General features: G+C 58.7%; 54 protein-coding genes and 1 pseudogene (2 of these 55 running past the window's edge). 20 read left to right on the top strand and 35 right to left on the bottom strand.

All coding sequences use genetic code 11. The annotated features are described in order from the left end of the window. The 17 genes from ACZ9DP_RS00515 to ACZ9DP_RS00435 all read right to left on the bottom strand — a co-directional run. A protein-coding gene (locus tag ACZ9DP_RS00515; protein WP_004129699.1) for a hypothetical protein crosses the window boundary here: on the bottom strand, positions 1-334 show its 5' portion. The gene continues 50 nt to the left of window position 1, outside the view; only the first 334 of its 384 coding nucleotides appear in the window; the start codon lies at positions 332-334; its stop codon lies off the left edge, out of view. 79 nt (positions 335-413) lie between these two features. Then, complete coding sequence (locus tag ACZ9DP_RS00510; protein WP_476199686.1) at positions 414-842, bottom strand: carboxymuconolactone decarboxylase family protein; 429 nt, start codon at positions 840-842, stop codon at positions 414-416. Positions 843-933: 91 nt separating this feature from the next. Beyond that, entirely contained in the window at positions 934-1,821 is an 888-nt protein-coding gene (locus ACZ9DP_RS00505; protein WP_476199685.1) for an NAD(P)-dependent oxidoreductase, read from the bottom strand. 88 nt (positions 1,822-1,909) lie between these two features. Beyond that, positions 1,910-2,593, bottom strand: a complete 684-nt coding sequence (locus ACZ9DP_RS00500) for a GntR family transcriptional regulator (protein ID WP_015341888.1) — start codon at positions 2,591-2,593, stop codon at positions 1,910-1,912. Positions 2,594-3,014: 421 nt separating this feature from the next. Further along, entirely contained in the window at positions 3,015-3,932 is a 918-nt protein-coding gene (locus ACZ9DP_RS00495; protein WP_013984691.1) for a LysR substrate-binding domain-containing protein, read from the bottom strand. Between the two features lie 43 nt (positions 3,933-3,975). Further along, positions 3,976-5,592 carry a ribulokinase gene (locus tag ACZ9DP_RS00490; RefSeq protein ID WP_168318593.1) on the bottom strand — a complete coding sequence of 539 codons (1,617 nt, stop codon included), beginning with the start codon at positions 5,590-5,592 and terminating at the stop codon, positions 3,976-3,978. A 7-nt stretch (positions 5,593-5,599) separates the two neighbouring features. Then, entirely contained in the window at positions 5,600-6,151 is a 552-nt protein-coding gene (locus ACZ9DP_RS00485; RefSeq protein WP_476199684.1) for a class II aldolase/adducin family protein, read from the bottom strand. Beyond that, positions 6,078-6,305, bottom strand: coding sequence for a class II aldolase/adducin family protein (locus tag ACZ9DP_RS00480; RefSeq protein WP_476199683.1), 228 nt, complete (start codon positions 6,303-6,305; stop codon positions 6,078-6,080). The genes ACZ9DP_RS00485 and ACZ9DP_RS00480 overlap by 74 nt, the downstream gene beginning before the upstream one ends. Before the next feature lie 10 nt (positions 6,306-6,315). After that, positions 6,316-7,290: an ABC transporter permease gene (locus tag ACZ9DP_RS00475; RefSeq protein ID WP_040140044.1), complete on the bottom strand. Its 975-nt coding sequence runs from the start codon at positions 7,288-7,290 to the stop codon at positions 6,316-6,318. Continuing rightward, positions 7,283-8,818, bottom strand: coding sequence for a sugar ABC transporter ATP-binding protein (locus ACZ9DP_RS00470; RefSeq protein ID WP_476199681.1), 1,536 nt, complete (start codon positions 8,816-8,818; stop codon positions 7,283-7,285). The genes ACZ9DP_RS00475 and ACZ9DP_RS00470 overlap by 8 nt, the downstream gene beginning before the upstream one ends. A 59-nt stretch (positions 8,819-8,877) precedes the next feature. Then, positions 8,878-9,948: a sugar ABC transporter substrate-binding protein gene (locus ACZ9DP_RS00465; protein ID WP_476199680.1), complete on the bottom strand. Its 1,071-nt coding sequence runs from the start codon at positions 9,946-9,948 to the stop codon at positions 8,878-8,880. A 92-nt stretch (positions 9,949-10,040) separates the two neighbouring features. Beyond that, a complete protein-coding gene (locus ACZ9DP_RS00460; RefSeq protein WP_004129732.1) occupies positions 10,041-10,445 on the bottom strand; it encodes a cupin domain-containing protein in 405 nt (134 codons plus the stop codon). Further along, positions 10,445-10,912, bottom strand: a complete 468-nt coding sequence (locus tag ACZ9DP_RS00455; RefSeq protein WP_004129736.1) for a cupin domain-containing protein — start codon at positions 10,910-10,912, stop codon at positions 10,445-10,447. Before ACZ9DP_RS00455 ends, ACZ9DP_RS00460 begins: the two co-directional genes overlap by 1 nt. A gap of 9 nt (positions 10,913-10,921) precedes the next feature. After that, on the bottom strand, positions 10,922-12,424 hold the full coding sequence (locus ACZ9DP_RS00450; RefSeq protein WP_476199679.1) for an aminoacyl-histidine dipeptidase: 1,503 nt from the start codon (positions 12,422-12,424) through the stop codon (positions 10,922-10,924). A gap of 315 nt (positions 12,425-12,739) precedes the next feature. Then, positions 12,740-13,645, bottom strand: coding sequence for a LysR family transcriptional regulator (locus ACZ9DP_RS00445; protein ID WP_476199678.1), 906 nt, complete (start codon positions 13,643-13,645; stop codon positions 12,740-12,742). Between the two features lie 352 nt (positions 13,646-13,997). Beyond that, positions 13,998-14,741 (bottom strand): SDR family oxidoreductase, encoded by a 744-nt coding sequence (locus ACZ9DP_RS00440; protein ID WP_476199677.1) that lies wholly within the window; start codon positions 14,739-14,741, stop codon positions 13,998-14,000. Between the two features lie 11 nt (positions 14,742-14,752). After that, a complete protein-coding gene (locus tag ACZ9DP_RS00435; protein ID WP_476199675.1) occupies positions 14,753-15,535 on the bottom strand; it encodes an SDR family NAD(P)-dependent oxidoreductase in 783 nt (260 codons plus the stop codon). A gap of 446 nt (positions 15,536-15,981) precedes the next feature. Between ACZ9DP_RS00435 and ACZ9DP_RS00430 the strand changes: the two genes are divergently transcribed. Both ACZ9DP_RS00430 and ACZ9DP_RS00425 read left to right on the top strand, forming a co-directional pair. Next, on the top strand, positions 15,982-16,833 hold the full coding sequence (locus ACZ9DP_RS00430; RefSeq protein ID WP_168318588.1) for an SDR family NAD(P)-dependent oxidoreductase: 852 nt from the start codon (positions 15,982-15,984) through the stop codon (positions 16,831-16,833). 31 nt (positions 16,834-16,864) lie between these two features. Next, entirely contained in the window at positions 16,865-17,566 is a 702-nt protein-coding gene (locus ACZ9DP_RS00425; protein WP_028003124.1) for a RibD family protein, read from the top strand. 110 nt (positions 17,567-17,676) lie between these two features. On the opposite strand, the gene ACZ9DP_RS00420 is transcribed toward ACZ9DP_RS00425, so the two are convergent. Next, the gene (locus ACZ9DP_RS00420) at positions 17,677-18,450 is read right to left on the bottom strand and encodes a DeoR/GlpR family DNA-binding transcription regulator (protein ID WP_037155973.1); all 774 of its coding nucleotides are present in this window, start codon (positions 18,448-18,450) and stop codon (positions 17,677-17,679) included. A 183-nt stretch (positions 18,451-18,633) separates the two neighbouring features. On the opposite strand from ACZ9DP_RS00420, the pseudogene ACZ9DP_RS00415 reads away from it, so the two are divergent. Then, positions 18,634-18,799: pseudogene (locus ACZ9DP_RS00415) on the top strand (Re/Si-specific NAD(P)(+) transhydrogenase subunit alpha); the annotation flags it as partial. Positions 18,800-18,904: 105 nt separating this feature from the next. Here the strand turns inward: ACZ9DP_RS00415 and ACZ9DP_RS00410 are convergent. From ACZ9DP_RS00410 to ACZ9DP_RS00355, 12 genes are all read right to left on the bottom strand, one after another. Continuing rightward, a complete protein-coding gene (locus tag ACZ9DP_RS00410; protein ID WP_028003125.1) occupies positions 18,905-19,771 on the bottom strand; it encodes an N-acyl homoserine lactonase family protein in 867 nt (288 codons plus the stop codon). Continuing rightward, positions 19,743-20,249, bottom strand: a complete 507-nt coding sequence (locus ACZ9DP_RS00405; RefSeq protein WP_476199673.1) for a hypothetical protein — start codon at positions 20,247-20,249, stop codon at positions 19,743-19,745. Before ACZ9DP_RS00405 ends, ACZ9DP_RS00410 begins: the two co-directional genes overlap by 29 nt. Then, the gene (locus tag ACZ9DP_RS00400; protein WP_013984678.1) at positions 20,246-21,289 is read right to left on the bottom strand and encodes an aldo/keto reductase; all 1,044 of its coding nucleotides are present in this window, start codon (positions 21,287-21,289) and stop codon (positions 20,246-20,248) included. The genes ACZ9DP_RS00405 and ACZ9DP_RS00400 overlap by 4 nt, the downstream gene beginning before the upstream one ends. A 256-nt stretch (positions 21,290-21,545) precedes the next feature. Beyond that, the gene (locus ACZ9DP_RS00395; protein WP_476199672.1) at positions 21,546-22,502 is read right to left on the bottom strand and encodes an L-threonylcarbamoyladenylate synthase; all 957 of its coding nucleotides are present in this window, start codon (positions 22,500-22,502) and stop codon (positions 21,546-21,548) included. Positions 22,503-22,623: 121 nt separating this feature from the next. Continuing rightward, positions 22,624-23,604: an aldo/keto reductase gene (locus tag ACZ9DP_RS00390; protein WP_476199671.1), complete on the bottom strand. Its 981-nt coding sequence runs from the start codon at positions 23,602-23,604 to the stop codon at positions 22,624-22,626. Positions 23,605-23,607: 3 nt separating this feature from the next. Then, positions 23,608-24,891: a 3-oxo-isoapionate-4-phosphate decarboxylase OiaX gene (gene oiaX / locus ACZ9DP_RS00385; protein ID WP_476199670.1), complete on the bottom strand. Its 1,284-nt coding sequence runs from the start codon at positions 24,889-24,891 to the stop codon at positions 23,608-23,610. A gap of 5 nt (positions 24,892-24,896) precedes the next feature. Beyond that, positions 24,897-25,931 carry an aldo/keto reductase gene (locus ACZ9DP_RS00380; RefSeq protein ID WP_476199668.1) on the bottom strand — a complete coding sequence of 345 codons (1,035 nt, stop codon included), beginning with the start codon at positions 25,929-25,931 and terminating at the stop codon, positions 24,897-24,899. A 64-nt stretch (positions 25,932-25,995) separates the two neighbouring features. Next, positions 25,996-26,994, bottom strand: coding sequence for a substrate-binding domain-containing protein (locus ACZ9DP_RS00375; protein ID WP_004129775.1), 999 nt, complete (start codon positions 26,992-26,994; stop codon positions 25,996-25,998). 95 nt (positions 26,995-27,089) lie between these two features. Further along, on the bottom strand, positions 27,090-28,052 hold the full coding sequence (locus ACZ9DP_RS00370; RefSeq protein ID WP_004129777.1) for an ABC transporter permease: 963 nt from the start codon (positions 28,050-28,052) through the stop codon (positions 27,090-27,092). Between the two features lie 38 nt (positions 28,053-28,090). Beyond that, positions 28,091-29,623 (bottom strand): sugar ABC transporter ATP-binding protein, encoded by a 1,533-nt coding sequence (locus ACZ9DP_RS00365; RefSeq protein WP_476199666.1) that lies wholly within the window; start codon positions 29,621-29,623, stop codon positions 28,091-28,093. Positions 29,624-29,692: 69 nt separating this feature from the next. Further along, the gene (locus tag ACZ9DP_RS00360) at positions 29,693-30,580 is read right to left on the bottom strand and encodes a beta-keto acid cleavage family enzyme (RefSeq protein WP_476199664.1); all 888 of its coding nucleotides are present in this window, start codon (positions 30,578-30,580) and stop codon (positions 29,693-29,695) included. A 10-nt stretch (positions 30,581-30,590) separates the two neighbouring features. Continuing rightward, a complete protein-coding gene (locus ACZ9DP_RS00355; RefSeq protein WP_476199662.1) occupies positions 30,591-31,943 on the bottom strand; it encodes a four-carbon acid sugar kinase family protein in 1,353 nt (450 codons plus the stop codon). 148 nt (positions 31,944-32,091) lie between these two features. Between ACZ9DP_RS00355 and ACZ9DP_RS00350 the strand changes: the two genes are divergently transcribed. Both ACZ9DP_RS00350 and ACZ9DP_RS00345 read left to right on the top strand, forming a co-directional pair. Further along, positions 32,092-32,886 carry an SDR family NAD(P)-dependent oxidoreductase gene (locus ACZ9DP_RS00350; protein ID WP_476199661.1) on the top strand — a complete coding sequence of 265 codons (795 nt, stop codon included), beginning with the start codon at positions 32,092-32,094 and terminating at the stop codon, positions 32,884-32,886. Between the two features lie 100 nt (positions 32,887-32,986). Beyond that, entirely contained in the window at positions 32,987-33,688 is a 702-nt protein-coding gene (locus ACZ9DP_RS00345; RefSeq protein WP_168318578.1) for a FadR/GntR family transcriptional regulator, read from the top strand. Positions 33,689-33,903: 215 nt separating this feature from the next. Here ACZ9DP_RS00345 and derI read toward each other — a convergent pair whose 3' ends face one another. The 5 genes from derI to tkt are packed head-to-tail and all read right to left on the bottom strand — an operon-like array spanning position 33,904 to position 39,254. After that, complete coding sequence (gene derI / locus ACZ9DP_RS00340) at positions 33,904-34,359, bottom strand: D-erythrulose-4-phosphate isomerase (protein ID WP_476199659.1); 456 nt, start codon at positions 34,357-34,359, stop codon at positions 33,904-33,906. Positions 34,360-34,371: 12 nt separating this feature from the next. Continuing rightward, complete coding sequence (locus ACZ9DP_RS00335; RefSeq protein ID WP_476199657.1) at positions 34,372-35,142, bottom strand: triose-phosphate isomerase; 771 nt, start codon at positions 35,140-35,142, stop codon at positions 34,372-34,374. 42 nt (positions 35,143-35,184) lie between these two features. Then, a complete protein-coding gene (fba, locus tag ACZ9DP_RS00330) occupies positions 35,185-36,234 on the bottom strand; it encodes a class II fructose-bisphosphate aldolase (RefSeq protein ID WP_004129785.1) in 1,050 nt (349 codons plus the stop codon). Between the two features lie 6 nt (positions 36,235-36,240). Beyond that, positions 36,241-37,263 carry a class 1 fructose-bisphosphatase gene (locus ACZ9DP_RS00325; protein WP_476199656.1) on the bottom strand — a complete coding sequence of 341 codons (1,023 nt, stop codon included), beginning with the start codon at positions 37,261-37,263 and terminating at the stop codon, positions 36,241-36,243. Continuing rightward, positions 37,260-39,254, bottom strand: coding sequence for a transketolase (tkt, locus tag ACZ9DP_RS00320; RefSeq protein WP_476199654.1), 1,995 nt, complete (start codon positions 39,252-39,254; stop codon positions 37,260-37,262). The genes ACZ9DP_RS00325 and tkt overlap by 4 nt, the downstream gene beginning before the upstream one ends. Before the next feature lie 455 nt (positions 39,255-39,709). Between tkt and ACZ9DP_RS00315 the strand changes: the two genes are divergently transcribed. From ACZ9DP_RS00315 to ACZ9DP_RS00245, 15 genes are all read left to right on the top strand, one after another. Beyond that, positions 39,710-40,840 (top strand): substrate-binding domain-containing protein, encoded by a 1,131-nt coding sequence (locus ACZ9DP_RS00315; RefSeq protein WP_064843705.1) that lies wholly within the window; start codon positions 39,710-39,712, stop codon positions 40,838-40,840. A gap of 52 nt (positions 40,841-40,892) precedes the next feature. Then, entirely contained in the window at positions 40,893-42,476 is a 1,584-nt protein-coding gene (locus tag ACZ9DP_RS00310) for a sugar ABC transporter ATP-binding protein (protein ID WP_168318574.1), read from the top strand. After that, the gene (locus ACZ9DP_RS00305; RefSeq protein ID WP_476199653.1) at positions 42,466-43,446 is read left to right on the top strand and encodes an ABC transporter permease; all 981 of its coding nucleotides are present in this window, start codon (positions 42,466-42,468) and stop codon (positions 43,444-43,446) included. Before ACZ9DP_RS00310 ends, ACZ9DP_RS00305 begins: the two co-directional genes overlap by 11 nt. A gap of 29 nt (positions 43,447-43,475) precedes the next feature. After that, positions 43,476-44,336, top strand: a complete 861-nt coding sequence (locus tag ACZ9DP_RS00300) for an NAD-dependent epimerase/dehydratase family protein (RefSeq protein WP_088693723.1) — start codon at positions 43,476-43,478, stop codon at positions 44,334-44,336. 28 nt (positions 44,337-44,364) lie between these two features. After that, on the top strand, positions 44,365-45,075 hold the full coding sequence (locus ACZ9DP_RS00295) for a GntR family transcriptional regulator (protein ID WP_168318572.1): 711 nt from the start codon (positions 44,365-44,367) through the stop codon (positions 45,073-45,075). A gap of 12 nt (positions 45,076-45,087) precedes the next feature. Then, a complete protein-coding gene (locus ACZ9DP_RS00290; protein ID WP_168318571.1) occupies positions 45,088-46,203 on the top strand; it encodes an isocitrate/isopropylmalate dehydrogenase family protein in 1,116 nt (371 codons plus the stop codon). Further along, positions 46,200-46,529, top strand: a complete 330-nt coding sequence (locus tag ACZ9DP_RS00285) for a putative quinol monooxygenase (RefSeq protein WP_476199651.1) — start codon at positions 46,200-46,202, stop codon at positions 46,527-46,529. The genes ACZ9DP_RS00290 and ACZ9DP_RS00285 overlap by 4 nt, the downstream gene beginning before the upstream one ends. Next, on the top strand, positions 46,526-47,236 hold the full coding sequence (locus ACZ9DP_RS00280) for a haloacid dehalogenase type II (protein WP_168318569.1): 711 nt from the start codon (positions 46,526-46,528) through the stop codon (positions 47,234-47,236). The genes ACZ9DP_RS00285 and ACZ9DP_RS00280 overlap by 4 nt, the downstream gene beginning before the upstream one ends. Positions 47,237-47,250: 14 nt before the next feature. After that, on the top strand, positions 47,251-48,729 hold the full coding sequence (locus ACZ9DP_RS00275; RefSeq protein WP_476199650.1) for an aldehyde dehydrogenase: 1,479 nt from the start codon (positions 47,251-47,253) through the stop codon (positions 48,727-48,729). Between the two features lie 5 nt (positions 48,730-48,734). Further along, on the top strand, positions 48,735-50,009 hold the full coding sequence (gene otnK / locus ACZ9DP_RS00270) for a 3-oxo-tetronate kinase (protein WP_476199649.1): 1,275 nt from the start codon (positions 48,735-48,737) through the stop codon (positions 50,007-50,009). After that, entirely contained in the window at positions 50,006-50,653 is a 648-nt protein-coding gene (gene otnC / locus ACZ9DP_RS00265) for a 3-oxo-tetronate 4-phosphate decarboxylase (RefSeq protein WP_088693730.1), read from the top strand. The genes otnK and otnC overlap by 4 nt, the downstream gene beginning before the upstream one ends. A 98-nt stretch (positions 50,654-50,751) precedes the next feature. After that, positions 50,752-51,606: an NAD-dependent epimerase/dehydratase family protein gene (locus ACZ9DP_RS00260; RefSeq protein ID WP_476199648.1), complete on the top strand. Its 855-nt coding sequence runs from the start codon at positions 50,752-50,754 to the stop codon at positions 51,604-51,606. 142 nt (positions 51,607-51,748) lie between these two features. Next, complete coding sequence (locus ACZ9DP_RS00255) at positions 51,749-53,026, top strand: DUF3422 domain-containing protein (RefSeq protein ID WP_476199647.1); 1,278 nt, start codon at positions 51,749-51,751, stop codon at positions 53,024-53,026. Positions 53,027-53,332: 306 nt separating this feature from the next. Next, positions 53,333-55,174 (top strand): methyl-accepting chemotaxis protein, encoded by a 1,842-nt coding sequence (locus ACZ9DP_RS00250; RefSeq protein WP_476199646.1) that lies wholly within the window; start codon positions 53,333-53,335, stop codon positions 55,172-55,174. A gap of 780 nt (positions 55,175-55,954) precedes the next feature. Continuing rightward, positions 55,955-56,955: the 5' portion of a TRAP transporter large permease gene (locus ACZ9DP_RS00245; protein WP_476199644.1), read on the top strand. Its footprint extends 871 nt past the window's final position; the window shows 1,001 of its 1,872 coding nt (coding positions 1-1,001); its start codon is at positions 55,955-55,957; its stop codon lies off the right edge, out of view.

The raw sequence follows: 56,955 nt of genomic DNA, 5'->3' as shown, positions 1-56,955 counted from the left end.
GATTGAGCGCAGGGAGATACGCGAAGGTTTCGTTATTGTTGCTAAGGAACAGACCGTGTTTGATGTTTGACGACTGCAGGCACTGATAAAACGGCCGCGGCTTCTTCTGGAGAAGCGCGTCCCACTGTTCACCCGTGCCCCGGATGACGATCTTGCACTTCTCGTCGTCGTAGGCGGCTTCTTCGACCTTCACCATCTTGCCGTCTTCGAAGTGGAGTGCGACGCTGCGGCTCGGAAAATCGCATTTGATAATGCCGTTGAGATAACGGGTTTCGCGCTTGAACTCGAAGTCCTCCAGCGCCAGTTTTTTGAACTTCTCGAGATCGATGGCCAAGTTCGGCTCCTCCCTGGTTAAAACGGCGCGGCCGATCCACGCCTTTCAAAATTTTCCGCCACGCCCAGCGGCGGCGGCTTCAGATGCCCATTTCGTTGAAGACCTCCTGGGCGTTTCGGAAGCTGTCGATGCCCGCCGGTACGCCGGCGTAGATCGCGACCTGCAGGAAAATCTCCTGGATTTCCTCCTTGGTGAGGCCGTTGTTGATCGCGCCGCGCACGTGGCCCTTGAGCTCATGCGGACGATTGAGAACAGAGATCATGCCAAGGTTCAGAATGGACCGCGCGCGCCTGTCGAGGCCTGGTCGATTCCAGATCTCGTTCCAGCAATACTCAGTGACGAGCTGCTGCATAGGCCAGGTGAAGTCGGTCGCCTTACCGAGTGCTGCGTCGACATAGGCATCGCCCATGACTTCACGACGCGTCGCCAGCCCTCGAGCGAACTGTTTCGAAGGGACAGGCCGCTCCTTGCCGTGTGTTTTCACTTTCGTTTCTTTCGTGGCGGTCATTCGACAACGCTCCTAGCTTTACTGTCTACGACAAGATCAACTGATTATCAGACAATCTGTCTGTTTCGCCCGAATTCGCGAGTTTCCGAGGCTAATTGTGATCTTCGACGTATCGGATGATGCGGGTGTGGTCCTCGGATGGGCCTAGCGCCTTCTGTGCAGCATCCCAGGCGTCTGCCGTGCTTGCGAGAGCATCGAGGCGAAGACCAAGCGTCTTGGCGAGATCGGCGGCGATGCGGATATCCTTGGCCATCAGACCAATGGCAAATCCCGACCCGAACGTCTCAGAGAGGATGAACTGCTTCATCTTCACTTCGGTGGCGTTGTTCTTTCCAGACGACGAGTTGAGAATATCGACGATCGTCGCCGGCTCCAGACCGAAGGCGCGTCCAAGAAGGACACCCTCGATCGCCGCCAGCACACCTGCACCGGATACGAAGTTGTTAATCGCTTTCATCGCGTGACCCGAGCCAACTGGCCCCGTCCGGAACACCTGTTGTCCCACTGCCTTCAGCAGCGGCTCGGCCTCCTCGATATCAGCATCCTCCCCACCGGCCATGATTGTCAAGGTGCCAGAAACGGCGCGCTTGACGCCTCCGGAGACCGGGGCGTCAACCAGCCGAAGGCCACGAGAAGCAAGTTCGAGACCGAGTTCCCTTGTGTCGTTTGGAGCAGACGAACTCATGTCTATGACGACGGCATTCTGCTTCAGGCCGCCACAGGCGTTTTCGCCCAGCAGCGCCTCGCGCACGATCTTGCCGTTCGGAAGCATGGTGATCACGAAACTGGCCCCGACCATGGCGTCAGAAATCGTTTCGGCGGCTCGCCCGCCCGCATCAGCGAGCTTTATCTTGGCGTCTTTCGAGAGGTCGAAACCGACGACATCGAAGCCCGCCGAAATGAGATGTTGAGCCATAGGTTGGCCCATCGCGCCCAGCCCTATAAAGGCCACGCGCGTTGCGTTGAGTGTCGATGACATTTTTTCCTCCGGACGCGTGCGAGCAATGAAACCCGCCTTCCTTCAGAGAGGATTAAAAAGATTATCAGACAATCTGTCAATCGAAATTTTAAGTTTCTGGCGCTGCGTTCTTCCGGAGGTATTCAAGTGCGACCTTGGCAGCCTGGTCGATATGGAATTTGCAGGCCGCCGCCGCCAACGGCCCGTTGCGATTCTGGATTGCGTTCGCAATATCCCTAATTTCGGCAATGCTGTGCGCAAGCCGTCCCGGTTGCGTCATGGTTGTCATTCGAAGGAGATTTATCCGATTATGCAGAGCTGTCAGCATTTGCCTTACGAACACGTTTTTGCTGCCGTCCATCAAACAGTTGTAAAACGCGTTTTTCGCATCTATGAGGCGCGCACCGACGCCACTTTCGGCAGCGGCTTCGAATTCGACCACCGCGGCTAGAAGTGTCGCTATGTCGGCGGCAGTGCCATGCTCAGCGAACTGCTGGCCCGCGAATCCTTCAAGAAGAGCCCGAACGGTATAGAGTTGCTGTGCTTCCTCGTAGGTGATCGTACTGACGACCGGTCCCTTATGGGGATAGCTTGTGATAATGCCTTCAGCTTCAAGCTGTCGCATTGCCTCGCGAACCGAGGTCCTGCCGACGCCCAGCATTTCGCAAAGTTCTCGCTCTACCAGTCGCTGGCCGGGCTTAAATCGCCCACTGGCTATCGCCTGACGTAGAGTCTCCTCAACTTTTACGCGCAACGTCGCACTTTGTCTGGATATCTGTAGGTCCGTCTGCATCGCCCGCCAACACCTGTAATCGGCTCACGCCGCGCTAAATCATTCTCTACATATGGAGGCATTCGCTCTTAATATCAATCCAGATTGTCTGAGAGCTGCCAGTCTCAGTTGATCTCTTCCCGACAGCTTTGCCTGCTCGTCGTGTCTGACAGCCATAGACTTGCGGGCTCTTAAGTCGCGGATAGCGCCGCCCGGAGCGCGATCTGACACGGTCCTACAGCTATGGCCTTGAAGTCGTCAGCGCATAGACTGGTGAGAAGGACAGAAGACGGCGCATATCGTGCTCGGTGGCCGCTCGCCTCGCAATCGCAAAAACTTCAAAAAATCTCGAGGCATGGCTAAGAGAAGGTTGGGCATCACGCATAGCTGTCTCGGCGTTTCAAAGAACGCCGGACGATCTTGCTGCCCGTCAGAGGTTCGATCAGCCTCGCGCCCGCATTTCAGCCGAGGCAGTGTCTTCAAGCCATACGTTTTCCAGCCATTGCTTGAACGCGTTGACCTTTTCTGATCTGAGCCGCGAGCGGACATATGTGAGCGTGTGGCAACGAAGGTTGGGGCCTGTCATCCCGAACGGAAGGACGAGGTTACCTCTTTCCACATCCCGTTCAAGAAGCCGGTAGCTCTCCAGGCACACGCCGCGTCCTTCGACAGCGGTCGCGATCGCCATAAACGCATCGCGAAATCGAGCGCCGCGATTGACGTCAATCGCCAAGCCGTGGTCCTTCGCCCATTGTTGCCAGCTGTAAAGCGTCTGCTCCGACTTGATCAAGGTGTGGCCCACCAGATCCGATGGCTTGCGTATGGGCCGCTCGCCATTCGCCACCTCGGGAGAGCAGGCTACGACGATTGTCTCAAGGGGGAACTCCTCCGCCGCGATAGAGCCCAGGCGAGGAGCGCTGCCGTAGCAGATATCAACATCGACCGAGCCATCGGACAATTTTGCAGGATCCGATGTAGACAGAAGCCTGATTTCGATCGAGGGATACAATTCTTCGAACCGAGGCAATCTTGGCATAAGCCATAGCGAAGCCAGACTTGAAGCACAGCCGACGCTCAGGACGTCGACGCTGTTGCGCCGGCACACCTCATCGGTCGCCTGCTCAATCATCGAAAGCGCTTCTGAAAGATCACGGTGGTATCGCTCGCCAATCTCGGTGAGCGAAACGTTCCTTCCAATGCGGTGAAAGAGTTTTTCCCCAAGGTCGTCTTCCATCAGCCTGATTTGGTGGCTGATCGCCGAGGGAGTAAGCTGCAGCTGGGCAGCAGCCTCGAGAAATGAACCCTTTCTGCCGGCTGCGACGAACGACTGTATTGCACGAATGGATGGAAGTGACGTCATCACGTTCTCGATCCATAGACATCTGATCTAAGAGCACAGCGGGTCATAGCAATGCTACCTTGCGCGCGGCACGGTGGCCAAACTCGGACCGAATACTCTCACCTGCAGCAATCCGCTTGATGTCTCCGAGAACTTGCGAGAAGTCTGCGAGGCTCGAGGTGCCAAAGCCCATATAGACCTGCTTGAACAGCTGATAGAGGGTCTCATAACGTCCGCGCGTGCTCGGATCAGGCTCAAACTTTCTGTAGCCCACGCACATGGCTGCCTGAGCGCTCTCGATTGATCCATGATCTTTGGATGCAAGAGCGGCGAATATTCCCGAACCGAGACCGGTCGGAATACCGTCGGGGACCAATATGGGCTTGCCTATAACATTGGCGTAGATCTGGTTGAGGATGTCGTTCCTTTGCGGGATACCTCCCCCATTAATGACGCGGTTGACTGGAACGCCGTGCTGCTCCATCCGCTCCAGGACAACCCGTGTGTGGAAAGCCGTACCTTCAATCGCGGCATACAGTTCGTCCTGCGCTGTATGGCCGAGATGCCAGCCAAGCGTCATTCCACCAAGGTCGGAGCGGACGAGAACCGTCCGGTCCCCGTTGTCCCAGGGGAGACGCATCAGACCGGTCTTTCCGCCTTCGATGCTTTCCAGGCCTTCAGCGAGCCTGGACACCGTCGTGCCGGCACGTCGTGCTATTGCATCGAACAGGTCGCCTGTCGCAGACAGGCCTGCCTCAACTCCCACAAGGTCTGGATGTGCACTCCCTGGGACGACGCCGCAAACACCGGGGATTAGCTTCACACGTTCACTAACGGCAATGATACAGGTCGACGTACCGATCACATTGACGACGTCCCCCAGACGGCAGCCAGCGCCAATTGCATCCCAATGGGCGTCAAACGCACCCGTGGGAACTGGTATCCCGGGGGTCAGGCCGAGTCGTTCGCCCCAGTATGTGCTGAGCCCACCTGCGATCGAAGCAGAGGTCTGATATGTTCCGCCAATCTTCTCGCGCACGCCGTCGAAAAGCGGATCGACGCGGGACAAGAAAGCCTGCGAGGGCAAGCCACCCCATTTCGGGTTCCACATCCACTTGTGTCCCATGGCGCAGACGCTGCGCACCATGCGAGCCGTGTCGGTCACTCCGGTGAGGACCGCGGCCGCCATGTCGCAATGTTCCACGGCGGTCCCAAAGCGCTCGCGCTGGTCGGGATTGTGGCGCATCCAGTGGAGAAGCTTGGCAAAGCCCCACTCGTGGGAATAGGTTCCGCCGCACCATTCAATTGCTTCAATGTGCATGTCGTGCGCCATCGCCGTTATCTCTTCGGCTTCCGCTTTGGCGCGGTGGTCACACCAGAGGTAGTAGTCCCCCAAAGGCTGCATATTTTTGTCGACAGGCAACACCGAGGACCCCGTCGTGTCGACCGCAATCGCACGGATCTCCTTGGAATCTACGCCGCATTCGTCGATCACTCGATGCATCGCCAGCACAAGCGCTTCCATATGATCTACGTGGGATTGCGTTGCCAGGTCGGGATCGGAACGACGCCGCTCGAGAGGATATTCCGCGACGCAGGTTCCAAGGGAACCCTTTTCGGAATCAGCCAGCGTTACCCGCACGCTCAAGGTTCCGAAATCAACTCCTGCTACAATCGACATGATAATCCTACTTGGAACTGTCTGGCTGGCCGTAGGTCGCCGACTGGCCGTGCTTGCGTTGATAGTGGAGGTCCAGCAAAGCGTCGGAAATTTCTGGATCGTCCTGGTTCAGTTGCCGGGCGTGGAAGGCAATCTTGGCGACAGCCTCGAGCATCTCCGCGTTATGAACGGCGTCGGCTGCGTCCTTGCCCCAGGAGAAGGGGCCGTGATCGTTAACCAGGGCTGCGGGGACGGAGAGCGGCGCATTGTTTCCGAGTGCCTCGACGATGACCTTGCCCGTGTTGCGGACGTAACCGTCTATGATTTCGTCGTCGCGCAGCTTGCGAGTAACGGGGATCGTTCCGTTGAAATAGTCGGCATGGGTCGTTCCCATGGCAGGGATACCCCGGCCGGATTGGGCCCACACCGTCGCGAAGAACGAGTGCGTGTGGACCACGGCACCGATAGACTTGAAGCTTTTGTAGAGTTCCAGGTGCGTATCGAGATCAGACGATGGTCGCAGCGTGCCCTCTAGGATATTGCCATCGAGGTCGGTTACAACGATATCTGCGACCTGCATTGCCTTTATAGGAAACGCCACTCGGTTTGATGGCGACAACACCCTTTGCGCGGTCGATAGCGCTGACGTTACCGAACGTCGAGATGACGAGACCGCGGTCGTAGAGCGCGGCATTTGCGTCAAGAACGGACTTGCGGAGCTCGATATATTTCATCATCGCCTCCTCAGGCCTTTTGACGGCGACTGAAACGATCGGCTGCCACGGCGATCAGGATGATCGTGCCGATGACGACTTGGTGCCAGAAGGTGTTCACGTTGAGCAGGTTGAGCGCGTTGCGGACGACCGCCATCAAAACGGCACCCACGGCAGTTCCAAACAGAGTGGCGCGTCCGCCAGACAAACCCGTTCCGCCGATTACGACGGCAGCTATGACATCCAGCTCGTACCCCTGGCCGGCTTCAGGCATGGCGGCTTCAAGGCGCGAGGTGAGCAGAACGCCCGCGAAGGCCGAGAGGACCCCGACCAGCACGTAAACGGCGATCTTGACCTTGTCCGTGGGGATGCCGACCAGCCGGGCAGCGTCCGGATTGCTGCCGATCGAGAGAACGAAACGGCCGAAACGCGTGTAATAGAGAAGGTAGAAGGCGATCGCGAAGACGATGGCGGTCAGAATGACCGGAACAGGAACACCGCCGGCATAGCTCTGGCCGATCATTCGGAAGGCGGGGTCGGAGGCTCCGACGATCGGAATACCCTGAGTGTAGACCATTACGATACCGCGGCTGATGACCATGATGGCCATTGTGGCGATAAAGTCCGTGATCCCGACCTTGGTGATCAGGATTCCGTTCACCAGTCCGATCACCGCACCGACCGCAATCCCGCCTGCGCATGCCAGAGGAACGGGATAACCAAGCACAATCAGGTTTGCGGTCACAAGACCGCTCAGCGCGAGTGTCGAACCGACGGAGAGGTCGATGCCCCGCATCCCGATCACAAAGGTCGCTCCAAACGCGATCACGGCAATGGGGACCGCCTGACGAAGAACGTCAGTCAAGTTGCCAAAGGTGAAAAACCGCGGAGCGGCAAAGCCAAGCGCCACCAGAAGAACGACGAAGGCCAGATAAACGCCGGCATTGCCGCCGCTGCGTGCGAGCGTAAGGGGCGAGCGCGGGCGTGTAGCTGCAATATCAGCCATGGATACCTCCCTGAAGATGATGGCCTTGCGGCGGCCTCACCGAATGAAGAGCGAGTGTTTCTTCCTTGGAGGTCGCCGCATCGACGACCGCCGAGATCCGTCCTTCGAACATGACCGCGACCCGGTGACACAGTCCAAGCAGTTCCGCGTTGTCGGCGGACACCACGATGACAGCACAGCCGTCTTTCGCAGCAGCCTGGATGAGGGTGTAGACCTCGGCCTTGGCACGAACGTCGACGCCACGCGTTGGCTCCTCAAGCATGAGCACCTTTGGCCGGGTGAGCAGCCAGCGAGCAAGCATGACTTTTTGCTGGTTACCGCCGCTCAGCGATGTGATGTCGGCACCGGGGCCGTCGCATTTCACGCCGAGCTTGGCGATGTAGCCGGAGGCAATCTCGCGCTCCTTTTTCGGCATCAACGTGATTTTGCCGAGCGTTCGAAGGTTGGCGATAGAGAGGTTCCAGCCGACATTGTGTTGTGGAAAAATCCCCTCGGTTTTACGTTCGGCGGGCAAGAAGGCGACGTGTTGACGAATAGCGTCCGTCGGGTCCGAAATCGCCGCTTGCTTTCCGTCGATCAGAATCGAGCCGGTCTCATGCGGGATCTGCCCGAAGATCGCCCGCAGGAGCGCGCTCTTGCCTGATCCTTCGAGACCCGTGACGCCGAGGATTTCACCCTGGGCTACCGAGAAGGTGATGTCTTCGAAGGCACCCCTTTTCGTCAAACCGCGAACGTCCAACGAGGGTTCGGACCTTGCCGGGACGCGGGGAGGAAACTGTTTTGCGAGAGAGCCGCCGATCATCGCACTGACGACCTTGTCTACGTCGAGCTCCGATACGGGCAGGTCTGCGACCGCGCTGCCATCGCGCAAGACCATCACGCGGCTGACGATGCCGAGGAGTTCCTGGATCCGGTGAGACACATATATGAGAGCTTTACCGGCCTGCTGAAGCTTCTTGATGATGGCGAACAGCTGTTTGCGTTCGACCTCCTCGAGCGCTTCGGTCGGCTCGTCCATGATGATGATGTCGGCGTTGCTGCTAATGGCTTTGGCGATCTCGATCATCTGCCGGTGCGAGAGGCTAAGCTCTCGAACTGGCCTGTCGAGAGGTACGTCCACGCCTAACTCGCCCTTCAGGATACGCGAGGCGGCTGCCCGCATGGCCGAATGGTCAAGCGGTGATGCACTTGCACGCCCGTGGCGCAGCTCCCTGCCCGCGAATATGTTTTCGGCGGCGTCAAAGTCCGGAAACAGGCTCAGCTCCTGGTAGATGATCGCGATGCCGGCCCTGGACCCGTCTTTGGGATTGTTCAGATCGACCACCTTACCTCTGACAGAAATGGTGCCTTCGTCGCGTGCATATGCACCAGAGAGGATTTTCATGAGCGTCGACTTGCCTGCGCCGTTCTCGCCGACCAGGCCGAGAACCTCGCCGGGATTGAGTACGAGCTCGATGCCATCAAGCGCCTTCGTGTTGCCGAAGCGTTTGGCAATGCCTTTCATCTCGAGCAGCGGAGCGTTTGTCATTCAGGTCGCCCTTGTTGAGTGGGCGGCCCCGCGCGAGGCGGGGCCGCGTACTGTCACATCTACTTCTGCTGGACGTAGACGTAGTCGTTCTGATCGAAGGTCTTGATGTTCTTCGCATCGTAGGTTTTGGGCGCCACGAAGATCTTCTTCGGCAGGGCGGTGCCCTTCATCACGAACTCATCCACCGCTCGAATGATGTTGCGACCTTCTTCCTTGGCCCCGGTGTCGACCGTTGCTGCAAAGTCGCCGGTGAGGATCGCGTCGTTGGCTTCCTTCATATTTTCGTAGCCGACGATTGCCACCTTGCCGTTCAGCCCCTTAGCCTTGAGAGCCTGCAGACCGCCAAGGGCCATCTCGTCGTAGAGCGCGACGAGGACTTCGATATCGGGGTTGGCGGTGAACATGTTTTCAGTCACCGACAAGCCTTGGGCACGCACCCAGCCAGCCGGCTGCTGAGCGACGATTTTGAAGTTGGGGTGCTTCGAGATGACCTCGTTGAAACCCTTCATGCGCTGGCTCGTATGCGGACCGGGCAGGCCCTCCAGGATCCCGAGCTTGACTTCCTTGTCGCCATAGGTGTCAACCAGCCATTGCGCCTGCGCACGACCACCGTCACTCTGGTCGTAGCCGATATCGCTGACATAATATGGGTTATCCGCGACGGGTGAATTGAAGAGGAAGATCGGAATGCCCGCCTCGGTGGCGCGCCGGATGGAGGGCAGCAACGCGCCTTCGTTGTATAAGGCAACGGCGATCGCATCCACACCGTCGTTAATCCAGGCTTCCATGGTCCTGATCTGGTCGTCCGTGGCAGACTGGCTGCTCGGAGCTTGCACGAGAAGCTGGATAGTGCCGTCGCCACCGCGCTTGTCGATTTCTTCTTTCACGCCAGCCAGAACACGCTGATAGTAGGTGTCCATCGCCGTCGGCAGGAAGCCGACCTTGAGCGGGCGGTTATCCTTCTTAGCGGGTTTGACTTCCTGGCCTGTGGGCTTGATGTCCTTGTCCATCAAGATGCCAGGAAACACCTTCGAATAATCCAACTGCTGTGCAAGCGCTGGCCTGAAGGAAAGCGAAGCGGTGAGCCCGAGAGCAGCACCGAAGATTAACGTCCGTCTGAAAATTGTCACATGATCCTCCCTGGTGGTGACAAGACAAAGTTTTCCCAACCGCGGAACGGGTCCGCGGCGAAGCTTGGCAATCTGAGATTCAAATCTTCGGCTTACAGTCCCGGTGCGATCGTGAAGACCATCCGGATTGGGTTGGAGCCGTAGTTTAGGCACTGGTAGCTGATGCCGCCGGGCAGGAAGAAAGACTCGCCGTCACGGATGTGAAAGGTTTCGTCGGTATCCGCCAAATAGAAGGTTGCGGGGCCTTGCAGAACGTAGAAGACTGCGTCCCCTCCATGGCTGTCGGGTTCGCTCGCGCGCGGTCCAACGCCACCCACAGGGATAGTCAGCTCTCCGACGTGCATGTAATCGTTGCTGACGCAGAACTGGATGAGAACGGGATGATCGCGGCCGGAGACGATGTTCAGACGATCGCTTTTTGCGACCTTCACCAGGTCGCCCCTCTTGCGCGCCTGAGCGCCGTCTACTGGATAGGCTCCGAGTTTCTCAAGGCTCATCACGCTCTCCCTTCGTGCTTATAGAGGCGCGTCGGCCCGTCATAGCCGGTCGGAGGGCCATTCTCGTCCCAGATACGCGGTGCGATGCAAAACAAGATAACTGCAGCCTTGTCGCTGAAGTTATAGCCGCGATGCGGAGCGCCCTTGGGGATAAGCACCGCGTCACCGGGTCCGAGTTCCTCTGTCTGCCCGGTTTCGGGGTTTAGGAGATGCACAACACCTTCGAGGACATAGTACACCTCGTCACCCGCGTGAATGTCGGCCGGGTCGAAGTTGCTTCCCGGCGCGAGCTGATAGATGCCAGTGGTCTGCTGGTCCGTGCTGGCGAGCAGGTAGTTGAGGTCGCTCGAGTACGGCTTCGTCCCCGTATAGATGAACATCTTGTAGCTATCGCGCGTCAGATGGACCGGCTTCTTTTCGCTGGGCGGATGTGGGAAATTGCCGAAGTAGCTTGGCAGTTTTGGCATTTTAGTACCTTAGGTCCGGAGTTCGCGGAGCAGCGACTTGAGAAGCCGCCAGGTCGGATCGACTGTCGTGTGGTTGAGGCGCTCGCGCGTGGTGTGGACGTCGAACGCTTCCGGTCCGATCGACAGCATGTCAATGTCAGGAACCTTCTTTCGAAAAAGGCCGAGCTCGAGACTGGAGTGAGAGACTTCCACATGTGGCTGCTCGCCGAACTCGCGCTCGTAAGCGGCTTTGGCGGCGTTGAGCATTCGCGAATGAGGATTGTATGGCCATTCCGGGCAATCCGCGAATGTCTCCACGCTCGCGCCGTTGCCGATGAGTTCTGACAGCTGCCGGATTTTGTCGACGATGTTGTAGCGACGGGAGCTGACGGCGCTTGGGACCGTATTGACGATTTGGATGGCCTCTTCATCGCTTGAAAGCAAGGCGACGGTGTTGGAGCTCTCGACGAGGCCCTCGACTTGAAGGCTTTTGCTCTGGACGCCGTTGGGAAGCAGGTTCAGGGCATCGACCAGCGCCCGGGCGGACTGAGCCGAGAAGACTTCAGTAATCTGCCTCCCTGACTCGCTGACTGTGACCTTGAGGTTGGGATCGCTTGCTTTGTACTCACGCGCAATCGAAGCCGCTTCCGCTTCAATTCTCTGTCTGAGATCGTCAATCCGCGAGGCATCGATCGAAATGATCGCCTCTGCCTCACCCGGGATAACGTAACGGTTCACGCCACCCTTGACTTCGGCTACGCTGGCCCCAGCATCCCGGATGGCAATCCGGAGCAGCCGTCCGAGCTGGACGATCGCGTTAGCGCGTTCAAGATGGATGTCGAATTCGGAATGACCGCTGCTCAGGCCGGAGATCCGCAGCGAAAGGGCGGCCTGCCCCGAAACGCGCGGTTCCCACTGAACCGGAATCTTGAAGCGCACTGAAATATCGCCAGCGCAGCCTGCGAAAAGCGACTTGGGATCGTGCCAGTTCATGTCGAGAAGGCGCTTACCGCTAAGCTTTGTGCCGTCGAAGTGTTGTGCGCCGCCCTTGCCGACTTCTTCTTGAACCGTCAGGACGACTTCAAGCGGCGGATGCGGGATATCGTCGGATGCCAGCAACGACATTGCGAAAGCCACACCAACGGTGTTGTCCGCCCCAAGGGTTGTCCCCGTCCCATGGATGAAATCGCCGATAACCTGAAGTTTGATGCCTTCGTTCTCAAAGTCGTGGTCAACACCCTCGTCGCTCTCGCAGACGATGTCGGTATGCCCGTGAAGAATGACGGTCGGCGAGTTTTCGTAGCCGGGTGTGCCCGGCTTCTTGATGAGGAGATTGTAGATCTCGTCCTGGTAAACCTCGAAGCCGCGTGCCCGGGCAAAATCGGCGATGTGATCGCTGACCTGCTTCTCGTTGTAAGAACCGCGCGGGATCGCACTTAGCTCTTCGAAAAAGCCAAAGAAGATCGCCGGTTCGAGACCAGCAAGAATAGAATTGTCGCGTTTATCTACAGTTTTTCCAGCGGGGAAACTCATTCGGCCCTCCTCCTAATACGGCATCTGCGCAATACTTCTTCCCTCGCCGAACATAGTCCGGCGACCTCGTAAACCGTATTGCATCTCATCTTACGCGCTAAGGCGATCCAGGTTCAGATGCCCTCCACGCATCGAACCATCTCTGCTTTCAGCTCCTATTTCAAACGCAATATTTCATAAAATAGATGAGCTTTTTTCATCTGAATTCGTTATGGTATAAGCTAACGCATCCATTGAAGCGCAGGCCGAGACCTCTACGAGTTTCGGATACCATGTAGGCATCTGCGTAATTTGGAGCTGGCTCGCGAGGTCCCTTCAATCGTCCGGAAGCGGCGCCTTAAGGTGGTCGAGAAACGTCCGGAGCGCGAACGGCACCTGTCGGTGCGAAACGTAGTATGCATGAAAACCCGGCCCAGTAGACGCCCAGTCCGGCAGCACCACTTCGAGCAGACCAGCCGCGAGTTTGTCCTCGACGCGTGCGCGCAGGCAGTAAAAGAGACCGCCCCCCTCCTGCGCCATGCGGATGGATAGTTCTGAATCCCCGAGCGTGAGCAGTCCGGGAACGTCAAGCGCAACCATGCGATCGCCGTCGCCAAGTTCCCATTTGCAGACGTGGTCCGTACCGGTTCGGATCCGGATGCACTCGTGCGTCAAGAGATCTTCCGGCCGCTCGGGCCGCCCTCGTTCGTTGAGATAGGTTGGAGAACCGACCACGACCCATTCAAGTTCGGACGTCAGACGCGACGCGATCATCCCCTCGGGAACTGTTCCCCCATAACGGATGCCCGCGTCAAAACCTTCGGCGACCATATCGATAAAGCGATCCTCGACGCTGACTTCGATCTCGACATCGGGGTAGTTGCGGCGAAAACTGTGCAGTCGAGGTGCGATCAACAGCTCGGCGGCGTCACGCAGCGTGGTCACTCTCACCCTGCCCGTAGGCCCGCTCCTGAAACTATCCAGGAGATCCATCGCAGCTTGGATGCCGAGGAAACGCGGCTCCAGTTCGGCAAGCAGTACTTCGCCGGCGGCGGTGAGACTGATGCTCCTGCTTGTCCGATGAAACAGACGGACGCCGAGACGGGCCTCCAAACCCCTAATCGAGTGGCTGAGAGCGGAGCCGGAAACGCCGCGAAGCGCGGCGGCCTTTCGGAACCCCCCCGCCCGCGCGATCGCGACGAAAGTTTCAAGGTCGGCCAGATCGGCCCGCGTCGATACCATGAGTGATGGATACTCGCACTTGTACTGAATAAGATCGTCCTTGCCGACGCCGACCTTGCTTCAGGCGGCTGGCGTCTTCAATCCTTATTCAACTAACCCTGTCTTTGGTATGTGATGGGCACGGAAGCAGTCAAAAATTTGATCTTAGTTGATTCATGTTGGATCCTGGGAGCGACGACGGGGGATGGGCCCGGTCGCTGAATAATGAGAACCTCCGGGATTAGATGGTCATGCAATGAAGATCATCTTGTCCACAGCCACGAGAAACGGCACCGGTTGGAACGGATACCACCTCCGCGCGGGCGGCCTGGCAGTCCCGGAGGTTCAAGTTCTGAGCTTTCGAAAACGCCGGCTACCAGTCCTGCCGGGTTGGATGGACGACAATATCGTTGATCGTGATCTCCGGGGGCTGATCTAGGGCATAGACCACGGCTTCACCCACCGACGACGGCGGAATACCCTGCTTGTTGAGCTCTCCGGCGATCTTTCTGCCCGTCTCGTCATGAACCTTATCGGCCCAGCCGGTATCGATCACGCCAGGGCTGATCATCGACACCTGGATCCCACTTCCCACGCCCACCTCCTTTCTGAGGCTTTCGGTGATACCGCGTATGAAGAACTTCGTGGCTCCGTAAACGCCTGCCGCCTCGCCGACATGAACGCCGGCGATAGAGCTCATATTCAGGATGCGGCCGGACCGGCGCTCCAACATCGACGGCAGAACGGCGGCAATCGCATGCAGATAGCCACGCAGGTTGGTATCGATCATCTTGTTCCAATCGCCGACCGCGGCATCCTTCCAATAGGAAAAGAGCATGAGGCCCGCATTGTTGACTAATATGTCGACCGGGCCGTACGTCGTCGTGGCGAATGCGACGAGGGCCTTGGTACGCTCAAAATCCGTGACATCGGCAACCTTGTAGCTGGCAATACCTCCCGAACCGGCGATGTCTTCGACAATCTGACTGAGGCGTTCCTCATTGCGGCCGGCAAGGACAACGCGCGCACCTTTTTCCGCCAATCCTCTGGCGGTCGCTGCTCCAATGCCCGAGGAAGCTCCCGTGACGATTGCGACCTTGTCTTTCAGATGTGCCATGATGTGCTCCTTCACTGCGGTTGGGTCAGTTCGGCTTGCCGGGCGGCTTTAACAGGCTCCGGGGTTGTCCGGTTTTCCAACACCTGCCGCTTGGTTTTCTGGTCCCCGCCGACGACATGGTCGATGTCGTTCATGAGGGCCTCGAAGCCCTGCTTGGCGACGAGCGTCTTGTCGTTTTTCTGCTGGCCACCGAGCTTCGTATCGCCCATCCCAGCGTTCGCGTGGAAGTCGCTGTTGGTGGCGCCCGGAAGGAGTGCCGTCACCGTGACCCCGGTCGAGCGCAACTCCTCGCGCAGAGATTCCGCGAACATGTAACCGAATGCCTTCGACGGGCCGTAGACGGTTTCGTATGGCGTGGGCAGGGTCGCCGAAACCGAGGAGGTGATGAGGATCCTGCCGCGGCGGTTCTTGACCATATGTTGGACGACGCGTTTGGCCATATGGACGGTCCCAGTGACATTGATTGCAAGCAGGCGAAACTCATCCTCGAGATCGGTATCGACGAAGGCGCCGCCGATACCGATACCAACGTTCAGAGCCGCGGCTTCCAGTGGGCGCCCCAGCCCCTGCGTGAAAGTCCAGAACCCCTCAACGCCATCGTATGTCGAGGCATCCGCTTTGAACGGATACGCTTCGGCGTCAAGGCTTCGTAGCGCATCGGCGGCCTCGTTTACCTTGTCGCTTGAGCCTGAAATAGCGACGTCAAATCCATTCTTGGCGAATTGTTTGGCAAGCTCGAAGCCTATTCCAGATGAGCCGCCCGTGACCATTGCGAGTGGTTTATTACCAGTCATGATTTCACTCCTTTGGTTTTATCAGCACCACGATCGCCTCGAGGCGCTGGTGACCTAATGCCCGTGGAGCCGGTTGGTTACATGAGCAAAATCGATCGGGGCGGTGAGCAAAAATCACCACCGATCTGGCAGATACCAGGAGTGAGGGACCTTTTGGTCGCGTCCGCGCCAAATTGACGAGGCATTCCCGACGTCACGAAGGCACCCAAGAGTGAACACCCCTCATCGGTGCGTGCGATCCAGCTCACTTCAAGTGGTGGCGGAGTGGCCTATGTTGTTAGGAGGATGAGCTGTCGTTCGCAGCCAGCAGATATGGTCCGACAAAACAAGCGCCCGCATAGCGCTGGTGCGCTTCTTGCGCTGGTGCCGTCGGCCGAGAAAATCCACCGCGACGGCGTGTCCGGCACACCTTCCAGCGGTGACGTCCAATGACGGGAAAGACAAAGATGAGCGAGAGAATGAACAGCATCGTTGCTCCTGGCCGCGTTGCGGTCATCACGGGAGCTGCAAAGGGCATCGGCTTGGCAATCGCGAGGGCTCTCGCGGCCCGCGGCATGAAGCTCGCATTGTTGGATCTCGACACCCACGCACTTGATGATGTTACCTCGACACTCGATACGGACACTCTGGTTGTGAGCGGCGACGTCTCGGATCTATCGACACTGACGAGGTTGCAGGACGAAACGCTCTCTCGGTTTGGCGACGTGGCCATCCTTGTAAACAACGCGGGCATTACGCAAGGAGCCGGCCCCTGGGATGATCCTGTAAAGTGGCGACGCCAGATCGATGTAAACTTCGGAGGTGTTCTAGCCGCACAACACGTCTTCGTGCCCTACCTGATCAAGGCAGCCCGACCATCGGCGGTCGTCAACCTCGGCTCCAAGGAAGGAATTACAACTCCTCCAGGCAATGCCGCCTATTCGGTGGCAAAGGCAGCTGTCAAGGTGCTGACCGAACAGCTGTCGCACGAGCTTTTGAAGGAGACGGGAGGTCGTGTATCGGCTCATCTCCTCGTCCCTGGCTACACGTGGACACCCATGAACATCGCACTCAAGCCGAAGGGCGCTGCCAGGCCCGATGAGGCATGGACCGCAGAGCAGCTGGTCGAATACTTCCTGGCCCGTCTGCTCGACGAGGACTTTTACATCATTTGTCCTGATAACGCGGTCACGTCTGAGATCGATGCCAGACGGATCCGCTGGGCGGCCGACGACATGATCCTGAACCGGCCGGCGCTTTCACGCTGGCACCCCGACTGGATGGATAAATTTGCAGCCTGGTTGAAGGCAGGCCACTGACGGTGGAATGTTTGTAGAGGAGCGTAGTCCAATGCCTAGACCCTATGTAATCTGTCACATGATGTCGCCGCTCGATGGCCGATTGATCGTCAATGATTGGGCCGAGGCAACCGGCCATTCGGTCGATGAGCTCGTGAAGATCTATGACGACCTGCATGAGAAGATCGGCGCCGACGCCTGGCTTTCGGGAAGAGCGACGGGAGAAGAGTTCGCGGACGCCGTCGACCATCCCTATCAAACAACCGGCACGGCCGCGCGACCGATCCATATCGCCAACCCGGATGCCGACGAGTTCGCTGTTATCGTTGATAAGGACGGTCGGCTACGCTGGGACAAGAACGACATTGAGGGGGCTCACCTTGTCGTGCTGACAGGATCTGACGTGGATGATGCTTACCTGGCGGGCCTCACCCAGGCTGGCGTTTCCTATATCGTATCGGAGAAAGATGGCGTCGATCTGAAAAACGCGCTCGACGTTCTCGGAACCGAGTTCGGTGTGAAGCGCTTGATGCTGGAAGGCGGGGCGCAAACTAATGGCAATTTCTTGGATGCGGGTCTTGTTGACGAGGTCAGCCTAGTCATCTTCCCTGCGATCGGAGGCAAGTCGAATACACCGGCCATATTCGAGGGCGGTGAGGATGGGCTTGCCGGCGGGGCGAGGCTCACGTTTATCAGCGCCGAAGCCGCTGGCCTCGGCTCCGTCCATCTGAGATATCGCGTTGGACGTCCGTAGGAGACGTCCTAGGAGAAGACTGTAGAAGGGATCCCCCAATCGGAGGGCCCAGCTTGAGATGGACAGGTGCCGCCTTGCGCGGCATCTATCCGAAGGATTGTTGGCGATATTCACTTGCTCTCCTGCGATGCCACTCGAAGTGGCACATTGGCTCCTTCCAAAGCCGCGCGGACGTCGACTGACGGTTCCTGATCGGTGATGATAACTTCGAACTCGTCAATGGTGGCCAGGACATGAAGAGCGGTATGATTGAAGCGCTTATGGTTTAAGAGCAGGCAGCGACGCGCGGCGCTTGCAATCATCGCTCGCTTCGAGCGGACAACGTCATCATCCATATGGTAGACGCGCAATCCAGAAACTGCCGGCGTTGAGATAAAGGCGATGTCGGCGCTGAGACGCGACAGTGCCTGTTCGGCGACGACGCCGAAAAAACCATTGAACTTCATCGAATAGCGTCCACCGACCGCAATCAGGTTGATCCCTGATTCCGTCTTGAGCCGATCGATGACCGCCGCATTGTTGGTGATCACCGTCAGCGGCCTCCTCTGTGGCAGCAATTCCCCGAGCACCGACGCCATAGATCCGTCGTTGACCATCACCGTCATGCCGGGCTCGACGAGTTCAAGGGCGGCCTCGGCCATCCGGCGCTTGGCCTCGCCCTCCTGCTGCTGGCGAAACCGGAAATCGCTTTCGAAATGGCCTCCTGCCTCGATCGTTGCCCCGCCACGGACCTTGCGAAGCATCCCTGCCTGCTCAAGATCATCCAGATCCCGGTGGATGGTCATCTTGGATACAGCGAACCGATCAGATAGGTCGTCGAGATCCACCACCCTCTGCGCGACCAACAGGTCCATAATGGCCTGCCTCCGATCATCTCTCTTCATATTTTAGTCCTCCGGCGCACTAATCCGATCCTTTAACATCAAGATCCGCCGCTACAAATCACATGCAAACATCATTTTTCGTTAGTTTGTCTTGCTCTATTCGACAACGCCACTGACGCTGCTGGCATAATGGGACACGGCCGAAGGCGCTCATTTTCTAACGAAACAGGATGTTTTGGGGGTTCAAGCGCAAATGTCATCGCCATGGAGATGGTCCCGCGCGTCAGCCGCGCACGAAAGATGGAGGCCTTGTCCTCCATGGTCAACATCGCGGGCTACCGGGTCGTCATCAAAGCGGGCGCGAATATAGGGCTTCTTCACCGGGCAGATCACCGCAGCGGGCAAGGTGTTTGGAAAAGGCCGGAGTCACTGACACCCGGCCTTTTCTCTGCTTATCGCCTTGGGAGGACGATTGTGAACGATGCAGCTTGGCGTTCGCGCTGCTTCAAATCGATCAAACTCTTGATACGTCTCCGTCGGCCACACAAATCTCGACGAGCATGAGCTGGCGATCCGTCAGGCGCGACGGATAGATTTTTGACAGCTGCTCCTCGTGCATGGGAACGATTCGTCGTTCGTCCATACCAACGATTTTGAGCATCTCCTCGGCGGACTCGATCAGACGTGTCTGGCTGCCATTGGCAAGGCCCGGCGGCACAAAGCAGGGATCGGTGGCGTCCTCACCCGTGAGGTTGCTGTAGGTGTAGATGACGTCGCCGGACAGGACAAACTTGCCGTCTCCACCGCCGGTCTCCACCACCACATATTGCGATCCTGCGGTATGGGTGTCGAATGCCGGATAGACATGAACGCCTGGTACCAGGTTTTCCCGCTCTCCCTCCACCAGTTCCAGGCGGCCTTCGATATTTGCCTGGGTCAGATAGAGGATATCCGCCGGATTCAGTCCGGCCTGCAATGAACGGAAGCGCCGACCCTTTGCCAGAATCCACATCCAGGATTCCAATTCTTTCTTCTGAATGAAAATCTTAGCATTTGGGAAGAACTTTAGGCCGCCAATGTGATCGAAGTGCGCGTGCGTGAGGATGACATGCGTGACGTCTTGGGGCCTGATCCCGCATTCCCCGAGAACGATTTCCGGAGGCGTCCAACCGGTAACGCCGATTGAGTTGGCGATCTGGCCTCCGAAATCGGCGGCGTCGTGACCGGCATCGACCAGAACGACTGCATCTCCCGACTTGATGAGTATGTATGCGAACGGCAGGTTCATCGTGCCCTGATTATGGGCGCCGTAAAAAACCCCGCTGACCGGGTGCACCGGGCTTCGAGAGTATTCAAGCACCCAGATCGAATGCGTTCCCATGGTCTTCCTCCCCATGTCCAAGTAGGGACCCTCCACAGCATGCTCTCGTGTCGAAGGTCGACGTGCCTAAGATGGCGGCCGATCGTTTCAGCTCGATCGCCGCATTTGAAAGCAGCCCCAGCAGGGGTGCATCTGAAACCAGGACACCGCGCTGCAGGTGCTCCTCCGCCTCGGCAAGCAGGCCATCTGCCCGTCCAAGATGGGAGAGTGCGTGGCCCTGCCCCGCGAGACCGCGCGAGCCCGCAAGCGAGGAACGGACGGATCGCTTTATCTCTGTGGCGCGATTGGCGAGTTCTCCAATCAAGAGGCGCATGCTCTTCTCCCTCAATGCCATATGCATGAAGGAGTAGATCGCGAGGAGCTCGCCATATGTCGTGACGAGCGCCTCGAGGCATGCGCGCGCCTCCGGCGATGGAACCGAACCCACGAGCGCTTCACAGCGGAAGCCGCCGAAAACGGTGCCTCCGCTGGCCATCATCGTACAGCCGTCGGCAGCGGAGCGTTTGACGGAAGAAGGCTCGCTTCAGTCAAAGCGTCCCAAAATGCAGCGGGTATTGTCTCGTTGATCGCCTTGACGTTCTGCTCGACTTCCAATGCGCTCTTTGCACCCATGACCAGCGTGGCCACTGCCGGATGCGCATAGACGAATTGCATCGCCGCTGCAGGCAAGCTCACCGCATATCTTAAGCAAATGCTCTCGATGGCCTTGACCTTTTCGACGACGGCCGCCGGAACCTTGCCGTAATCGTAAGTGGCCGCGGGACCGCTTACGCCGGTCGCGAGGATCCCGGAATTGAAGATCCCGCCGGCGATCACGGAGACGTTCCGCTGGAGCAACTCGTCGAACGCGGCCTCAAGCGGGGCATGATTCAAAAGGGTGTAGCGGCCGGCGATCAACGAGCAGTCGATTGGAAATTCACGGGCGACACCCACGACAGACTCGGTCTCGTTGACACCCAGACCAATGGCCGATACGGCTCCGCTGGAGCGAAGTTCGTCCAGTGCCTTGTAACCGGAGGCCCGCAACTGGTTCCAATAGAATTCGCTCTGGTCGCCGTGCCATGCCCGACCAACGTCATGCACGAGAAGAACGTCAATATAGTCTAGGCCGAGGCGCTGTTGGCTGTCTTCGAATGCGCGCATCACGCCGTCATAGGTGTAATCGTAGGTATCGAGAAACGGAAGCGGGTCGATCCACTCGATGCCGTAGACGGTCTCTAACTTCTTCGTCCTGCTTGCGGGCTTCAATACGCGTCCGACTTTGGTGCTTACCACCACGTTTTCGCGCAGCTTGTTCGCCCTGAGGGCATGGCCAAGATAATGCTCCGACTTGCCGAATCCATACATCGGCGCGCAATCGAAATAGCGGATGCCGGCCGCATACCCGGCGAGGATCGTCGCTTCGAATTCGTCGTAGGAGACATCGGCGTTGAAGCCAGAGAGCGGCACTGTGCCTAGCCCAAGCGAAGTTACCTGCACTTTGCTTTTTCCGAGCGGCCTAGTTTCAAGTTCGGTCATGTGATCATCCCTAGATGTCGATAGGAGGCGTCGAAGCGATGTAGCTTCCGCCATGCCGTCATTGTTCGGGTAAAGCCCGTGTCCCAAATGCGTGTCAGGTCGCCGGCGTCTGCCGCCAACCACACCAGAAATGCTTGATGGACCTCCGTGGCCTGACTCCTCAATCGGCAAGGTGTAAGGTATAAGGTCATACCTATAGAGGCAAGCGTTTTTTGCATGCCGCCATCCGCATTTTGCGAATTGCTTGAAATGCCGCCTACGCGCAACGGGGCGCGGCAGCTCGTCTCAGCCGATCGTTGATTGCCCTGCCAAGGCCAATCAGAGGCACAGGGGCGAATGCAATCACGTCACTCGCGCCGGCCAAGGCGTCGGCTTCACTCATGGCGGTGTAGAGGTTGCGGGCAGCTTCCTGAAGGTCACCGGAAGAAGACAGCGTCAATTGACAGCCCTCGCACTCCGGTCCGAAACCGACCCAGACCATATTGGCGGCAGGACGGTCGACATTCATCTGAACGGCGGCTTCCGGAGCATAATGGCTCTTTAGCTGGCCTGGTGCCGAGACTTTTTGGGGCCCAGTGTCCTCGTCAATCGGGCCTAGTAAAACTTCCAGTGCCTCCCGCGGAACTGACCCGTGGCGTAGAATAATCGGAGATCCGACCAAAGACAGAATAGTCGATTCCAGGCCGTGATCGCATATGTCTTCTTCCACGATTCCCGAAATCCGTCCGTCCAACTGGCGGACAACTTCCACGAAGCGGGTCGAGGTGACCTTCCCGGAACGATTGGCTGAAGGCGCTGCCACCGGAAATCCGACGGCCCGGATCAGCCGTTGGGCGACACTCGACGAGGGAAATCGGATTGCGACATTTTTCATGCCCGCGGTAACTGCGGTTGCGAGCCCCGCGTCTTCCCGCTTTGGCAGGAGCAATGTCAGAGGTCCCGGCCAAAAGCTGGCAGCAGCCAACTCTGCCTCCGGATTGAAATGTGCCATCCTGCGCGCCATTTCCACGTCCGAAACGTGGATAATCAGGGGATTATGCCGCGGGCGTCCTTTGGCTTCATAGATGCGCTCGATCCCGGCGGGGCTGCTGGCGTCCGCGCCGAGCCCGTAAACCGTCTCCGTCGGAAACGCGACAACTTCGCCATTTCGCATTAGCCGGGCGGCAGCTTCAATCGCGCTGTCGCTGACGTCAAAATGACGGGTGGTGGTCATCTTTTTTCCTCGCGCTGGTTCTGGAAGGGAGCAGAGATCGATACGACCAAAGCCATTGGCTCAGGAGGCCCGGTTCGGCGTGCCTCCTGACAGCCTCAACGTCGTCCCCGCTGGGCCAAACTCAGTTCAAGCCGACTACGCTATGCGGCACGTATGGCTCCTCGAGTTCGCGGACCTCGTCGTCGCTTAGCTTGACGGCCAAGGAAGCGACGGCATCCTTCAGATGCTGTAGCTTCGTTGCGCCGATTATAGGAGCCGTCACGCCCGCCTTTGTGTTAAGCCACGCCATCGCAACGAGGGATCGCGGGACGTTCTTGTCGTCTGCAATCTTTGCGACGACGTCTACGACGCGGCGATCCGCCTCGTCCGCGTGACCGTAGAACCGAGCGGTGACATTGTCGGTCTCGGACCTCAAACTGCTTTCATCCCAAGGCCGGCTGAGGCGCCCGCGAGCCAGCGGACTGAACGCGATAATCCCGACCCCTTCAGCTTTACAGAGCGGCAACATCTCCCGCTCTTCCTCGCGATAAAGGAGGTTCATCTGAGCTTGCATCGAAACGAAACGCGACCATCCGGCAGCGTCCGACTTGTAGAGCGCGCGCGCAAATTGCCATGCGTAACAATTGCTGGCTCCGATGTAGCGAACCTTGCCGCTTCGAACGAGATCGGTCAGCGCTTCCAGCGTCTCTTCGATCGGGGTCGAATTGTCCCAGAAATGAATTTGGTAGAGGTCGATGTAGTCGGTCGCCAGCCGCTTGAGGCTGGCCTCAGCCTCCGCGATGATTGCCTTGCGGGAAAGTCCGACCGCATTCGCTCCATTGCGCATCTTGCCGTAGACCTTGGTGGCAATGACAACCTCATCACGCTGCACCATCTCCCTGAGCAGCTTGCCGATGATCTCCTCGCTGGTGCCGTCCGAGTAGGCATTGGCCGTGTCGAAGCAGTTTATGCCCTGTTCGAGTGCCTCTTTGATAAAGGGCCTACTGTCGTCTTCGGACAAGGTCCAAGCATGGTTGCCGCGATCGGCGACGCCGAAACTCATGCAACCAAGAACCAGTTGCGAAATCTTCAGACCTGACCGGCCAAGCTGACGATATTCCATCTGTCATCTTCCTTCTGATACGGTTTTAGAGCCGAACTTGGCGAGCGACTGCGCCAGCTCTGGATGAGATTTGGCATATTCATGGAGATCGATTCCGGCGACCGCGGCATCCCAGGCCGCACGGACCGCTCTGACACCAGCCGACGGCCCGCCGGGATGGCTGACGACGCCACCACCGCAAAGGTAAAGGTGGTCAAGCGTCTGCTCCGTCCTTCGATAGGTCTCAGGCGCCTGTCCACCCCATTGACCCGAACAAACGACCGGTAGCGGGCGGTCGGCATTACTGAAGATCGGTTTCTGGAGATCATGGAACGACTGAACGAAAGAGGCGTCCGGCTCCCAGTATTTGGCGGCGATGCCGTTGATCTGGAATTGGTCGACGCCGAGAAGTCGCCAAAGCTGTTGGTAGACCGAGAAATCGAACCCAAGACCTGGATGTCGGGTGAGAAGATCCCAGCCGTTGCGATGGGCGTGCAAGACAAGGGACGACCGCCGACGCAGGAACAGAAAAGCGCCCATGCCGATCGAATTGATGTTGATGACGGCGGCGTTTCCACCCTCGCGCACGACCAGGTCGTGCTTGCGAACCATCTCGTCGGGATCGACGTCGGAAATGCCGAAGGCATACATCACCTTCTTGCCGGTGCGCTGCTCCTGATCCCGGATGATCGGCATGATCGCTTTCACCCGCGCCTCCAACGAGGAGTACGGTGGCGACATCAGTTTCTCGTCGTCCTTGATGAAGTCGACACCGGACGCGACGAGTTCAGCAACCACCTGCGCCGTTTCGTCCGGGGTGAGGCCGAGCGCGGGCTTGATGATCGTGCCGATGATTGGCCTATTGTAGACGCCGGTCAGACGGCGGGAGCCTTCGATCCCAAATTGAGGCCCCGGGTAGACGCCTTCAAACTCTGGAGGCAGCTGCAGGCCGATGACCCTCAGCCCGGTGAATTCCTTGATCGACCAGACCCCGCCCAATGCAACCGTGGTGACTGCCGCGAGGTCAGTTCCGATGGCCTCCAGGGGATAGGCGATTGTTGTCTCCGCTCGGTTGAAGACTTCGCCCGCTGCAGGGAGCGAGGGAACCTCGACAGAGTCCAGTTTCTCGAAAGCGACCACGCGCGCGGCCGCGCGCGCCTTCAGTTGCGGCGTCTCTCCGGGCAGGTCAACAAATGTACCCGTCGACTGGTCGCTTCCGATCTTGACCGCCAAGGCCTCAGCGCTCCCGGCGGTCTCAATCCGATAGGTGACCAGAATGTCCGAGGGCCTGCGCTGAGCCAGATCCATCGCTCTCATGCCTCCGGAACTGGCGCGCCTTCAGGGATGAGGCCGGACGACTTCAGGTCGGCCCAGAACGCAGCCGGAACCGGCGTCGAGATCGCGGCGACGTTTGCGGCGACGTGTTCGGGCGCCAGCGCTCCCTGTACCACCGCGGTCACTGCAGGATGTGCGTAGACAAATTGTGTCGCTGCAGTCGCAAGCGAGACGCCATGGCGCTCGCAGACGGCTTCGAGCGCCTCGACCTTGCGGACGATCGCTTCAGGCGCGGGCTGGCAATCGTAGGTGCGGGTGGTTGTCATCGACTTGCTACCCTCGGCGAGGATGCCGGAGTTGTAGATGCCAGCCGCAATGATACCGATGCCGCGACGCTGCATTTCTGGATAGAAATGGTCGAGAGCGCCGTGGTTGAGCAGGGTGTAGCGCCCGGCGACCATGGAGCAGTCGAGATCAAATTCCTCCGCCACCTGCAGGACCGACGCGGTTTCATTGACGCCGAGGCCGATGGCCTTCACGGAGCCTGTGCTGCGCAGCTCGTCACACGCCTTGTAACCGCTCGATCTCAGCGCCGAAAGGTGGGTGCTATACGCCTCGCGGTGCCATTCGCCGCTCACGTCGTGGAGATAGAGGATGTCAATGTGGTCCATACCCAGGCGCTGCTGGCTATCTTCGAAAGCGCGCATGATGCCGTCATAGGAATAGTCGTAGTCATCGACGAATGGCAGCGCCTTCACCCAGTCGATGCCGTAAAGGCTCTCGGCGCGCTTTGCGCGGCTTTCCGGCTTGAGTATCCGCCCCGCCTTGGTGCTGACCACGACCTTGCCGATGAGATCATTGTTGCGAAGGACATGGCCGAGGGAATGCTCGGACTTTCCAAGGCCGTAAAGGGGCGCGGTGTCGAAATAGCGGACACCCAAGTCGTATGCCTTGAGGACGACCGCCTCGAAAGTCTGGAAGCTCACATCGACATTGCACCCACCGAGCGGCGAGGTACCCAGCCCTAGCGAGGTCAGCGTCACATCGGTCTTTCCAACTTTTCTCTTCAACATGATGGTCGATCCTATTTCCCTGGTGTAAGGCGGACGGCCGTATGGGCCGTCCGCCGTTGTCCGATTACATGTACTTCTCGACATTGGTGGAATCGAGCACGAGCCACGGCACGACGTAGTCCTTCTCGGTGCCGCCCTTCCATTCCATCAGCGAGCCCCAGATTTCGGACTGTGGCTTGTAGCTCTCGCCCTTGATCGCCCGCAGTGCGAGGTCGACCGCGCCCTGGCCTTCGGCGCGGGCGTACTTGTAGAGGCTGACCGCCATCTCGCCCTTCTTCACGGCGCGCTTTGCGTCCGGGATGCCGTCGATCGCAAGAACGGGAACGGTCTTGAGATCGATGCCGGCGCTCTTCATGGCTTCGATCGCGCCAAGCGCCATCTCGTCGTTTTCCGCAAGGACGCCGTTGATCTCACCCGGGTGCGCGAGCAACCAGTTCTCCATGAGCGCCTGACCCTCGGCGCGGCTCCAGTTGCCTGTCTTGTCTTCGATGAGCTTGAGGTTCGGGAACTTGGCGAGACCAGCGTCGATGCCTGCTCGGCGCTCGATCTGGGCCGACTGGCCGATCGGACCCTCCATGAGGACGACGTTGCCGCCGTTCGGAAGGCGCTTGGCGAGTTCCTCAGCGATGATCCGGCCGCCTTCGGTATCGTTAACGATGATGGACGCGGTGTATTTCGTCGACTTGGTCTTGAGCGCTGACACGATAAGCGGGATTTTCGCTTCGGCGGCCTTTTCGATCGGCGGTGCCGAGGCCTCGAGGTCGAACGGTGACATGATGATCGCGTTGAATTGTTGGGTGATCGCTGTGTCGATCTGGTTCGCCTGTGTCAGTGGATCATACTTGCCGTCGAAAACGGTGATCTCGACCTCGCCCGATTTGACGGCGGGATGGTTCTGGATTTCCGTCGACCAAGCCTTCATGTACTCGCCGGACTCACCGAACGAGAGAGCCGCGATCCGAATTTTGTCCTGCGCGAAGGCGAAGTTCCCGCCAGCCAACGTCGCTACGGCGATTGCCATACCCACACCCGCATTGAGCAGGTTCCTCCTAGACATCTGCATTTCATATTCTCCTCTGGTTTAAGATACGTCCGGACGCGACACGCTGGGCCGGACATTGTCGCCGGCCTTCCCCGGCGGCAATTTCGGGATTGGTCTTATTTGCGGATTTGGTCGGCGATGACCGCGACCACGATGATCGTGCCCTTGAGGACCTGCTGGTAGTATGAAGACACGCCCATGAGGTCCATGCCGTTGTTGATCGTGCCGATGATGAGCGCGCCGATCAGTGTGCCGAGCAGCGATCCGCGGCCGCCCGCAAGGCTCGTACCGCCGATCACGACGGCGGCGATCGCATCGAGTTCATAACCGATGCCCGCTTGCGGCAGCGCAGCGGTAGTGCGAGCCGTCAGGACAAGCCCCGCAAGACCAGCCAGGAGGCCCGAGATCACATAGGTCGCACCGACGATCACCTTGGTGGAAATGCCGCTCGTGCGAGCCGCCTTCTCGTTGCCGCCAACTGCGTACACATAACGGCCGAAAGTCGTATAGTTCAGAACGGTCCATCCAATCAGGAAGACGACGAACAGGATGACGATCGGTACCGGGATATACATGATCTGCCCGGAGCCGATCCACTTGAAGGGATCCGACAGATTCGGGATGGGGCGTCCTTCCGAAAAGATCAAGGTGAGACCGCGGGCCACGCTCAACATGCCAAGCGTCACTACGAACGGCGGGACCTTGACCGCGGCAACAAGCACGCCGTTCACCAAGCCGAGGCCGGCTCCCGCCGCGAGGCCCGCAAAGATACCGAAAAGCACGAACTGCTCGTTGGTCTCCGTTACGAGGCTGGCGGCGATCATGCCCGCGAGCGCCATTACGGAGCCGACCGATAGGTCGATGCCCTTAGTAAGGATGACGAAGGTCACTCCGATCGCCAGAATGCCGTTGATCGACGACTGGCGAACGAGATTCAGCCAATTCAACCATGTCATGAAGTACTGGTTCGCGAACGCGAAGAACGCGACGATCAGGAAAAACACGAGAACGATGCTGAACTGCCTGATCATTTCCCCGGCGCGGAAGTTTCCGGGCTTCGCCGCAGCGATGGTATTCATTACTCAAGTCCTCCCGTGAATGGGGCTACGACCGCTCATCAGCTCGCCATGTCCATAAGCGTTTGTTGCGTTGCTTCGGCACCGTCGATGATGCTGAGCAGCTGCCCCTGTTTGAAAATCGCGATCCTGTCGCTGAGCTGCATGATCTCCGGTGCCTCCGAGGAGACCACGAGGACGCCGTTGCCCTTTGCCGCGAAGTCTCGCAGGAACGCGTAGATCTCCTGCTTGGAACCTTCGTCGATGCCACGCGTCGGTTCGTCGCAAATGAGAAGCTTTGGATTTGTCAGAAGGCACCGGGCCAGCACGACTTTTTGTTGGTTGCCCCCTGACAGAGTTTCGACGGCAACATCTGGCGACGCCGACTTGATCCTCTGTGAGACGATCATGTCTTGAACTGCGCTGCGCTCTTTGTCCCCGCGGATGAAACCGCTGATGGCCATCAAGGCCAGCGATGAAAGCGTGATGTTGTGGGCGATCGATGCCGACAGCACGAGACCACTGTCCTTGCGATCCTCGGTCACCATCGCCATTCCACGTTGAATTGCGTCCTTAGGACTGCCTGGCTTGACCTTACCGCCGTTGAAGACAACTTCGCCTCCCGTTGGTGAGTGCAGCCCGAATATTGTCTCGAGGAACTCGGTTCGTCCGGACCCAAGCAGCCCGTAGATTCCGACCACTTCGCCCGACGCCACGTCTAGCGAGATGTCTCGGAAATGAGGCCCTCGCGCCAAGTTCGACACCGAAAGCAGGATTGGCGCGTCTTCGAGAGGCTTGCCCTTCTCGACCAGCTTGACCTCACGGCCGACGATCTGTGTCACAAGATGACGGCGGTCGATGTCGCTGATGTTTCCAGTCTCGATGAAACAGCCGTCGCGGAACACTGTGTACTCATCCGCGATCTCGAAGATTTCGGTGAGTTTGTGAGACACGTAGATAATTGCGGAACCGCGCGCGGTGATCTTGCGGAGCGCGTTGAATAAGACATGGACTTCGTGTTCGCCGATAGCCGATGTCGGCTCGTCCATGATGACGATATGTGCCCGATAGCTGAGAGCCTTCGCAATTTCGACGAGCTGAATCTGGGCGAGGCTCAGTTCCCCCATCTTCTTGGCAGCGTCGACTTCAAAGCCGAGTTCATCGAGGAATGCCTGGGCGTCCCTGCGCATCTGGCTAAAATCGACGAGCACACCAAGCCGTTTCGGCTCGCGTCCAAGGTAAAGGTTCTCGGCGACAGTCATCTCGGGGACGGGGGACAGCTCTTGAGTGATGATCGCAATGCCGTGACGCAAGGCGTCAGCGGCGCTTTTGAAGTCGACCTGCTCGCCATCGATCTCCACTATCCCGCCATCGCGGCGGAGCAGTCCCATCGTGATGTTGAGGAATGTCGACTTGCCTGCGCCATTACCGCCGCACAAGGCATGGACGGTCCCGGCCTTTAGAGTCAGTCGGCCATCAATGAGCGCTGGGACGCCGTTGAACGACTTTTCCACGCCCTCGGCCCGCAGAAGCACGCGTGCCGAAGACGACTGCGCGGTTGCCTGAACTGTTATCTTCTCAGTTGCGTTGACCATGATATGACGTCATACCTCGTAAAATCGAAATCTATGCCGCGTGTGTGCGGATCGCATGCCGTATTGGTTCTACGCGGCGTCCAGTTCGAGGATCGCGCGTGCCTCCTGAGGTGTAGCCGGCTCACGTCCGACCTTTTGGGCAATCTCAACAGCGCGCGATATGACTTCCGCGTTCGTGGGTGTGCCGAACTCGCGATAGGGATAGTCGCCTATTCCAATAGCCATGTGGCCGCCCAGACGGCAGATCGCAGGAGCAATGTTCAACAGATTGCCCCCAAGGCAATTGACCGTCCATTCGATCGGCCGGTCGTCGGGCAGAAATGCAAGATGCGCCATGAGACCCGCCTCGGTCGGCGGATGCCCGGTAATGTATCGCCCTCCCGTTAGGTGCAGGAGAAAGTAGGCGGGCCCTCTCACAAGGCCCGCGTCCATCAGAGCGATCGCGCGGCGCGTGAACCCAACAGACCAGGAAACCAGCTTCGGCTTTACGCCCTTTTCGGCCAATGTACGCGCGTAGTGCGCGAGACTTTCGGTCGTGTTGAGATACAAACGTTCTGGATTTTCGAACCTGCGCGTCTCGGCATCCCAAAGCTCGAGATTGGCCGAACCGGTATCGATGGGCGCAATATCGGGCTTCGTAGCAGGGTCCAATGCCAAGGTTGCGACCGTGTCGATGCGCTTCATGGCGTCGGCATCATTCGAGATAAAGCCGAGCGTGGGAAGGATGAGTAGATCGGTCGCCCGCCTGACTTCGCGGATGATTTCAGCGTTTGCCTCAACGGTGTTTGTCGCACCGCCGTCGGCTGTCCTGGCATGATAGTGGAGAATCGCCGCTCCCGCCTTGCGGGCTGCAACGGCGGCCTCAACGATCTCGTCGGCGGTGTATGGGATATTAGGGTTGGATGTGCGCGGCGCGTACTCGTTGACCCTGGCTTCGAGGATGATTTTCTTTTGCATCTTTTGCTCCTTACGCCGCCAGATAACCCGAGGTGCCCGCCTTTGCCCGCAGGAAGAAGTCATCGGCACCAATCTGCCCGCCCTTCAGCATGACTTCGAGGCCATCGACTTCGGCGTCGCCCGGCGCATCCAGGCGGCAGACATGGCAATTTTGAACTTCGTCAAAAACGGCGATCTCGAGCGCTTCGGCGCCGATTGTCCGCACCGCATAGCTCGAACTGTCACCGCCCGAAAACACGATCCGCGGCAAGGAAACCGCGCGACGCACGGCACGCGCAACGTCACAGTAGATGGCGCCCAAGCGTTCCGCGGGAACATCGCCGCCGGCCACACGGCCGGTTTCCCCGCGAGCGGTGTAGATGATTGTAGGTCGACCGCGCACAAGGCTCTCGATCGCCTTCAAAGCAGCCTCCCGCGCAACTGCCTCAGCATCATCATCGGACCGGACTGTCGAGACATCCAAGTGGACAAGGTTCCACCCGGAAGCTTCGGCCACCGCAATCTGGCGCCCGGTTTGCAGGGCGCAACTACCTGATAAGACGAGTAGATTTTCGACGCCGGCAATCTCCGTCTTGACGGGCTCCGCCGACGATAGCAGGCCCGAGCGGGCCCAAAGAGCGCCGAGTTGTTGCGCCAAGCCTTGAGCTGCAAGCGCGAACATCGGACGTGTCGGATACCGCGCCCAGAGCAGATCGGCGACAGCCGCAAGATCCGCATTTTCGAGCCCATCGAAAATGACCCCTGCCCCCTCTTGGAAGGCCTTGAAGACACGCTCCTCCATTGCCGAGCGGTTCCGGATTGCGGGAAGCGTGACGTTGACGAATTCCTTATCTGTCTGCCCAGCCAGATGCATGCGCAGATCCGCCTCGTGCATCGGCGTCCTGGGGTGGCGCGACATGCTCGGGTGCCGGTCGAGCCGCTCAATCCTGTCGGCAAAGCGCGCGAAGTGATTTCCGAAACAGGTGTAGCGCCCGAAGTCCGGGGTCGCGGCGAGGACTGGAACGTCCCTCTTGCCGAAGTGAGCCGCAGCGCGCGCTAGGACAGCACCATAGCTTCCAACGGTGGGCGACGAGTCGAACGTCGAACAGATCTTGTATTGGATAAGCGGACTGTTGAGGGTGCGCATGATCGAAAACGCGCTGTCAAGCTCCTCGTCGAGCTCGACGCCGGACAACGCCCTTGCGGTACCGGCGAAGCCAAGCACATCATAAGACAGAGCATCTGTTGACGCCGTCTGTGCTGAAGGGCGTGCGAGATAGAGTTTTCCCTTCACACCACTGCGATGGAACTGCGCCAGGTTTTCGGAAGAACCCGTGAAGTCGTCGCCGTAAAACACGGCCTTGAGCTTGCCAGCTGATGTCATCGGATCCTCCCAATATCCCGGCCGAGGATATCTTCCTCCATACATCAGCCGGGCTTCACTCTTGACAATACTCATAGAAGCAGCACATAACTCTGTCAAGGTCATACCTTATACCTTATACCTCATATCTTGAAAATTGGAGGACGAGATGAGACTTTCTGGACGCACTGCCGTGGTGACCGGAGCTGGCCGGGGCATTGGACTAGCGATCGCTGAAGCCTATGTTCGCGAAGGCGCGAACGTCGTGATCGTTGATCGCGATCTCGAAGTGGCTAACGAGGCTGCGGAACGGCTTGGGGAGCGGACTTTAGCGGTCCGTGCCGACATTTCCGTCAGCGAAGACGTCGAGACGATCGTCAAGGAATCGGTCAGCCGTTTCGGCACAGTCGACATTCTCGTCAATAACGCGGGCGTGGGCGCAACCACGCTGTTTCTCGAAAGCTCGAGGGAGGAATTCGAGCGCGTCGTCCGGATCAATCTGACGGGAACATTCCTCGTGGCGCAAGCCTTTGCTCGGATCATGGCCGCCAAGGGCTACGGGAGGATCATCAATATTGCATCCTTGTCCGGCCAGAAGGGCGGTGTCGGACGTTCGGCCTATGGAGCCTCAAAGGCCGGCGTCGAACTCCTCACGAAGGTTATGGCGGTCGAACTCGCGGAATCGGGAATCAATGTGAATAACATCGCACCGGGCCCGATATTGACCGAGGTCTCGAAAGTCATGCACACGGTCGAAACACGTGACGCCTATCATCGGCTCGTTCCGCAACGTCGTTATGGCGAACCATCGGAAATCGCTGATGCCGCGGTGTTCCTTGCGAGCGACGATGCTGCCTATATTACGGGGCACACCCTGAACGTCGACGGCGGCTTCCTGGCCGCTGGCCTCATGTTCCCATTCGATCCGAAAGCCTCGAAGCGGCTGGGACAAATCAGCGAATAACCTGGAGAAGTGGCCAGTTCGACGTTCGGCATTTGTCGCAAGCGGTAAAACGCGGTATGACCTCGTACCTATTCGATTTCTGATTGGAGCGTGACCAGGAATGCTGTCTGTTGACCCAAAGAAAATCCCAAGCCGGCTGGACATAGCGCTCGACTACATTACGGGCGAAATTGCCAAAGGCAACCTCGGGCCTGGCGACAAACTTCCCAATGAAAAAGAGCTGGCCCAGCTTCTCGGGATCAGTCGCACTCCAATCAGAGAGGCGATCAAAACGCTCGCGGTCTCGGGTCTTGTCGAGACGCGTCATGGCTTTGGAAATTACATCCGTAAGGACGAAGGCCTTCCGGCGATGCCGCTCGCGATGTTTCAGCTCTATCTTCAGAGCTCGACGCCTGAGATGCTGATGGAACTGCGATACGTTTTCGACCGCAACTGTTCAGAACTCGCGTCGCTGCGGCGTACGGACGAAGACCTCGCCACGATGAGGGAGTGCATCGACCGACTAAAAAGGCTGTCGGAGGATGCGAACTCCGCGATCGAAGATCTTCTCAAGGCCGACCTCGATTTCCACCGAGCAATATACAAAGCTGCCGGAAACCCGTTGATCGTCGTGATCGCCGACTTCGTGCTGACGATGGTCGCGCCTTGGGTGCAAAAATCGCTAGAGGTCAGTGGCAAATGGCGCGCAGTCGATCTCCACGAACACATGTTTCAGATGATCCGGGACAGAAAGACCGGCGACCTCAGCCGCGAGAGCGTCGAGGAAAACATGGAACACTTCCGCACATCGCTGTTGAAGTGACAGGGAGGACATCACGTCAAGACATAGCGCATCTTGCATTTCGCGCAGGTCCCACTGCGATCATCACCGGCGGCATCTGTAGGCGGACGCGAAGCTTGGATACCGCAAGCCGCCCGGCCTATTCGTCGGTTCTGAAAATTGCCAGAAAACGATAAAGCGCCAGGCTGATTGCGCCTGGCGCCTCGACCGCGAGCAATGCTTGCCCAGCTTTTCAACTAGCGGGCGTGGTATTTCGTATCGACTTCGTCGATAGCGGCAACATTGCTGGCCGAGCGACCGTTCTCGTCGAACCTCTGGGCGAGGAAGGAGTCGACGATCGTCTTCGCAAGTTCCGATCCAATGACGCGGGCGCCCATGGTGATGATCTGGGCGTTGTTCGACAACGCCGCCCGTTCGGCGGAATAAGTATCGTGTGTGAGGGCTGCCCTTATGCCCGGCACCTTATTTGCCGAAATGCAGACGCCGATCCCGGTGCCGCACACCAGGATGGCCTTGTCGTAGGTGCCCTCGAGCACGCCGTTGGCGACCCTGTCGGAGAGGTTCGCATAGAAATCGTCGAGACCGGCGTCCGTCCGGGAGACCTCGAACACCTCGAAACGATCCTTGAGATAATCGGCGAGGACCTTGGCGAGGCCTTCGCCCGCGCTGTCGCCTGCTACTGCAATTTTCATCTTCATCACTCCTCAGATTTTGGCCGCGCACTTTTCGAGGATGTCGAGGTAGCCCTCGATCTTCCAGGCCGAGCGGCCGATGAACAGCCCATCGACATGAGGGCAGGATATGAGCTCTTCGCAGTTGTCCGCGTTGACCGAACCGCCGTAGAGGCAGGGAATGCGCCGGCCGAGCACGGCTTCCGCGAACGCGATGATCTCGGCCTGGCGGGCGTCGGCGTAGTCCGCTGTCGCGGGGATCCCATCGACGCCAATGGCCCAAACAGGCTCGTAGGCAAGCAGTATCGGTTTGTCCTTCTGGTCGGTAGAAAGGCTTCCCAACGCGCCGCGAACCTGGTCCTCGAGGACGTCGCGGGCGCGCCCGGCCTCGCGTTCGGGAAGTGTCTCCCCTATGCAGATGAGCGGGATCAAGCCGTGGCGAACCGCCGCCTCGACTTTCAGTCCTACCGTCACGTCCGTCTCACCGAAATGTTCACGCCTCTCGGAGTGACCAAGCTCGACGATGTCGAGGTTGCAGTCCTTAAGCATCAAGGGCGAAATCTCGCCCGTCCAGGCGCCCTCCTCGTCCCAGTGCATGTTCTGCGCGCCGACCTTCACCGACGTGCCCGCCAACGTGGTCTTCACTTCCCGGACAACAGTGAAAGGGGGGATGACAAAGCGCTGGATGCGCGGATGGGACGTGATGTCTGCGGCCCTGAGACCGTGCGCAAACTGCGCGGCATCGGCAAGCGTCTTGTTCATCTTCCAGCTGGTGCCAATCCAGAGGGTTTTCTTCTCGGTCATCGCCGCTTCACCACGTTTGCGTTCAAATGGATGTTGGCCGACCTAGAGCGAGCCGGCTCGATACCGCTTCGCCATTTCCGCGAGCGGCACAACGTGAATGGAGCTTGCGCGCCCTGCCGTTCCGAAAGCTTCGAATCTTTCGCGACAAAGCTTCGAAAGCGCCGTCATTGCGGGCTTCAAATATTTGCGAGGGTCGAATTCTGTCGGATCTTCGGACAGCACTCTGCGCACCTGTCCCGTCATTGCCATGCGGCAATCAGTGTCGATATTGACCTTTCGTACGCCATGCCGAATGCCGCGCAGGATTTCCTCCAACGGCACGCCCCAGGTGGGCTTCATCCGCCCGCCGAAGCGATTGAAAATTTCCTGCAGCTCCTCCGGCACGCTTGACGAACCGTGCATGACGAGATGGGTATTCGGAAGTTTCCGATGGATCGCCTCAATAACATCCATTGCCAGCACGTCACCGTCCGGCCGGCGTGAGAACTTGTAGGCGCCATGGCTGGTGCCCATTGCGACGGCAAGCGCATCCACCTTGGTCTCCGCGACAAATTTCGCGGCCTCCTCCGGATCGGTCAGAAGCTGATGCGGATCGAGCTTGCCTTCGACGCCGTGACCGTCTTCCGCCTCGCCCGTACCGGTCTCAAGCGAGCCCAGAACGCCAAGCTCCCCTTCCACCGAAACCCCTGCCCAATGGGCCGTGTCGCTGACGCTTCTCGTGACCTTGACGTTGTAGTCCCAATCTGCCGCGGTTTTCCCGTCAGCAAGGATCGATCCGTCCATCATGACGGACGTAAAACCATGCTGAATCGCGGTGACGCAGGTGCTCGGTTCGTTTCCGTGGTCAAGATGGACGCAAACGGGGATATGCGGATAGATTTCCGTCACCGCCTCCATCATGTGCTTGAGCATGATGTCGTTGACATAGGCTCGGGCCCCACGGCTCGCCTGGAGAATCACAGGCGAATCCGTTCCGTCGGCCGCTTCCATGATGGCAAGCGCCTGTTCCATGTTGTTAATGTTGAACGCCGGGACGCCGTAGCCGTGTTCGGCGGCATCATCCAGCAGCTGGCGGAGAGTAATCCTGGCCATGACGTGTTACTCGCTGGTTGGATTGGAATTGAGATAGCTTGCGATCAGGTCGACCTCCGTCGCTGAACCGAAAACCAGCGGCGTGCGGCAATGGTGAGAGGTCGGGATCTTGTCCAGGATGGCGGTCGTGCCGTCGGTGGCCCGCCCCCCGGCCTGCTCCATCAGGAACGCGATCGGATTCGCTTCATACACCAGGCGAAGGCGCCCATTTTCAAAGCCGGGTCGCTTGTCGCCGGCGTAGAAGAACACACCGCCCCTGATCAGGATCCGGTGGAGCTCTCCGACTGCCGATCCGAGCCAACGCATGTTGAAATCGCGGCCGCGCGTTCCCTCCTTGCCGGTCAGACAATCCTGAAGATACAGGCTCATGGCAGGGTGAAGGTGACGGTGGTTGGAAGCGTTATATGCAAGCTCGGACGTGTCCCGAGGTATCTGAACCTGCCTTTTGACGATCAGGAACTCGCTGGTTTGGGGATGCAGCGTCGCCAGCAGCACACCCTCTCCGACCGAAAAGCCCAAATCGACCGTGTTGCCGAATGAGACATAACCGGCCGCGGCCTGGCGCTTTCCAGGGGTTAAAAAGGGATCTTCAGCTTCGCAGAAAGGCATGATCGAGAAGATCGTGCCGACGGGCGTGCCCAGCCCGACATTGCCTGAACCGTCGATCGGATCGATTGCGACCGCAAAATGCTGGCCATTGAGCATAACTGGCGCGTCGGCCTCCTCGGACAGGACCCTGGCAGCGCCTGCGCGTGCGAGTATTTCGATGAACAACTCGTGCGACGCGATGTCGATTGCCTTTTGCGCATCACCGTCGGTATTTGATCCGACAAGGTGGGCCAGATCGCCCTCCAGGGAACCGGCTGCGATGCGTGCGGATAAAAGACAGGCGGCATCCAACACACCGTTGATTAGAGCCGCCACCCCCTGACGGGACAAATCCTCACCAGCCCAGGTCGAGAGGTACTCATCGACAGAACCGTACTGGACGCCCGCTTCGTCATTTCCGTGTGTCGCCGGCGCGCTCATTGCTTGCCCCTTATCCTTGCTAGGGCGCGCGTGACGATTGAGTCACGCGTGATCCCAAATTGCTCGTACAGCGTCTCGGCAGGCGCAGACGCTCCGAAGCCGGACATCCCGATCACGTCGTCTTCGCTGTCGACATACCTAGTCCAGCCGAACTTCGAGAGCGCTTCCACGGCAATGCGCGGCGCGTTGCCGAGGACCGAGCTGCGGTAATCCTTGGGCTGCTGTTCGAAGAGATCCCAGCTCGGCATCGAGACGACAGCGGCGGGAATGTTTCTCGCCTCAAGCTCGTCGGCAGCCTGGATCGCAAGCGCGACTTCCGTTCCGGTGGCGATGATTGTGACGGCACGTTCGCTGCTCGCTTCCCGGAGCACATAGGCTCCCCGTGCGCAGCGATTGATGCCGTCACGCTGGGCGCGCAGTTGCGGGACATTCTGCCGCGAGAGCGCCAAAACCGACGGCGTGTTCTTGCTGGTTATTGCAAGATCCCAGCATTCCAGCGTCTCGATGGTGTCGGCGGGCCGGAATACATGCAAGTTCGGCATTGCCCTGAGGCTGGCAAGATGCTCGACGGGCTGGTGCGTCGGACCGTCTTCGCCAAGACCGATCGAGTCATGCGTCATCACGAAGATAGAGCGGACGCCCATCAGAGCCGCCACACGAATGGCATTGCGGCAATAATCCGAGAAGACGAGGAACGTGCCACCATAGGGTATGACGCCGCCGTGAGCCGCCATACCGTTCATCGCGGCGGCCATGGCAAACTCTCTGACGCCATAGCTGACATACCGCCCGCTTGCAGCGGCGGTGAAATCGCTGTCGACGGCCGGAACCCGGGTCAAGTTTGAGTGGGTGAGGTCAGCGGACCCGCCGATCATTTCCGGAAGCAGCTCCGTCAGCGCTTCCAGTGCGATCTGGCTTGCCTTACGCGTTGCCACTGATTGCGGCTTGTCGAGCAGCTTTGCCTTGGCGGCGTTGACCGCTTCCTCATATCGCGCTGGCAATGAGCCGGCGGTGCGGCGTTCAAACTCACTTCTGACATCTGCGCCCGCTGCTTCGAGCCGCGCTTGCCAGTCCTTGCGCGCCTTGGCGCCCTTCGCGCCGACTTCGCGCCAAGTTTTGAGGATTGGAGCAGGAATCTCGAAAGTGTCCGCCGTCCAGCCATAGGCTGCCTTCGTCGCGGCGGCTTCGCTGGCGCCGAGCGGTGCACCATGTACGGAGCTTGTTCCTGCCCTTGACGGAGAGCCGTATCCAATGATGGTTTTCAGGGCTATGAGGGATGGTCTGGATGCTTCCGCCTTCGCCTGCGAGATCGCCGCGTCAATCGCATCCGGATCATGACCGTCGACGCGCTGCGTGTGCCATCCATACGCGTCGAACCTCGCGAGCACATCTTCCGAAAACGCGATTGCGGTCGAGCCGTCGATGGTGATGGAGTTGTCGTCGTAAAGGAGGATCAACTTGCCGAGCTGCAGGTGGCCGGCCAGCGAAGCAGCTTCCTGACCAACACCTTCCATGAGACACCCATCTCCACAGAAAACGTAGGTCCGGTGGTCGACAAGCGCTGCGCCAAATTCGGTTGATAGGCGCCGCTCCGCGATAGCCATTCCGACAGCCGACGCGATCCCCTGTCCGAGCGGCCCGGTGGTCGTCTCGACGCCAGCGGTGTGCCCGAATTCGGGATGACCTGGCGTTTTGGAGCCCCATTGGCGGAAGTTGCGAACCTGCTCAATCGTCATGTCTTCGTACCCGGTGAGGTGCAGAAGGCTGTAGAGCAGCATCGAGCCATGGCCGTTCGACAGGACGAAACGATCGCGGTCCGGCCAGCCAGGTTCGCTTGAATCGAACTTGAGGTGCCGGCCGAACAGCACCGCCGCTGCATCAGCCATGCCCATGGGCATTCCGGGGTGTCCGGACTTTGCGGCCTCAACCGCGTCGATTGACAGGACACGGATAGCGTTCGCGAGATCGCGGATCGAAACTGCTGCTGTCAATTCTTCCTCCCTTATAAACCGCGACCAATGTGGCGCACTTTATTGGACATCACAATATCGAAATCACAACATCACGCGGAGGATGCGATGAATATAACAATATCACATTCAGACTGCAAAAGTGCGTCCATCGACGTCATACCTCATACCTTATACCTCCATATCTGCGCAATAGCTTTTATTGGCTTCCACGTCGATCGGGAGCCGGAAGGATCAGCCCAGGTCGCTTTCACGGGGCGGTCTGCTTCGATCCGTTTGGTGGCAAACGGACGGATGACCAGCGTGATCACTACCGCGTTGGGCGCTCGAGGTTGGTTGAAACCATCCAATGCGGAATGCTCAATTCGGCTCGCCGATGTTTCCCGACATTTCTCAGTTGACAGCTTTTACAAATGCATTAACGTATACGTTATTGAATTCGAGGAACTCAATAGGCTTTAAAGGGAGGAACCGAAATGCCTTTGACGATGCGCAAGTCCCTGCAGATGATCGCCCTTGCCACTGCCCTCGGCGGTAGCGCTGCTTATGCGCCGAGCGCCTTCGCGGTCGATATCGATAAACAGATCAAGGATATTGAAAGTCACCCGGCAAGCGGGCCCAACGGCGAAAAAGCGACCCTCGCGAGCGACCTGAAGCTATCCGCCGAAGAGATCGAAAAGATTAAGGCGAAGCATGCCAAAGCGGCCATTGTGATGCACTACACGGCGTCTGACTGGGCCAAGGCCCAGATGGCCGGGCAAAAGAAGGCCCTGGAAGAGCTCGGCGTCGAAATCGTTGCGACGACTGATGCTGGATATCGCGCGGAGCAGCAAGTTTCAGACATCGAAAGCGTCATGGCGCTCAAACCTGACGTCATGATCACCGTTCCCGCCGAGCAGTCAGCCACGGCCGCAGCATACAAGAAAGCTGCTGCCGCTGGCATTAAGATCATCTTCCTTGACCAGACCGGCGCCGGGATGAAGGCTGGCAAAGACTATGTGAGCCTCGTGTCTTCCGACAACCGCGGGATGGGAAAGGTCGCCGCACTGCTCATGGCTAAGGCGCTCGACGGCAAGGGCGAAATCGGTCTCATCCCGCATGCGTCCGACCTTTTTGCCACCAAAGAACGCGTGGTCGGCTTCAAGGAAGCGATCAAGGATTATCCGGATATCAAGGTCGTCCAGGAGACCGGTGTCGGAGGCCCTGATTTCTCAAGCGAATCCGAGCGCGTCGCCTCCGCAATGCTGACGGCCCACCCCAACCTCAATGGCATCTGGGCCGTGTGGGACGTTCCAACAGAAGGCGTCCTGTCAGCGGCGCGCGCAGCGGGCGCGTCCAAGAGCCTCGTCATCACCACTTGCGACCTTGGCGTCAACATCTCGATCGACATGGCTAAGAAGGGTTACGTCAAGGGAACCGGATCCCAGCGTCCGTACGGCGCCGGTTATGCCGAGGGCATCCTTGCCGGATACGCCCTACTCGGAAAGGACGCACCTCCCTACGTCGTGCTCCCGGCCCTTGCGGTGACCCGCGATAACCTGATCGAGGCGTGGCCGCAGTCGAACGGCGACCAGGCACCGAAGATTCTCACCGACGCAATGAACTAACGGTGCGCGGGAGCGGCTCCGGCCGCTCCCCGTGCCCCAGCGGACAACGACCATGAACACTCAAGCAGTCACCGAAACCCTCGCCGCCGTCAGGATGCGCGACGTGAGGAAATCGTTTGGCGGCGTGCACGCATTGCGCGGTGTCAGCCTGACAATCCAACCCGGGACAATCCATGCGCTGGTCGGCGAAAATGGCGCCGGCAAGTCTACCCTGTTGAAGATCCTGCAGGGCGTGGTCACACCCACGGAGGGATCCATCGAGGTTTTCGGCGAGCACATGTCGTCGAACTCTCCCGAAAACTCCCGCACGCTCGGCATTGAGATGATCTTTCAAGATCTCAGCTTAATTCCATCGCTCTCAGTAGCGCAGAACATCTTTCTGAACCGCGAGCCCCGTCGCATGTCTATTCTGGTCGACGAGCGCAAAGAAATCGAGCAGGCAGCCGAGATCATCGCCCAGCTCAATCTCAGGGTTGATCCGCGGACACCCGTTTCCGAACTCAGCCCCGGCCAAGCCCAGCTCACCGAGATCGCCAAGGCGATTCATCAGAAGGCCAGGATCCTCATCCTCGACGAACCGACCTCATCGCTGAGCGCGCAGGAAGCCGAAACCCTGTTCGGCATGCTGAAGAAGCTCACTGCTGCGGGGACGGCTGTGATCTACGTCTCGCATCGAATGACCGAGATCATGACCATTGCCGACGAGATCACTATCCTCCGCGATGGTCAGAATGTTACCTCCGGCAAGACATCCGAGTTCACGCTGGATTCGATCGTACAGCACATGGTCGGCAAACGCGTCACAGGGTTCCAATACCAGGCGCGACCCATCGACCGCAGCGGCAAACCTGCGTTGTCCGTGCGTAACCTTTCCGGTCCTTCGGGAAAACCAAGCGATGTCAGCTTCGACGTCCATAAGGGCGAGATCGTAGGTATCGCGGGCCTCATGGGCGCGGGCCGAAGCGAATTGGCTCGCCTCCTCTTCGGCGTCGATAGGAAAACATCAGGTAGCGTCGAGCTCGGCGGCACTGCTGCGGAATTCAAGTCGCCTTCCGATGCGATCAAGGCCGGCATCGTGCTGGTGCCCGAGAGCCGCCATGACGAGGGCCTCGTCATCGAGCACAGTGTCGGTGACAATCTCGGGCTGCCGCAGATCGACCAGCTCGTCCGCGGGCCTTTCATCGACCGTCGGCGGGAAGGCTCGCTGACGTCCGATCTGATCAAGCAGCTTCGGATCAAGACGCCGTCCGCCGAGAACAAGGTGAGGAACCTCTCAGGCGGCAACCAGCAGAAGATCGTCATCGCGAAGTGGCTGGCGACCAACCCTTCGGTCGTCATCCTAGACGAACCGACGGCGGGCGTCGACATTGGCTCGAAGTCCGAGATCGTCGAACTTATCCGAACGGTCGCCTCCTCGGGCAAGTCCGTCATCGTCATCTCGTCGGAACCAGCCGAGCTGCTGGCCACCAGCGACCGCATTCTCGTCATGAACAATGGACGCCTCGCCCGCGAAATCGAGCGCGACGAAATCGAGAGCTGGGCAACCAGCGCCGGCGACGAAACCCAATCTCCGCTGATCCGCACCGAACTTGGTCTGCAGGTCGCGATTCAGAAGGCAACGCAAAATGTCCACTGAGGCCAAGATATTGAACCCGACACCGGAAGCTCAGTCTCACCGCAGACCGTGGCATAGCAACTGGCGCGACTACGTCGTCTATATCGGCTTCGTCGTCATCTTCATCGTCTTTGCCATCCTGCTGCAGGACCGTGGTTTCCTTTCTTCGAACAACCTGCTCAACATCCTGCGGCAGACGGCGATTGTCGCCATCGTCTCCATGGCGATGTCCTTCGTTCTCTCTGCGGGCGAGATCGACCTCTCCGTTGGCGCCATCGCCGGACTGTCATCGGTGATCGCTGGCCTGGTTCTGACCCAATACGGCCTTGTCCCAGGGATTCTCGCGGGCTTGGCCCTCGGTCTGGTGGTCGGCGCCATCAATGGCGGCCTTACCGCTTACCTCAACATCCCGTCGTTCCTGGTCACGCTCGGCATGATGGGGATCGCGCGAGGGGTCGGCATGTGGGTGAGCGGCACATCCCCGGTTCCGATCATCGACGACACGTTCATCTTCATCTTCGGATCCGGCAACATCGGCCCGGTACCCGTGCTCGTCCTGTGGGTCGCCGTTCTCGGCACCATCGCCCACATCGCGCTGCGCAAGACACCGTTCGGCCGCAAGGTGATGTCGGCAGGCGGCAATCCGATTGCGGCACGCTACAGCGGCGTCGATGTCCGGAAGATCAAGTTTCAGGTGCTGCTGCTGACGGGAGTGGCCGCTGCGATCGCGGGCATGCTCTATGCCGGACGCCTGCAGTCTGGGCGCTTTCAGCTTGGCGAGGGCGACGAGCTGTCGGTCATCGCAGCCGTGGTACTTGGCGGCACGAGCCTCTTCGGCGGACGCGGGACCGTAATCGGTTCCATCGTCGGTGCCCTGCTCATCGGTGTCATCAACAACGGTCTTATTCTTGGCGGCCTCGACTACAGCCAGCAGCTCATCGCGCGCGGAATGCTCATCATCCTGGCTGTGGCGGTCGGCCGAAGCCGCTAACCTGGAAGGTTCTACGGAGGTATTACGATATGAGAGTTTTAGTAACAGGCGGCAGCGGCAAACTGGGTAGAGCCACGATCAAGCATCTGGTTGAGAGCGGCCACGACGTCATCAACGCGGATACGATCGCTCCGCCAGAAAACCTCTGCCCCTTCGTCAAGGTCGATTTCGAGGATATGCGCGCCACGATCGAGGCGATCAGTGGCTTTGATTGGGACCACAATCGCAACACTGAAGCCGTCGTCCATCTGGCCGCTGTGCCGATGCCGGGGCGCGTTGCTCCTGCGGATGTTTTCCGGGTCAACACCATCTCGACGTTCAATGTTTTCGAGTCATGCCGCTTGCTCGGCATCAAGAACATCGTGTGGGCGTCGAGCGAGACCCTGCTCGGCATTCCTTACGAGATCAAGCCTGACTATCTGCCGGCGGACGAGAATTATCAGTCGCGCCCGGAAACCTCCTATTCCCTCTCGAAGCATCTCGGCGAGGAGATGGCAAAGCAGTATTGCCGCTGGGACAGCGAGCTCAAGATCGTTTGCCTACGCTTCTCCAACGTTATGGACGAGAGCGAGTATGCCGACTTCCCGGCCTTCGAGCAGAACCCGGGCAGCAGACGCTTCAACCTTTGGACCTATATCGACGCCCGCGACGGGGCACAGGCGATCCGTCGCTCGCTCGAGTGGAGCGGCAAAGGTGCCGAGGTGTTCATCATCGCAAACGACGATGGGGTCATGACCACCTCCAACGAGGAACTCGTCAGGAGGTGGTATCCGGGGGTCCCGTTCAAGAAGCAGATCGGGAAGAACGAAACCTTGCTGTCCATCGACAAAGCAAAGAGCGCTCTCGGATACCAGCCTGAACATAGCTGGCGAAAATATGTAGGCTCCTGAGAAATCAGCCAGCTTGAAGGGAAAGAAAATGCCGACCAGGAAACAGACAGCACCGGTCTCAGAGATCAAAGAGGACGCCTTCGCGAAAACAATGACCGCGACAGCGCACCTTCGGTTGCGCCAGCTCATCCTGGATAACAAGTGGGCGCCCGGTTACCAGGCGACCGAACAGGAAGTCGCGTCCCAGTTGGGAATGAGCCGGACGCCCGTAAGGGAGGCGCTCATGCGCCTCCAGCAGGACGGACTTGTCTCGGTGATCCCGAGGCACGGAATGCGGGTCCTGCCGATTTCTATTTCTGACATGAAGGAAATTTACGAAATCCTGACGTCGCTGGAGAGTACGGCTGCAGAGCTTGCCGCCAGCCGCCGGCTTTCCGAGGACCAACTCCGGGGTCTCGAAAAGGCGACGGCCGACATGGACCATGCGCTTTCGCAAGATAACTTGGAGCGCTGGGCGCAGGCGGACGCGAGATTTCATGAGCAACTGCTCGAACTTGGCGGCAACCAGATGCTCAAGTCGGTCGTCCTCAATTTCATCGACCGCGCACATCGCGTCAGGATGGTGACGCTGAAGATGCGTCCCAAGCCGGTTAACTCAACCCGCGAACATGCAGAACTCGTGCAAGCAATCCGGGAAGGCGACCGCGAAAAAGCAAGAAACATTCACAAGGCGCACCGCGAGCGGGCAGGCAAGGAACTGCTCGACCTCCTCGAGCGCCTCGGCCTCAACCACCTCTAGGACAGGTTTCAAATGTCATCGTTGAACAACACTCTCAAGATCGCAGTCCTTCCCGGCGACGGGATCGGCAGGGAAGTCATGCCTGCCTGCCTGGAATTGATCGACGCCGCCGTCAGCCAGGCGGGCGCGCCACCGCTCGTGTTCGAGACGCATCAGGCCGGTGCCCAGCACTACGCGGAGACCGGCGAGGCCCTGCCCGCCGCCGCGCTCGAGGCCTGCCGGACATCCGACGCAATCCTCTTCGGCGCGATGGGCTGGCCCGACATCCGCTTCCCGGACGGGACGGAAATCATTCCGCAGCTCGACCTGCGCATGGAGTTCGGCCTGTTTGCAGGTGTCCGTCCGATCCGGTGGTTTCCCGGCCTTCCGAAAGTGCTGTCCGATCCTCGCGCCGAAGGAATCGACTTCGTCCTGGTCCGCGAGCAGACAGAAGGACTGTTTTATGCGCGTGGCCGTGGCGAAGTGCTAAACGACCAAGAGGCCTACGACACGATGCAGATCACGCGGGCCGGCACCGAGCGTGTTACCGAATTCGCTTTCCAGCTGGCCGCCCAGCGCAAACGTCGCGGCAAGGCCGGCACGGTGACCTGCGTCGACAAGGCGAATGTCTTCAGTTCGATGGCTTTCTTCCGGAAGGTTTTCGATGAGATCGCCGCCAAGCACCCCGAGTTGCAGAAGGACTATGCCTATGTCGACGCGCTGGCGCTCAACATGGTGAAGAAGCCCTGGACGCTTGACGTGCTGGTGACCGAGAACATGTTTGGCGACATCCTTTCCGACCTTGCGGCCGGTCTGATCGGCGGCATGGGTATGGCCCCTTCGGCGGACATCGGCGATACCCACGGCCTCTTCCAGCCGGCACACGGGACCGCTCCCGATATTGCGGGCAAGGGCGTCGCCAATCCGAGCGCAATGTTCCTGTCGGGAGCGATGATGCTCGACTGGCTGGCGGTGAAGCACGGCGATCAGCGGCTTGCTGACGCCGCCAGGCTGATCGAAGCGGCGGTTGAGCATACTCTGTCTACCAAGACCGCGGTTCCAATGGAGTATGGCGGAAGCGCCAATTGCGCGGAGATGACGCGCAGCGTGATCGGCGCTCTGGGTGCCGTCCGCAAGGAGGTCGCATGAGTTCGGCATCCACAGGCTTTGTCGTGGTCGTAGAGTTCGTCGTTCGAAACCAGTTCGCCGATAATTTCGATGCGGCGATAATCGAGAATGCGGCGACGTCGCTGCGCGACGAACCGAACTGCGAAGTGTTCGATGTCTGCCGCGATCCTGAGCGGCCCGAGCGCATCTACCTCTATGAAGTCTATGGCTCAAGAGCCGATTTCGACTTCCACCTGAAGACGCCGCACTTCGCGAGCTTTGATGCGATGGTTCGAGATTGGGTGGCCGAAAAGCGAGTGGAAACGTTCGAGCGCATTTCGTCCCACAAGAAGGAGGGCGCGAGATGACCAGCAACGTCAAGGCGATTGTCTTCGACACGTTCGGCACTGTCGTTGACTGGCGGGGTTCAATCATCCGCGATCTCACCGCCTGGGGCGCGGCGGAGGGCCTGCAGATCGACTGGGCCGGTCTCGTCGACCGCTGGCGAGACCGTTACAATCCCCAGAAAGCGCGGGTGCGCAGCGGCGAGTTGCCGTGGACGAACCTGGACGAACTTCACTTCGATGCCTTGAAGGCAGTATTCGCAGAGATGGGGCTGGCCGAACTAGACCAGGACCGGATGACGCACGTCAACAAGGTCTGGCATCGCCTGGACGGCTGGCCCGACGCATCGCGCGGGCTACACCGGCTGAAGTCGAAGTTTATCATCGGCCCGCTGTCCAACGCCAATGTCGCGATTCTCGTCAATATGGCAAAGCATGCCGACTTGCCGTGGGACAACGTGTTCTCCTGCGAGCTTTTCCAGCACTACAAGCCCGATCCTGAGACCTACCTCGGGGTCTGCAAACTCCTTTATCTGGAGCCCGGGGCCGTCATGATGTGCGCTGCCCACAACTACGATCTTGCCGCCGCGCGCAGCCTTGGCCTTAAAACAGCATTCATCGCACGACCCACCGAATACGGCGAGGGCCAGACGACCGACCTCACAGCCGAGCAGCGCTGGGATTACGTCGCCGACGATCTCGAAGACCTCGCTCGACAACTCGGATGCTAGAAGAGAGAAAGACAATGCAGACATACAAGATGTTCATCGACGGCAAGTGGGAAGACGCTGCCAACGGAGATACGTTCGAGACGAAGAACCCTTTCAACGGGCAGACCTGGGCCGCTATTCCGAAGGGCGGCAGGGAAGATGCGGAACGAGCAGTCGAGGCTGCGCACCGCGCCTTCACGAGCGGTCCGTGGCCGAAGCTCACCGCGAGCGCCCGCGGACACCTTCTTCGGCGTCTTGGCGACCTGATCGCCGAGAACGCGGAGCATCTCGCGACGATCGAGGTTACGGACAACGGCAAGCTCATCAACGAAATGCTGTTTCAGCTCAAGTACATCCCGCAGTGGTACTACTACTTCGGCGGGCTGGCGGACAAGATCGAAGGAGCGGTCATCCCGATCGATAAGGCGGACACCTTCAACTTCACTCGTAATGAGCCGCTCGGCGTCTGCGTCGGGATTACGCCGTGGAACTCCCCTCTCCTGCTGCTCGCCTACAAGCTGGCACCGGCACTCGCCGCAGGGAACACATTCGTGGCAAAGCCCTCGGAGTTCACGTCTGCTTCGACCCTTGAGTTCGCAAAGCTCGTCGAACAGGCTGGCTTTCCCGCGGGCGTCTTCAACGTCGTCACAGGGTTCGGCGCGGATGTCGGCGAGACGCTGACGACCCACAAGTACGTCGCCAAGATCGCTTTCACGGGAAGTGAAGGCACCGGGCGCAAGATCGGCGAGCATGCAGCGCGCAACTTCAAGAAGGTTACGCTTGAACTCGGCGGCAAGAGCCCGCACATCGTCTTCGACGATGCGGAGATCGACAATGCCGTCAACGGGGTGATCTCCGGCATCTTCGCTGCCACCGGTCAGACATGTATCGCGGGCTCACGGTTGCTCGTGCAGCGAAAGATCCACGACCAGTTTCTCGAGAAGATCGTCAACCTCGCAAAAACGGCGAGAATGGGCGATCCGCTCTTGACGTCGACGCAGGTTGGCCCCGTGACAACGCCGCCGCAACTCGAGAAGATCCTCGGCTATATCGACATCGCAAAAGGCGAGGGCGCCGAATGCGTTCTCGGTGGGGGGCGGCCGGACAATGCCGAGCTCTCCAGGGGCTGGTTCGTCGAACCTACGATTTTCTCCGCGGTCCGAAACGACATGCGCATCGCGCAGGAGGAGGTCTTCGGCCCGGTTCTGGCGGTCATCCCCTTCGACAGCGATGAGGAAGCCGTGCATATTGCCAATGACACCAATTACGGGCTGGCCGCGGGCTTCTGGACCCAGGACATGCGTCGTATCCTGAAGGTTTCGGCCGCCATCCAGGCTGGCACCATCTGGGTCAATACCTATCGCGTCATCAGCTATATGTCGCCGCTTGGAGGCTACAAGCACTCCGGCATCGGTCGCGAGAATGGCATCGCCTCGATCCAGAACTACATGCAGACGAAGAGCGTGATGATCTCGACCGCTGAAGACGTCGCCAACCCCTTCATCATGAGGTGATCCATATGGTGGCCGCCGGAAAGTTGCTGGTCGGCTGCGTGGCCGACGATTTCACGGGAGCGACTGACGTCGCGAACATCTTCGCGCGCGCCGGCCTCAAAACGACGGTGCTGATCGGCGTTCCTGAAGACGACAGAGACATTGACGGCGACGTAATCGTTGTCGCCCTCAAGACTCGAACGGCACCTCCGCAAATGGCGGTCGAGGAGTCCTTGGCAGCACTGCGATGGCTACGTGGCCGTGGCGCGCAGAAGTACTACTTCAAGTACTGCTCGACGTTCGATTCCACGGCGAAGGGCAACATCGGCCCGGTCGCCGACGCGATGCTTGCGGAGCTTGGCCAATCCATAACGATCGCCTGCCCCGCCTTCCCTGCCAACGGCCGGACGGTTTACAAGGGCAACCTGTTCGTCGGCGACGTGCCGCTGGACGAGTCCGGCATGCGCAATCATCCGTTGACGCCGATGACAGACGCGAACCTGCTGCGGGTGCTCGGGCCGCAGTCGCGGGCCGAAATCACCGGATGCTATTACGAGACGGTGAAGCAAGGGGCGTCCGCCATCGCCGAATGGGCCGCCCCCATTCACGGCGACGGCACGTGTATTGTGGTCATCGACGCCCTGGCTGACGAGGACCTTGTCGAGATTGCCCAGGCATTTAAGGATTTCGTGCTGTTCACCGGTGCGTCGGGCCTGGCATATGGGCTGGCTCGTGTTCTTCTTGCCGGCGGGAACAGCCGCGACGCTGCCGTTACGACTGACTTGGACGAAGGCTACAGAGCCGTCGTCTCCGGTAGCTGCTCGGTCGCAACCAACGGACAGGTGGAGGCGATGCTCGCAGACCACGAGGGTTTCCGCGTCGACCTCTCGAAGCTGGCGGACGGCGGCGATGTCGTCGGCGAGGCCGTCGAGTGGGCCTCGTCCCGTCTGGGCCGCAAGCCTGTTCTCATCTATGCGACGGCTCTGCCCGACGAGGTGAAGGAAAACCAACGCAAGCTGGGCGCCGCGCAGTCCGGCGAGATGGTCGAGGCCGCCCTCTCCTCAATCGCGCGAAGGCTCGTCGAGAAGGGTGTGAGCGATCTCATCGTCGCCGGCGGCGAGACGTCGGGAGCGGTGGTGAAGTCGCTAGGCGTCGACCAGCTCTCGATTGGCAACGAAATCGCCCCGGGAGTGCCGTGGGTACACGCAAAGAGCCAGGGGCGATCTCTGTCACTCGCGTTAAAGTCCGGCAACTTCGGCGAACGAGACTTCTTCATGAACGCTTGGGACCGGCTCCGATGATAGGCTCCATATCCGAAGAGACGAAGGTCCGCGACGAGATGGTCGAGGTCGGCCGCTCGCTCTTCGACCGCGGGCTGACTGCAGGATCGACCGGCAACATCAGCGTCCGTCTGTCGGACGGTCGCATTCTGATGACGCCCACCAACGCTTCGCTGGGCGTGCTCGATCCAGCACGGCTGTCCTGCTTTTCGGCGGAAGGCGTGCATGTCGGAGGTGACAAGCCCACCAAGGAGGCGTTCCTCCACAAGTGCATGTATTGCGGTAAGGACAATCGCCGAGCCGTCGTCCACCTGCATTCAACCTATTCGGTTGCCGTCAGCTTGCTGAAGCAGGTCAACGAGCGCGACGTTCTGCCGCCCCTGACCGCCTACTATGTCATGCGTATCGGTTTCCTGCCGCTCGTGCCGTATTTTCCTCCCGGAGACGAAGCGCTGGCGGCGGCGGTGGGAGCCGCCGCCGCGAACCATCATGCGGTGTTGATGGCAAACCATGGACCTGTCGTCGCGGGCAAGTCCCTAAAGGACGCCCAGTACGCGACAGAGGAGTTGGAGGAAACGGCGAAGCTCTTCTTGCTCTTGCAGAACCACGAGGTCCGGCCGCTCACCGCCGAGGAAAGGGCCACCTTGATCAATCTCTCGAGGTGACAAGAGCGCGTTACGAACCAGGAGGAACCCAGCGGGTCTGGGTGCCGTAACCTGCACTCTCGTTCGTGCCATTGAGCGGCCCGTAAAGGGGAAATGCCATGAAACTTCTGGTCACTGCAAGCAGCGGACGAATCGGGCGCGCGGCGATTGAACGCCTTCTCGAAGAGGGGCACGAGGTCATCGGAATCGACGAGGTGCCGTCATCCGACATGAGGTGCCCGTTCGCCCGCGTCGATATGCGGGACTATGGCCAGGTCCTTGATGCGGTCGCCGATATCGAATCCGGGATTGATGGCATCGTCCATCTTGCTGCGATAGTAGGCGCGAAAGTCGCTGCGAGCACGCACATATTTCACACCAATACCGCCATCAGCTACAATGTTTTCCAAGCGGCAAGGATCGCGGGCATAAAGAACATTGTTTTTGCGAGCAGTGAGACCTTGCTGGGCGTCCCGTTTGACGATCAACCTGCCTATTTTCCGGTCGATGACAAGCTGACCTCGAAGCCTGAGAGTAGCTACGCGCTTTCCAAACTTGTAGACGAATCCGTCGCAGCCGAATTCTGCCGCTGGGATCCCGCGCTCAAAATGATCGGCCTGCGGTTTTCTTGGGTAAAAGAGCCCCACCAATATGATGCAATGAAAGCTTGCGAAGATAATCCCGGCGTTCAGAAATGGAACCTGTGGTCCTATGTTGACAGCCGGGACTGTGCCCAGGCCATTTCGCTTGCGCTCAATGCAAGCCTCAATGGATTCCATCACTTCGTGATAGCAGCAGATGATACCGTGTTGGCGCGGCTCACACGTGCCCTTAGGGCTGCTTATTATCCCAATGTACCGCTACAAGGACAACTTGCTGAACATGGCAGTCTTGTCTCAAGCCAAATGGCCCGAGACGTTCTAGGATATCGCCCGAAGTACAGCTGGCGTGACATACCAGCGGGGGTCTCCTAGCTTCTTAAGCTGCTGTGACCTTTCAAAAGAAGGTCGAACGCGGATCAGCAGATTTATCATATCCGGGCGGGCTTCCAAGTTGCTTGCATTCGCCGCATAAGGTTCGCCGGTGTTTGCACTTCTGAAAATGGGGAACATAGACGTGATCTCGAAGGGTGCGGAAGAAGCAGCGTCGGCAACGACGTCTCCTTGTGTACAGATCTCTCGTCCAACTGCTTTCAAACAGCAGACGGCAGACTTCAACTCCGAGCTTCACGCTCGACCGTCGATCTATTTCAACGGTCCCGCAATTGTTGAGCACGTTGCTTTCATGCCCATAGACGGTGTGATCAAGGAGTTCCACGACAGTCTCGAAGCTGATGCCACGATTTCGGTTAGAGTCGAAAGGCACACTGAATTCGTGACGGTTACGCGCGTCCGGAAACTTGACAGCGAGCCAGGGGGCTGGCCGGAATCTGACCTCCTTGAAAGTGACTTTGCCGAGCTCGCAGGATTGATCTCACCGCTGCTCGTTTGTCACGTCAGCATCCTTGTCCTCGGGAACCCTCCTGACAAGCTGGGACCGGTGCTGGAAACCTTCGGCTTCGGTGATACCGCCGCCTCATTGATCGGTGGGGGCGCGGCGCAGGTTTGCTCCGATTTTCGTGTTCGAGGGGACAATTCAAGTAGAATTATCCTGTTCAACAAGGACCTGAACGCACACCGCCTGGGGCGCATGGTACGCCGCATCTTCGAGATCGAAACCTACAGATCCATGGCACTTCTCGGATTGCCGGAAGCGCGTCGTCTCGCCCCGCTTCTCGGCGGATATGACACGGAGCTGGTTCAACTGACCAATCGCAATCTTCGTACGCCCGCGCATCAGCACAAGCAATTGCTCGAGGAGATTACCGCTCTCTCATCCCATGTCATCTCGGCCACCGCCGAGACCAGAAACAGGTTCGGCGCAACCGCAGCCTACGCCAAGATCGTTGAGGAGAGGATCGCGCTTTTACGGGAAACGCACGTCGTCGGCTTTCAACGCTTCGGTACCTTCGTGGAGCGGCGGTTCAAGCCAGCGGTGCGTACCTGTGAAGCGACCGCCTTGAGGCTTGAGCAACTATCGAGGGCCGCGATGCACTTGCTCGACTTGTTGCAAACCCGAATTCAGGTCGAGATCGAATTCCAAAACGCGACACAGATCCAGGCCATGGCTGATCGCGCCGCGACGCAGGTCAAGATCCAGCGCGCGGTCGAAGGCTTTTCGATCATTGCAATAAGCTACTATTTGTTGAGCTTGCTGAAGTTCGTGTATGAAACGGCAGACCACGCTGGGTTCCATTTCGATCCAATGATCATGCTCGTCGCTGTTCCGGTCGTTGTGGGATCTGTTGTGATCACCATTCTGCGCGTCAAGCATGCGCTGAAAGCAGAGAGCTAGCGGCGGCGCAACCTCGCCTCAACAAGCTCGATCAATCAAGCAGCTCTCGTGAGTATCTCCACGAGGCGGTTCAGCGGAGGCGGTCATCTCTTCTTCAGTAATGGCTCCTCGGGGACTGCGTTTGAATCTAAGATTTGGCAGGCATTCTCGCCACCACGACGTCTGCGACAATCAACAATGCCAGAGACGACGCACTTGCGCCCTTCAATTTCGGTTAAGGTATTAGGTATAAGGTTATACCTCATGCGCAGTTCGAAGGTTTGCTCAGGCGGAGGGGAAATAATGTGGAGGATTCGGAAATTTGGCGTGGCGATACGTTTGTCTATCGCATTCGGGTTGCTGTTGTGCGCAATGGGAGTTCTGTCTCTTTCGTCAATCAGCCAGGTCGACGAGATCAACGGTAAGCTCAGCCTCATAAATGGCAGTAATAGCCAAAAATTTCGGAATGGCATCGATATGCTGGGCTCGGTCCGCGATCGAGCAGTAGCATTGCGCGACATCGTTTTGACTGACTCGAATACAGATCAAGCAACGACAATCGTGATGATGAGAAAGCTGCAGGCATCCTACGCTTCCAACTTCGCGGAGTTGCAAAAGGCCGTTAATTCCGACGTCGCCAGCACCCCCGCAGAGCGTCGCCTCGCTGAGGGTCTGACGGCTTTTCAGAATGACGCCGAGCCTTTGATTGCCGACGTCATCAAGTTGACGCTCGACGGAAAAAGAGACGAGGCAAAGCCGCTGCTCTTAAATGAACTGAGACCCAAGTTGACGGCATGGATTGGTGCTCTGAACAAGTTGATTGATTACGAGCAAGCTCTAAACCAAGGCGTTGGTGGCAAAGTTAAAGCAGCTTCTGATGAATTTAAATTTCTGACGCTAGCTGCGCTCGGCATAGCTGCTTTGTTCGGAGTAACCGCGGCATCGCTCACTATCCGCTCCATCATCGTGCCTCTGGCGAAACTACAGCAGTCAGTCCTGCAAATGATCGCCGGCGACATGGAAATTGACCAAATACTCGAGCGACGGAAGGATGAAATCGGTCAGCTCGCGCGGCAGATATCCGGCCTTAAGAATCATCTTTCAGAAAAAGCGGAGCGCGATGCGGTCGCCGAGCATCATCGACAGGATGCCGAGCGGCGGCGTTTGGAGAACGAAGGAGAGGAGCGCCAGCGGGCTGCCGAACAGACCAGTTCCGCCGTCGAACAAGTTGCCGATGCACTGAGGCAGTTATCGAAAGGTAACCTTCACATTCAGCTTGATCGGCCTTTCACGGGAGCTCTTGAGCCGCTCAGATTGGACTTCAATTCAGCGATTAGCCAGCTTCGCGATGCAATGTCCGAAGTAAACGACAATGCGCAGGCGATTGCTGCGGGGGCTGAAGAAATCCGTACTTCCTCGAACGAACTCGCGGTGAGAACGGAGCAGCAAGCTATAGTCGTCGAGCAAACGGCTTCTGTCCTCGCAGACATGACAAGGCAGGTGGTGGACGCAAGCCATAAAGCTCACGCAGCAGGGATCCTCGTCGGCGAGACCAAGGAACATGCCGAGAGGTCAGGCACCATAATGCGCGAGACTATTGAGGCCATGACAAACATTCGCTCTTCTTCGGTCGAAATAGGCAATATTATCGGTGTCATCGATGAAATCGCATCTCAGACAAACCTTTTGGCTTTGAACGCAGGCATTGAGGCGGCTCGGGCCGGGGAGACTGGCCGAGGGTTCGCGGTAGTAGCGCAGGAGGTCAGAGACCTGGCGCAAAGGTCTGCGGCGGCGGCGAAAGAAATCAAGTCTCTGATCAAAATATCCAACCTGCATATCAATGATGGGGTCCAGCGTGTGCAACAGGCCGGCAACGCTTTGGGCCAAATCGTTGTTCAGGTGCAGAGCGTCAATCAGAACGTCGACGCCATTGCTCAGGTTTCTCGCTGTCAAGCCGACGGGCTCAAGGAAATCAATTTCTCAGTCGGTAAGATCGAATCAGCGACACAGCAGAACACAGCTATGGTGGAAGAGTCGACTGCTGCCGTGAACAATCTCGCGAAGGAGACCGCATCGCTTTTCGAGATGCTATCCAGGTTCCAAATTGCCGATGGGCCGGCAAAGACGAACCGCGCAGAGGAGCCAACGCTTTATCTAGTCGTGGCATAGCAGAGCCGATGCAAAGCAGGACTTTCATTTTATGCCCGGTGTGATCTCCCTCCCCCAGAGGGACTAGCATCTGCCGAGGACCGGAACCTGACGACGCAGCAATCTACGGAGGGGAGATTGGCGGCGCTGAAAACTCAGAGGGCCGCTGACCTGCGGTAAGCGGCCGGAATTTTTGAGACACCTTTTTATTAACCGGAAGGTCAATAAGGCGGCCCGGCGTTTTAAGCCGGCAAGGCACGGTCTCGACTTAAGACGCGCCAGGTTCGCCGCTCTCGAAGGACTATGGACAGAATAGGGACATCGAGCCGGCACAAGCGTTCGGTTGCCGTTTTCGGGAGTCGAGTTGCGACGGCGCGATGATAGGATGCGGGGTGCCCTGGTCGCCAAACAGGACTCGTCGGCTCCAAGATCTCCTGACATTTGTGCACACAAGGCAGTGGAACCTCGATGTGGTCGAGGGCAATTCTCTGCGATCGATCCAGTGACTGATCGATGCCTCGACGGAGGCCGTACTCGTTGCGCTTCAAGACTCCACCCCAGGCCGGCAGAAAAAGTGCTTGCCATATTGGGTATGACATCATACCTTATACCTACGCGCAGAGGAGCACAGTGCGCGGAATTCGTGGGAACGCACTTTAGAGAACACTCCGAAACCTTGACCGGCTTTTCCGGCAGGAGCAGTGCGCCCGCGCGAGCGTGGGAGGACAGGCTTTTGAGAAATACCCGACTGCGTTGCACCCGCACGCAAACGATCAGGCCTTACCGAATGGGGAGGCCACTATGACTGTTCACGGAGTCATCGAAGATGTTGCAAGGACGTCGAGCCTGGCAGCAATGGCACGCAAGATTGAACATGCCTTGGTAAAATGCCTGGAGATACCGGTAGCACTTCTGGTGCTTTGCGAAATTCTTCTGCTGTTTTCGGCCGTCGTCGCTCGTTACGTATTCCACGTCCCGCTGGTTTGGTCGGACGAACTGGCGTCAATCTTGTTTCTCTGGCTTGCGATGCTTGGTTCCGCCGTCGCTTTTCAGCGGCAGGAACACATGCGCATGACGGCGGTGGTCACCGCATTGAAGGGCGATACACGCCGCTTCGTTGAACTGGTTTCGGTCGCGGCGGCACTTGCCTTCCTCGTGCTGATCCTGCCCGCATCTCTGGAATATGCCACCGAAGAGTCCTACGTCTGGACGCCCGCGATGGATATTCAGAACTCATGGCGCGCCTCGGCGTTGCCGACGAGCTTCGCTTTGATGCTTGTTTTCGCGGTGTTGCGGCTTCTGCAGAGCTCGAATCTCCGTCTAGCGCTCGGTGCGATTGCTGCCGTTGCAGCGGTCTTCTGCCTGTTTTGGGCGCTGAAGCCGGTCTTCGTCGGTCTTGGAAACCTCAATCTTCTCGTCTTCTTCGTCGGCGGCGTTGCGGCGTGTGTTTTCGGCGGCGTGCCGATCGCCTTTTCATTCGCGATCGCTACATTCGGCTACCTTATATTGACCACCAGAACGCCGCCTCTAATCATTGTCGGCAGGATCGACGAAGGTGTCAGCCATCTGATCCTTCTTGCGATCCCTCTGTTTGTGTTTCTCGGCCAACTTATCCAGATGACGGGTATGGCGCGGGCGATGGTTGCGTTCCTCGCCAGCCTACTTGGCCATGTGCGCGGCGGGCTTCACTACGTGCTGGTGGCTGCGATGTATCTTGTATCTGGGATATCCGGATCGAAGGCCGCCGACATGGCCGCCGTCGCGCCCGTGTTGTTTCCGGAGATGAAGGAGCGCGGCGCAGA

The organism is Rhizobium sp. USDA 4016, from assembly GCF_056279705.1.
The sequence above is the reverse complement of the archived record's forward strand: the minus strand, read 5'-3'. Positions and strand labels throughout refer to the sequence as shown.

Bases quoted from the DNA above. Each gene is read 5' to 3' on its own strand.
- ACZ9DP_RS00370 (WP_004129777.1), bottom strand. From the start codon at position 28,052: ATGAATACCATCGCTGCGGCGAAGCCCGGAAACTTCCGCGCCGGGGAA.
- ACZ9DP_RS00260 (WP_476199648.1), top strand. From the start codon at position 50,752: ATGAAACTTCTGGTCACTGCAAGCAGCGGACGAATCGGGCGCGCGGCG.
- ACZ9DP_RS00500 (WP_015341888.1), bottom strand. From the start codon at position 2,593: ATGCAGACGGACCTACAGATATCCAGACAAAGTGCGACGTTGCGCGTA.
- ACZ9DP_RS00480 (WP_476199683.1), bottom strand. From the start codon at position 6,305: ATGAAATATATCGAGCTCCGCAAGTCCGTTCTTGACGCAAATGCCGCG.
- ACZ9DP_RS00375 (WP_004129775.1), bottom strand. From the start codon at position 26,994: ATGCAGATGTCTAGGAGGAACCTGCTCAATGCGGGTGTGGGTATGGCA.
- oiaX (WP_476199670.1), bottom strand. From the start codon at position 24,891: ATGGATCTGGCTCAGCGCAGGCCCTCGGACATTCTGGTCACCTATCGG.
- ACZ9DP_RS00280 (WP_168318569.1), top strand. From the start codon at position 46,526: ATGACCAGCAACGTCAAGGCGATTGTCTTCGACACGTTCGGCACTGTC.
- ACZ9DP_RS00315 (WP_064843705.1), top strand. From the start codon at position 39,710: ATGCCTTTGACGATGCGCAAGTCCCTGCAGATGATCGCCCTTGCCACT.
- ACZ9DP_RS00390 (WP_476199671.1), bottom strand. From the start codon at position 23,604: ATGGAATATCGTCAGCTTGGCCGGTCAGGTCTGAAGATTTCGCAACTG.
- ACZ9DP_RS00295 (WP_168318572.1), top strand. From the start codon at position 44,365: ATGCCGACCAGGAAACAGACAGCACCGGTCTCAGAGATCAAAGAGGAC.
- fba (WP_004129785.1), bottom strand. From the start codon at position 36,234: ATGGCCAGGATTACTCTCCGCCAGCTGCTGGATGATGCCGCCGAACAC.
- ACZ9DP_RS00360 (WP_476199664.1), bottom strand. From the start codon at position 30,580: ATGCAAAAGAAAATCATCCTCGAAGCCAGGGTCAACGAGTACGCGCCG.
- ACZ9DP_RS00440 (WP_476199677.1), bottom strand. From the start codon at position 14,741: ATGGCACATCTGAAAGACAAGGTCGCAATCGTCACGGGAGCTTCCTCG.
- ACZ9DP_RS00275 (WP_476199650.1), top strand. From the start codon at position 47,251: ATGCAGACATACAAGATGTTCATCGACGGCAAGTGGGAAGACGCTGCC.
- ACZ9DP_RS00285 (WP_476199651.1), top strand. From the start codon at position 46,200: ATGAGTTCGGCATCCACAGGCTTTGTCGTGGTCGTAGAGTTCGTCGTT.
- derI (WP_476199659.1), bottom strand. From the start codon at position 34,359: ATGAAAATTGCAGTAGCAGGCGACAGCGCGGGCGAAGGCCTCGCCAAG.
- ACZ9DP_RS00510 (WP_476199686.1), bottom strand. From the start codon at position 842: ATGACCGCCACGAAAGAAACGAAAGTGAAAACACACGGCAAGGAGCGG.
- ACZ9DP_RS00305 (WP_476199653.1), top strand. From the start codon at position 42,466: ATGTCCACTGAGGCCAAGATATTGAACCCGACACCGGAAGCTCAGTCT.
- ACZ9DP_RS00495 (WP_013984691.1), bottom strand. From the start codon at position 3,932: ATGACGTCACTTCCATCCATTCGTGCAATACAGTCGTTCGTCGCAGCC.
- ACZ9DP_RS00335 (WP_476199657.1), bottom strand. From the start codon at position 35,142: ATGACCGAGAAGAAAACCCTCTGGATTGGCACCAGCTGGAAGATGAAC.
- ACZ9DP_RS00485 (WP_476199684.1), bottom strand. From the start codon at position 6,151: ATGCAGGTCGCAGATATCGTTGTAACCGACCTCGATGGCAATATCCTA.
- otnK (WP_476199649.1), top strand. From the start codon at position 48,735: ATGGTGGCCGCCGGAAAGTTGCTGGTCGGCTGCGTGGCCGACGATTTC.
- ACZ9DP_RS00425 (WP_028003124.1), top strand. From the start codon at position 16,865: ATGCCTAGACCCTATGTAATCTGTCACATGATGTCGCCGCTCGATGGC.
- ACZ9DP_RS00475 (WP_040140044.1), bottom strand. From the start codon at position 7,290: ATGGCTGATATTGCAGCTACACGCCCGCGCTCGCCCCTTACGCTCGCA.
- ACZ9DP_RS00355 (WP_476199662.1), bottom strand. From the start codon at position 31,943: ATGACATCAGCTGGCAAGCTCAAGGCCGTGTTTTACGGCGACGACTTC.
- ACZ9DP_RS00420 (WP_037155973.1), bottom strand. From the start codon at position 18,450: ATGAAGAGAGATGATCGGAGGCAGGCCATTATGGACCTGTTGGTCGCG.
- ACZ9DP_RS00470 (WP_476199681.1), bottom strand. From the start codon at position 8,818: ATGACAAACGCTCCGCTGCTCGAGATGAAAGGCATTGCCAAACGCTTC.
- ACZ9DP_RS00325 (WP_476199656.1), bottom strand. From the start codon at position 37,263: ATGAGCGCGCCGGCGACACACGGAAATGACGAAGCGGGCGTCCAGTAC.
- ACZ9DP_RS00380 (WP_476199668.1), bottom strand. From the start codon at position 25,931: ATGTTGAAGAGAAAAGTTGGAAAGACCGATGTGACGCTGACCTCGCTA.
- ACZ9DP_RS00400 (WP_013984678.1), bottom strand. From the start codon at position 21,289: ATGACCGAACTTGAAACTAGGCCGCTCGGAAAAAGCAAAGTGCAGGTA.
- ACZ9DP_RS00435 (WP_476199675.1), bottom strand. From the start codon at position 15,535: ATGACTGGTAATAAACCACTCGCAATGGTCACGGGCGGCTCATCTGGA.
- ACZ9DP_RS00410 (WP_028003125.1), bottom strand. From the start codon at position 19,771: ATGGGAACGCATTCGATCTGGGTGCTTGAATACTCTCGAAGCCCGGTG.
- ACZ9DP_RS00300 (WP_088693723.1), top strand. From the start codon at position 43,476: ATGAGAGTTTTAGTAACAGGCGGCAGCGGCAAACTGGGTAGAGCCACG.
- ACZ9DP_RS00455 (WP_004129736.1), bottom strand. From the start codon at position 10,912: ATGCCAAAACTGCCAAGCTACTTCGGCAATTTCCCACATCCGCCCAGC.
- ACZ9DP_RS00290 (WP_168318571.1), top strand. From the start codon at position 45,088: ATGTCATCGTTGAACAACACTCTCAAGATCGCAGTCCTTCCCGGCGAC.
- ACZ9DP_RS00395 (WP_476199672.1), bottom strand. From the start codon at position 22,502: ATGACCACCACCCGTCATTTTGACGTCAGCGACAGCGCGATTGAAGCT.
- ACZ9DP_RS00310 (WP_168318574.1), top strand. From the start codon at position 40,893: ATGAACACTCAAGCAGTCACCGAAACCCTCGCCGCCGTCAGGATGCGC.
- ACZ9DP_RS00350 (WP_476199661.1), top strand. From the start codon at position 32,092: ATGAGACTTTCTGGACGCACTGCCGTGGTGACCGGAGCTGGCCGGGGC.
- ACZ9DP_RS00490 (WP_168318593.1), bottom strand. From the start codon at position 5,592: ATGTCGATTGTAGCAGGAGTTGATTTCGGAACCTTGAGCGTGCGGGTA.
- ACZ9DP_RS00460 (WP_004129732.1), bottom strand. From the start codon at position 10,445: ATGAGCCTTGAGAAACTCGGAGCCTATCCAGTAGACGGCGCTCAGGCG.
- ACZ9DP_RS00365 (WP_476199666.1), bottom strand. From the start codon at position 29,623: ATGGTCAACGCAACTGAGAAGATAACAGTTCAGGCAACCGCGCAGTCG.
- ACZ9DP_RS00505 (WP_476199685.1), bottom strand. From the start codon at position 1,821: ATGTCATCGACACTCAACGCAACGCGCGTGGCCTTTATAGGGCTGGGC.
- ACZ9DP_RS00445 (WP_476199678.1), bottom strand. From the start codon at position 13,645: ATGGTATCGACGCGGGCCGATCTGGCCGACCTTGAAACTTTCGTCGCG.
- ACZ9DP_RS00450 (WP_476199679.1), bottom strand. From the start codon at position 12,424: ATGAGTTTCCCCGCTGGAAAAACTGTAGATAAACGCGACAATTCTATT.
- ACZ9DP_RS00345 (WP_168318578.1), top strand. From the start codon at position 32,987: ATGCTGTCTGTTGACCCAAAGAAAATCCCAAGCCGGCTGGACATAGCG.
- ACZ9DP_RS00405 (WP_476199673.1), bottom strand. From the start codon at position 20,249: ATGATGGCCAGCGGAGGCACCGTTTTCGGCGGCTTCCGCTGTGAAGCG.
- ACZ9DP_RS00430 (WP_168318588.1), top strand. From the start codon at position 15,982: ATGAGCGAGAGAATGAACAGCATCGTTGCTCCTGGCCGCGTTGCGGTC.
- otnC (WP_088693730.1), top strand. From the start codon at position 50,006: ATGATAGGCTCCATATCCGAAGAGACGAAGGTCCGCGACGAGATGGTC.